The organism is Cellulosilyticum ruminicola JCM 14822 (assembly GCF_001311925.1).
Lineage (GTDB): Bacteria > Bacillota > Clostridia > Lachnospirales > Cellulosilyticaceae > Cellulosilyticum > Cellulosilyticum ruminicola.
In genome coordinates this window covers 57,672-115,342 of record NZ_BBCG01000003.1, presented here as the reverse complement: position 1 = coordinate 115,342, position 57,671 = coordinate 57,672, and the positions used below count along the sequence as shown (strand labels likewise).

General features: G+C 33.1%; 62 protein-coding genes and 1 pseudogene (2 of these 63 cut by a window edge). 59 read left to right on the top strand and 4 right to left on the bottom strand.

Annotated features, from left to right (window positions below; genetic code table 11):
- The 34 genes from JCM14822_RS02210 to spo0A all read left to right on the top strand — a co-directional run.
- A protein-coding gene (locus JCM14822_RS02210) for a hypothetical protein (RefSeq protein ID WP_054739246.1) crosses the window boundary here: on the top strand, positions 1-990 show its 3' portion. The gene continues 177 nt to the left of window position 1, outside the view; only the last 990 of its 1,167 coding nucleotides appear in the window; the start codon falls outside the window, past its left edge; its stop codon occupies positions 988-990.
- 23 nt (positions 991-1,013) lie between these two features.
- On the top strand, positions 1,014-2,168 hold the full coding sequence (locus tag JCM14822_RS02205) for a hypothetical protein (protein ID WP_054739244.1): 1,155 nt from the start codon (positions 1,014-1,016) through the stop codon (positions 2,166-2,168).
- A 3-nt stretch (positions 2,169-2,171) separates the two neighbouring features.
- Positions 2,172-4,046, top strand: coding sequence for a hypothetical protein (locus tag JCM14822_RS02200; RefSeq protein WP_157047590.1), 1,875 nt, complete (start codon positions 2,172-2,174; stop codon positions 4,044-4,046).
- A 284-nt stretch (positions 4,047-4,330) separates the two neighbouring features.
- Entirely contained in the window at positions 4,331-4,777 is a 447-nt protein-coding gene (locus JCM14822_RS02195) for a hypothetical protein (RefSeq protein WP_172674750.1), read from the top strand.
- Positions 4,778-4,790: 13 nt separating this feature from the next.
- Entirely contained in the window at positions 4,791-6,086 is a 1,296-nt protein-coding gene (locus tag JCM14822_RS02190; protein ID WP_157047589.1) for a hypothetical protein, read from the top strand.
- Positions 6,087-6,111: 25 nt separating this feature from the next.
- The gene (locus tag JCM14822_RS02185; protein ID WP_054739236.1) at positions 6,112-6,621 is read left to right on the top strand and encodes a YqeG family HAD IIIA-type phosphatase; all 510 of its coding nucleotides are present in this window, start codon (positions 6,112-6,114) and stop codon (positions 6,619-6,621) included.
- Positions 6,593-7,456 (top strand): shikimate dehydrogenase, encoded by an 864-nt coding sequence (gene aroE, locus JCM14822_RS02180; protein ID WP_054739234.1) that lies wholly within the window; start codon positions 6,593-6,595, stop codon positions 7,454-7,456. Before JCM14822_RS02185 ends, aroE begins: the two co-directional genes overlap by 29 nt.
- On the top strand, positions 7,456-7,941 hold the full coding sequence (locus JCM14822_RS02175) for a pilus assembly FimT family protein (protein ID WP_054739232.1): 486 nt from the start codon (positions 7,456-7,458) through the stop codon (positions 7,939-7,941). Before aroE ends, JCM14822_RS02175 begins: the two co-directional genes overlap by 1 nt.
- Complete coding sequence (locus JCM14822_RS02170) at positions 7,920-8,420, top strand: shikimate kinase (RefSeq protein WP_054739230.1); 501 nt, start codon at positions 7,920-7,922, stop codon at positions 8,418-8,420. The genes JCM14822_RS02175 and JCM14822_RS02170 overlap by 22 nt, the downstream gene beginning before the upstream one ends.
- A 193-nt stretch (positions 8,421-8,613) precedes the next feature.
- Positions 8,614-9,684, top strand: coding sequence for a M24 family metallopeptidase (locus JCM14822_RS02165; RefSeq protein WP_054739228.1), 1,071 nt, complete (start codon positions 8,614-8,616; stop codon positions 9,682-9,684).
- A gap of 85 nt (positions 9,685-9,769) precedes the next feature.
- Positions 9,770-10,327, top strand: a complete 558-nt coding sequence (gene efp / locus JCM14822_RS02160) for an elongation factor P (protein WP_054739226.1) — start codon at positions 9,770-9,772, stop codon at positions 10,325-10,327.
- A gap of 122 nt (positions 10,328-10,449) precedes the next feature.
- Positions 10,450-12,378 carry an LTA synthase family protein gene (locus tag JCM14822_RS02155; RefSeq protein ID WP_054739224.1) on the top strand — a complete coding sequence of 643 codons (1,929 nt, stop codon included), beginning with the start codon at positions 10,450-10,452 and terminating at the stop codon, positions 12,376-12,378.
- Between the two features lie 121 nt (positions 12,379-12,499).
- On the top strand, positions 12,500-13,420 hold the full coding sequence (gene spoIIIAA, locus JCM14822_RS02150) for a stage III sporulation protein AA (RefSeq protein WP_054739222.1): 921 nt from the start codon (positions 12,500-12,502) through the stop codon (positions 13,418-13,420).
- 26 nt (positions 13,421-13,446) lie between these two features.
- Positions 13,447-13,962, top strand: a complete 516-nt coding sequence (locus JCM14822_RS02145; protein WP_054739221.1) for a stage III sporulation protein AB — start codon at positions 13,447-13,449, stop codon at positions 13,960-13,962.
- A 27-nt stretch (positions 13,963-13,989) separates the two neighbouring features.
- Complete coding sequence (spoIIIAC, locus tag JCM14822_RS02140; protein WP_242861370.1) at positions 13,990-14,187, top strand: stage III sporulation protein AC; 198 nt, start codon at positions 13,990-13,992, stop codon at positions 14,185-14,187.
- A gap of 21 nt (positions 14,188-14,208) precedes the next feature.
- Positions 14,209-14,601, top strand: a complete 393-nt coding sequence (spoIIIAD, locus tag JCM14822_RS02135) for a stage III sporulation protein AD (protein ID WP_054739219.1) — start codon at positions 14,209-14,211, stop codon at positions 14,599-14,601.
- 28 nt (positions 14,602-14,629) lie between these two features.
- A complete protein-coding gene (locus JCM14822_RS02130) occupies positions 14,630-15,802 on the top strand; it encodes a stage III sporulation protein AE (RefSeq protein WP_054739215.1) in 1,173 nt (390 codons plus the stop codon).
- Between the two features lie 13 nt (positions 15,803-15,815).
- The gene (locus tag JCM14822_RS02125; RefSeq protein WP_054739212.1) at positions 15,816-16,388 is read left to right on the top strand and encodes a stage III sporulation protein AF; all 573 of its coding nucleotides are present in this window, start codon (positions 15,816-15,818) and stop codon (positions 16,386-16,388) included.
- A 12-nt stretch (positions 16,389-16,400) separates the two neighbouring features.
- The gene (locus JCM14822_RS02120; RefSeq protein ID WP_054739210.1) at positions 16,401-16,970 is read left to right on the top strand and encodes a hypothetical protein; all 570 of its coding nucleotides are present in this window, start codon (positions 16,401-16,403) and stop codon (positions 16,968-16,970) included.
- Between the two features lie 12 nt (positions 16,971-16,982).
- Complete coding sequence (locus JCM14822_RS02115; protein ID WP_054739208.1) at positions 16,983-17,753, top strand: SpoIIIAH-like family protein; 771 nt, start codon at positions 16,983-16,985, stop codon at positions 17,751-17,753.
- Positions 17,754-17,992: 239 nt separating this feature from the next.
- Complete coding sequence (locus JCM14822_RS02110; RefSeq protein ID WP_054739205.1) at positions 17,993-18,373, top strand: Asp23/Gls24 family envelope stress response protein; 381 nt, start codon at positions 17,993-17,995, stop codon at positions 18,371-18,373.
- Between the two features lie 23 nt (positions 18,374-18,396).
- Positions 18,397-18,813 carry a transcription antitermination factor NusB gene (gene nusB / locus JCM14822_RS02105; protein ID WP_054739202.1) on the top strand — a complete coding sequence of 139 codons (417 nt, stop codon included), beginning with the start codon at positions 18,397-18,399 and terminating at the stop codon, positions 18,811-18,813.
- Positions 18,814-18,831: 18 nt separating this feature from the next.
- Positions 18,832-20,061 carry an exodeoxyribonuclease VII large subunit gene (gene xseA, locus JCM14822_RS02100; protein WP_054739201.1) on the top strand — a complete coding sequence of 410 codons (1,230 nt, stop codon included), beginning with the start codon at positions 18,832-18,834 and terminating at the stop codon, positions 20,059-20,061.
- The gene (gene xseB / locus JCM14822_RS02095) at positions 20,054-20,275 is read left to right on the top strand and encodes an exodeoxyribonuclease VII small subunit (RefSeq protein ID WP_054739199.1); all 222 of its coding nucleotides are present in this window, start codon (positions 20,054-20,056) and stop codon (positions 20,273-20,275) included. The genes xseA and xseB overlap by 8 nt, the downstream gene beginning before the upstream one ends.
- Before the next feature lie 2 nt (positions 20,276-20,277).
- The gene (locus tag JCM14822_RS02090; RefSeq protein ID WP_054739198.1) at positions 20,278-21,156 is read left to right on the top strand and encodes a polyprenyl synthetase family protein; all 879 of its coding nucleotides are present in this window, start codon (positions 20,278-20,280) and stop codon (positions 21,154-21,156) included.
- A gap of 10 nt (positions 21,157-21,166) precedes the next feature.
- Complete coding sequence (locus tag JCM14822_RS02085; protein ID WP_054739197.1) at positions 21,167-21,613, top strand: divergent PAP2 family protein; 447 nt, start codon at positions 21,167-21,169, stop codon at positions 21,611-21,613.
- A gap of 705 nt (positions 21,614-22,318) precedes the next feature.
- Positions 22,319-22,897 carry a hypothetical protein gene (locus tag JCM14822_RS02075; RefSeq protein WP_054739195.1) on the top strand — a complete coding sequence of 193 codons (579 nt, stop codon included), beginning with the start codon at positions 22,319-22,321 and terminating at the stop codon, positions 22,895-22,897.
- Positions 22,898-23,048: 151 nt separating this feature from the next.
- Positions 23,049-24,920, top strand: coding sequence for a 1-deoxy-D-xylulose-5-phosphate synthase (dxs, locus tag JCM14822_RS02070; RefSeq protein ID WP_054739267.1), 1,872 nt, complete (start codon positions 23,049-23,051; stop codon positions 24,918-24,920).
- Between the two features lie 4 nt (positions 24,921-24,924).
- Positions 24,925-25,815: a TlyA family RNA methyltransferase gene (locus JCM14822_RS02065; RefSeq protein WP_083461218.1), complete on the top strand. Its 891-nt coding sequence runs from the start codon at positions 24,925-24,927 to the stop codon at positions 25,813-25,815.
- Positions 25,816-25,829: 14 nt separating this feature from the next.
- Complete coding sequence (locus JCM14822_RS02060) at positions 25,830-26,690, top strand: NAD(+)/NADH kinase (protein ID WP_054739194.1); 861 nt, start codon at positions 25,830-25,832, stop codon at positions 26,688-26,690.
- Positions 26,691-26,700: 10 nt separating this feature from the next.
- Complete coding sequence (gene argR / locus JCM14822_RS02055) at positions 26,701-27,153, top strand: arginine repressor (protein WP_054739264.1); 453 nt, start codon at positions 26,701-26,703, stop codon at positions 27,151-27,153.
- A 21-nt stretch (positions 27,154-27,174) separates the two neighbouring features.
- The gene (gene recN, locus JCM14822_RS02050; protein WP_054739192.1) at positions 27,175-28,860 is read left to right on the top strand and encodes a DNA repair protein RecN; all 1,686 of its coding nucleotides are present in this window, start codon (positions 27,175-27,177) and stop codon (positions 28,858-28,860) included.
- 147 nt (positions 28,861-29,007) lie between these two features.
- Complete coding sequence (spoIVB, locus tag JCM14822_RS02045) at positions 29,008-30,291, top strand: SpoIVB peptidase (protein WP_054739190.1); 1,284 nt, start codon at positions 29,008-29,010, stop codon at positions 30,289-30,291.
- 136 nt (positions 30,292-30,427) lie between these two features.
- Positions 30,428-31,240, top strand: a complete 813-nt coding sequence (gene spo0A, locus JCM14822_RS02040; protein ID WP_083461217.1) for a sporulation transcription factor Spo0A — start codon at positions 30,428-30,430, stop codon at positions 31,238-31,240.
- A gap of 85 nt (positions 31,241-31,325) precedes the next feature.
- Here spo0A and JCM14822_RS02035 read toward each other — a convergent pair whose 3' ends face one another.
- Positions 31,326-31,544 carry a hypothetical protein gene (locus JCM14822_RS02035; RefSeq protein WP_054739187.1) on the bottom strand — a complete coding sequence of 73 codons (219 nt, stop codon included), beginning with the start codon at positions 31,542-31,544 and terminating at the stop codon, positions 31,326-31,328.
- 452 nt (positions 31,545-31,996) lie between these two features.
- On the opposite strand from JCM14822_RS02035, the gene JCM14822_RS02030 reads away from it, so the two are divergent.
- From JCM14822_RS02030 to JCM14822_RS02020, 3 genes are all read left to right on the top strand, one after another.
- Positions 31,997-32,383 (top strand): TetR/AcrR family transcriptional regulator, encoded by a 387-nt coding sequence (locus JCM14822_RS02030; protein WP_054739186.1) that lies wholly within the window; start codon positions 31,997-31,999, stop codon positions 32,381-32,383.
- A 121-nt stretch (positions 32,384-32,504) separates the two neighbouring features.
- A complete protein-coding gene (locus tag JCM14822_RS02025; RefSeq protein WP_054739185.1) occupies positions 32,505-33,452 on the top strand; it encodes an alpha/beta fold hydrolase in 948 nt (315 codons plus the stop codon).
- 67 nt (positions 33,453-33,519) lie between these two features.
- A complete protein-coding gene (locus JCM14822_RS02020) occupies positions 33,520-33,915 on the top strand; it encodes a ferritin family protein (RefSeq protein WP_054739184.1) in 396 nt (131 codons plus the stop codon).
- A 209-nt stretch (positions 33,916-34,124) separates the two neighbouring features.
- On the opposite strand, the gene JCM14822_RS02015 is transcribed toward JCM14822_RS02020, so the two are convergent.
- Positions 34,125-35,525 carry a citrate/2-methylcitrate synthase gene (locus tag JCM14822_RS02015; RefSeq protein WP_054739183.1) on the bottom strand — a complete coding sequence of 467 codons (1,401 nt, stop codon included), beginning with the start codon at positions 35,523-35,525 and terminating at the stop codon, positions 34,125-34,127.
- Between the two features lie 229 nt (positions 35,526-35,754).
- Positions 35,755-37,527 (bottom strand): Rqc2 family fibronectin-binding protein, encoded by a 1,773-nt coding sequence (locus JCM14822_RS02010; RefSeq protein WP_054739181.1) that lies wholly within the window; start codon positions 37,525-37,527, stop codon positions 35,755-35,757.
- A 152-nt stretch (positions 37,528-37,679) separates the two neighbouring features.
- On the opposite strand from JCM14822_RS02010, the gene JCM14822_RS02005 reads away from it, so the two are divergent.
- The 17 genes and pseudogenes from JCM14822_RS02005 (at position 37,680) to JCM14822_RS01925 (ending at position 51,888) form a co-directional block, all read left to right on the top strand.
- Positions 37,680-38,561: a YicC/YloC family endoribonuclease gene (locus JCM14822_RS02005; RefSeq protein ID WP_054739179.1), complete on the top strand. Its 882-nt coding sequence runs from the start codon at positions 37,680-37,682 to the stop codon at positions 38,559-38,561.
- Between the two features lie 9 nt (positions 38,562-38,570).
- Positions 38,571-38,816, top strand: a complete 246-nt coding sequence (locus tag JCM14822_RS02000) for a DUF370 domain-containing protein (protein ID WP_054739178.1) — start codon at positions 38,571-38,573, stop codon at positions 38,814-38,816.
- Positions 38,817-38,827: 11 nt separating this feature from the next.
- On the top strand, positions 38,828-39,430 hold the full coding sequence (gmk, locus tag JCM14822_RS01995; RefSeq protein ID WP_054739175.1) for a guanylate kinase: 603 nt from the start codon (positions 38,828-38,830) through the stop codon (positions 39,428-39,430).
- Positions 39,431-39,441: 11 nt separating this feature from the next.
- Complete coding sequence (rpoZ, locus tag JCM14822_RS01990) at positions 39,442-39,798, top strand: DNA-directed RNA polymerase subunit omega (RefSeq protein ID WP_054739174.1); 357 nt, start codon at positions 39,442-39,444, stop codon at positions 39,796-39,798.
- Between the two features lie 86 nt (positions 39,799-39,884).
- Entirely contained in the window at positions 39,885-40,280 is a 396-nt protein-coding gene (locus tag JCM14822_RS01985; RefSeq protein WP_242861373.1) for a primosomal protein N' family DNA-binding protein, read from the top strand.
- Positions 40,247-42,151, top strand: a complete 1,905-nt coding sequence (gene priA / locus JCM14822_RS01980) for a replication restart helicase PriA (protein ID WP_054739172.1) — start codon at positions 40,247-40,249, stop codon at positions 42,149-42,151. The genes JCM14822_RS01985 and priA overlap by 34 nt, the downstream gene beginning before the upstream one ends.
- 57 nt (positions 42,152-42,208) lie before the next feature.
- Positions 42,209-42,673 carry a peptide deformylase gene (def, locus tag JCM14822_RS01975; protein WP_054739171.1) on the top strand — a complete coding sequence of 155 codons (465 nt, stop codon included), beginning with the start codon at positions 42,209-42,211 and terminating at the stop codon, positions 42,671-42,673.
- A 35-nt stretch (positions 42,674-42,708) separates the two neighbouring features.
- Positions 42,709-43,644, top strand: a complete 936-nt coding sequence (gene fmt, locus JCM14822_RS01970) for a methionyl-tRNA formyltransferase (protein WP_054739170.1) — start codon at positions 42,709-42,711, stop codon at positions 43,642-43,644.
- A 17-nt stretch (positions 43,645-43,661) separates the two neighbouring features.
- Positions 43,662-44,360 (top strand): zinc metallopeptidase, encoded by a 699-nt coding sequence (locus JCM14822_RS01965; protein WP_054739168.1) that lies wholly within the window; start codon positions 43,662-43,664, stop codon positions 44,358-44,360.
- A gap of 46 nt (positions 44,361-44,406) precedes the next feature.
- Positions 44,407-45,003, top strand: a complete 597-nt coding sequence (locus JCM14822_RS01960) for a transcription antitermination factor NusB (protein ID WP_054739167.1) — start codon at positions 44,407-44,409, stop codon at positions 45,001-45,003.
- A gap of 34 nt (positions 45,004-45,037) precedes the next feature.
- Positions 45,038-45,751 (top strand): annotated as a pseudogene (locus tag JCM14822_RS01955) (methyltransferase domain-containing protein); the annotation flags it as partial.
- Positions 45,752-45,754: 3 nt separating this feature from the next.
- Positions 45,755-46,792 (top strand): 23S rRNA (adenine(2503)-C(2))-methyltransferase RlmN, encoded by a 1,038-nt coding sequence (gene rlmN, locus JCM14822_RS01950; protein WP_054739165.1) that lies wholly within the window; start codon positions 45,755-45,757, stop codon positions 46,790-46,792.
- A gap of 1 nt (position 46,793) precedes the next feature.
- The gene (locus tag JCM14822_RS01945; protein ID WP_054739164.1) at positions 46,794-47,534 is read left to right on the top strand and encodes a Stp1/IreP family PP2C-type Ser/Thr phosphatase; all 741 of its coding nucleotides are present in this window, start codon (positions 46,794-46,796) and stop codon (positions 47,532-47,534) included.
- A 14-nt stretch (positions 47,535-47,548) separates the two neighbouring features.
- Positions 47,549-49,684, top strand: coding sequence for a Stk1 family PASTA domain-containing Ser/Thr kinase (pknB, locus tag JCM14822_RS01940; protein WP_054739163.1), 2,136 nt, complete (start codon positions 47,549-47,551; stop codon positions 49,682-49,684).
- 10 nt (positions 49,685-49,694) lie between these two features.
- Complete coding sequence (gene rsgA, locus JCM14822_RS01935) at positions 49,695-50,588, top strand: ribosome small subunit-dependent GTPase A (protein ID WP_054739158.1); 894 nt, start codon at positions 49,695-49,697, stop codon at positions 50,586-50,588.
- 4 nt (positions 50,589-50,592) lie between these two features.
- Complete coding sequence (gene rpe, locus JCM14822_RS01930) at positions 50,593-51,252, top strand: ribulose-phosphate 3-epimerase (protein WP_054739156.1); 660 nt, start codon at positions 50,593-50,595, stop codon at positions 51,250-51,252.
- Between the two features lie 3 nt (positions 51,253-51,255).
- Positions 51,256-51,888, top strand: coding sequence for a thiamine diphosphokinase (locus JCM14822_RS01925; protein ID WP_054739155.1), 633 nt, complete (start codon positions 51,256-51,258; stop codon positions 51,886-51,888).
- Positions 51,889-52,112: 224 nt separating this feature from the next.
- On the opposite strand, the gene rpmB is transcribed toward JCM14822_RS01925, so the two are convergent.
- Positions 52,113-52,298, bottom strand: coding sequence for a 50S ribosomal protein L28 (gene rpmB / locus JCM14822_RS01920; protein ID WP_054739154.1), 186 nt, complete (start codon positions 52,296-52,298; stop codon positions 52,113-52,115).
- Between the two features lie 213 nt (positions 52,299-52,511).
- On the opposite strand from rpmB, the gene JCM14822_RS01915 reads away from it, so the two are divergent.
- The 5 genes from JCM14822_RS01915 to coaD all read left to right on the top strand — a co-directional run.
- Positions 52,512-52,868 carry an Asp23/Gls24 family envelope stress response protein gene (locus JCM14822_RS01915; RefSeq protein WP_054739153.1) on the top strand — a complete coding sequence of 119 codons (357 nt, stop codon included), beginning with the start codon at positions 52,512-52,514 and terminating at the stop codon, positions 52,866-52,868.
- Between the two features lie 43 nt (positions 52,869-52,911).
- Positions 52,912-54,567 carry a DAK2 domain-containing protein gene (locus JCM14822_RS01910; protein ID WP_330377238.1) on the top strand — a complete coding sequence of 552 codons (1,656 nt, stop codon included), beginning with the start codon at positions 52,912-52,914 and terminating at the stop codon, positions 54,565-54,567.
- A 104-nt stretch (positions 54,568-54,671) separates the two neighbouring features.
- Positions 54,672-56,735 carry an ATP-dependent DNA helicase RecG gene (gene recG / locus JCM14822_RS01905; protein ID WP_054739151.1) on the top strand — a complete coding sequence of 688 codons (2,064 nt, stop codon included), beginning with the start codon at positions 54,672-54,674 and terminating at the stop codon, positions 56,733-56,735.
- Between the two features lie 44 nt (positions 56,736-56,779).
- A complete protein-coding gene (gene rsmD, locus JCM14822_RS01900; RefSeq protein ID WP_054739149.1) occupies positions 56,780-57,322 on the top strand; it encodes a 16S rRNA (guanine(966)-N(2))-methyltransferase RsmD in 543 nt (180 codons plus the stop codon).
- A gap of 4 nt (positions 57,323-57,326) precedes the next feature.
- Positions 57,327-57,671, top strand: partial view of a pantetheine-phosphate adenylyltransferase gene (gene coaD / locus JCM14822_RS01895; protein ID WP_054739147.1) — the 5' portion only. The gene runs 141 nt beyond the window's last position; 345 of the gene's 486 nt are visible here — the first part of the coding sequence; its start codon is at positions 57,327-57,329; its stop codon lies beyond the right edge, outside the window.

Here is a 57,671-nt window from a genome sequence, read left to right as displayed (position 1 = left end):
CTAGGGAAAATACAGCAGCTACAGTTACAGTTGGAGGTAATGCAGACGAAGGAAGCGGCGCTTCAAAGTAGCATACCAGAAGAGGATACAATGGTATTGCAAATGTATACCTTAAATCAATATATGAAATTAAATGGCTTATATCAGTTTAAGATTACAGATGAAGGAAGAGAAGTTTATAAAGGAGATGTTGGGAATATTATTAAACAATATTATATATTAGACTTTATAAGCTCATATGATGAAGCAAAGACTTTTATTAGAAATTTAAATAATGCCCGGGAAATGATAACGATTCAAAACGTGATGTTAACAAATCAAGTTCAAGAAATAAACGATAAAGATGAGATGAAGGTTTTGCAAGAACACTTTGGAAAAGATTTATCAGAAGTTGTACAAACACAGTTAAGGTTAGTAATGTATACACAAGAAGGTAAAACAGAAAAAGATAGAAGTGAAACACAGGGGGTTATTCATAATGAAGCTCCTTTTACGAATGTTTATAATAAAGATATGAATGAAAAAAGTGATAGAGTAGATGAAAGTATTGAAGTAAGTCAAGAAATATTTGATGAAGAAAGTGGAAGAGATATTTTTGAAATTACTTTAGTAGATCTCTTTACGTCTGGTGAAACGTATAAATTAAGTGGACCAGGTGAAAAGCACGCAGGACTTATTTCCAAGGAAAATATTTATATGACACTTAAAATAGACCAAGTAGGTTATAGCATAAAGATAGAAGACGAAAAAGGGAATGTTAAGCAAGACTCCTGCACGATACAAGTGAAAAAGCCTATACTTTATCTTGAGTCTACTATGCGGCAAATTCAAGAAGTAATGCCGCAAATATATATCTATATTTATAATGATTTAGAAGAGGATTTAGAGGTGAAGTTGAATGGAAGTTTGCTAGAAAATGTCCATATTTACAATGAATTTGAAGAAGAGCTTTCAAAGGGAGAATCAAAAGGGAGTATAAAAATAAGTTAAGGGCATAAATAGGATGTGATAGTATGAGAAAATCCATAGGGAAAAAACTAAAAAATAAAGGTTTTACTTATACAGAGTTTGTCATAAGTTTGGCATTAGTTACTTTAGTAATTGCTCCTATTTGTATGAGTTTTGTAATAAACCGTAAGATATATGCAGCATCAAATGCAGTAGAAAAAGGCGTGTATTATACAGAGGCATTAATGGCAAATGTTAAGGAGCAATTAGAGGAAGAGGTATGCCTTAAAAGGCAAAAAGAAAATATACAAATTGAAGTATATCCTGATTCGAAATTAAGCAGAAGTATTCAAGATTGGCTAGAGAATACTGAAAATATAGGGAATAGATTAAGGTTAGAGTCGTTTCTTGTGCATAGGACAATGGAAGAGTTAGAAAAAGATTATGAAATACAACGTTATGCATATGAAGTCATGATTTGGCCCTTAAAAGAATGGAAAGAAGAAAAGACAGCCGTATGTGATAAGGCGCAGTTATCAAAGGGGATTAGTTTTTATTCGGATATAAATGAGGTCTTTGATACAGTGCAAGAACAAGAAGAGAAGGCTATTAGTAAGGTAATAGAAAAATATGAAGGCAAAAGGAATTCTAAAGAGCCTACGGATAAGCAGGTTATTACATTAACGGCAAACGACCTAGAACAAGCAGATAGATTTAATGAAGTAAGTCGGTTAGAAGTCGTAAATAATTTCAAAGATGGGCAAAGTAAGGTTAAACCAATTATATTAAGAGATGCAAAAGGAAAGATTGAAGGATTAAGATATATTATTACATCTTCTAAAAAAGAGAATAGGCCGGGCATTATTGAAGTTAATGTGAATGGCCTTTTAAGAAAAATCAATAAGGCAAAGAATCAGATAGAGCTTAATCAAGAGATTAAGACATTTGTGTTACAGTTTGAGAATGAAACATCAAATGAGCAAACAATACGTATTATCAGGGATGCCCTAGAAGGGGTAGATACATTGACGGAAATTGATGAAAAAATTAAGGTCAGTGTGTTGAATAATGAAAATGGAAAAATTAATTTGGTTAGGACGACGTCTAATAGTCGAAATGATGATTTTATTATTATGGTTACTACAAGAGAAAAATCACCTATTATAGGAAAAAAAGGAAAGTTGATTAAAAGGATGATTGATTTTTATATTGGGGAGTAGATGATGGGGAAGAATAATAAACTTGAGGATGATCAAAGGAAACAAGATGGAAATGTTTTATTTGTAGTTGTGATTATATTGTTGGCTTTATTGATATTGACAATGGTATGTATGCATAGTGCAAGTTTACAAATGCATTTGGTGAATTTGAGAAAAGAAACAAGTAATACGTATTATTTAGCATGTGGAGCAGTGGAAAAACAAGTAGCATGTATGAATAATGAGTTGGAAAATGAGATAGATTTATTAATAAAAGATATTTCAAAGCAATATATAGAAAGACTTACAGTTTTTGAAAATGACATTGAGAAACTAGGAGCGATGAAAGCGGATAGGTTATGTGAGAAATATGAACCGTTTGTATATGAAAAGGGGCAATTAAAGATAGTTGATGAAGTATTTGTGAAGCAATTGCAAAAAAGAATTTATGAGTTGATTACGCAAAAATATTTAATCAATCAGTATGTGATTTCTGAAGAGGTTAGTAGTGATTATACAAGTCCGTATAGAACAACTATAACGGTGAAAGTGTTACCTGTTAAAAATAGTGTAAAAGGGAGAGAAGTAATAGATCAAACGCAAATTAAGATTATGGCTACAGCAATGACTAAAAATATAAAAGATAATAGCTTGTATGATACACAAAGCGTAGTTGCAATGGTGAAAATACATATATCTCAAGATATGACAAATCAAATTCATGAAAATTATATTTGGGCAGCACGTCCGCCAGAAATTTTAGCTAGTGGTTTGATTAGTTTTTCAGATGTAGTTATTACAAACGGTGGCAGTTTAGAAGTAGAAAATGGAGATTTGCAAGTTAAAGGCAGTGGTCAGATACACAAAGATGCGATTTTTAGAAATGGTGAAAGTTTATCTTCTGAGATTACACGAAATGGCGGTATTATTGTAAGTAATGGCGGAAAGCTGAAAGTAAAAAATGGTGACTTAGTATGTGTCAATAATATTATTGCCACTAATGGATGGTCTAATAAAATGGATAAATACGGTTTAGCAACGCAAATAGAAGTTTTAAGAGGAGATCTTATAGCCAATACAGTTGGCATTGTAGATGATTATTATAAAGAGGGAAATAATCAAATCCCTTTTGAAATGCAGAAGCAGGGAAGTAATTTAAGCATTCATATAGGGCAAAATGTTTTTGCAGAAAACGATGTATTAATTAGTAAATGGATTAGAACAGCTCAAATAAGCATTGATGGAACGATTTTTGGTGTAAGTGATGGCAGTGATTTTAGAGGAGAGAAGAGATGCTTGAATAAGCCTAATGTGAGTAGTGGTGTGTTTGTACAAGGCGAAAATACACGGATTTTAACTGATCGTATTTTAGTAAATGGACAACCTTATATAACTGTAGCACACAGTGATTTACCGATGAAGCTTTGGGAGAGTGTAGGTGCACCTTTTTGTGAAATTGATTTATGGGAAGGATATGAGGTGGGGGAAGAGAGGGAAAGTAATGCAAGTTATTTGGAGATAGAGTCACCATATAGTCCATTTATTCAAAGAGATAAGATTCAATTATATAGCACAGATATTTTAAATACATCTTATGCACCCGCTAAAATTTCAGCGAACAATACAACTTCATTAGCAAGAGCAATATCAGAAGATACAGCTAAAAAGTTTTTTATGAAAGGATTTGATACGTCTGATTTAAAGGGAAATACAGTATGGCAGCTTAAAAACTATACGAGTAGAGGAGACTACGAAGGGGTAGACTATATTTTAGCACAGACAAAAGAGAAAGCTGAGTATTATGAAGGCTTAGGAGAGGTGTATAAATGGTATAAGAAAGCACTGATGTATGGGAAGTGTTATCATGAAAAAATGAGACATTTAAAAGTGATTATTTAGGACTTCGTGGGTATATAATTGCCAAGCAAAGTGTATTTTATGGCAAGGTAGATGAAAAAGATGTTCCGCAGTCTTTAGGCTTTGATGAGGTAATAGAAGATTTACCTATAAAGTGTGATGAGGGTTGGTCTTCTAGTAATCCAGTAATTATTATAGATGAAAATGATGAAATAGTTGATGTAAGTAAGTTATATCACATAGAAGGAAGTAGCCTTGTAGGATGCCCTGGCTTAATAATTAATGGCGGAAATGGGACTTTAACTTTAATAGCTACAGATAAGAAGTTGAATGTATTTAATGGGGTGATTATAAGTAAAGGAAATGTAAGAGTAAAAGGAAATATTCAAATCAATGGAAGTTTAATTATTCAAGGCAAGGATGAAGGAATGAATCCGGAAAGAAGGGAAAGTCGTATGTGTGGCATGAGAGAAGAACGTTATAGTCCAGGACTTGTTATTGATCAAGGGGCACATTTGAAGATTTGTTATGATGGGGATATGCTGTTAAAAGTACATTTAACAGATAATGCTTTATATCGTCAGATATTAGATGCGCTTAAAATTACACAATATGACACGAAAAACAATTTAAAAGAAATACTAGGGCCATTTCATAGTGAAAAATTAAATTATTCAGTAGGAAAGGTTTTCTACAAGACAAACTCTACTTTAGATATAGCTATGGAAGAAGTTAAATTAAAGATTGAAGTGCTAAAGAAGATAAGTGATTAAGGGGGAGTCATAGGTGAAGCGGATAAAATGTATGAGCTTATTTATGATATTAATATGTATAAGTGGGTGTGGAAAGTATGAAACACTTTTAGTAACACCTACGCCTCTTATAGAAAATCAGGCGTGTACGTTAATTGACAAACCTGATAAATCGCAGTTTGAAAAGTTTTTTAAACAATATTTTTCGTTTACTGAGGATGAAATTTTAGAACTTAATAAAACTTATAAGCAAAATCAGAGTCAATATGCTAGTCATTTAAAGAACTATCAAAAAATCATCAAAGAGAGATTGGGGAGCTATTTAGCAAAAGAGGCTTTGGTGAAATTAGAACAACAATATTTGAAAGAGAAGTTACAATTGCCCAGAAAGGTATTGATTGATGAATATGTAACTTGTGATAATTCACAAGTAATAGATTTGGAAACTAAGCCAATAGATTATAAAGAAGAAAGTATAGTTTATGAAGTGAGTATAACATTATTGCAAGATGTGGAACCTATAGCATTATTTTTAGAAAATTATACTTGGAAAGATGAAGTAGAATATTATGTTAAAATTCAAGACAAAGCTAATAATAGAAGGCTTGATTTAGAGAAAGAATATCCTAGTAAAAATGATTATACATATGCAAGAAATATGGAAAAAGGAGAGAGAGATCAAATTAAAATAAGACAAAAATATTGGGTTGAAGTGCTTCAAATAAAAGCACTTCAAATTAAAAGCATAGAAGAAGCAAATGTACTGTTATGTGAAGGCAAAAGTCGTGTGAATATCATAAATATGCAGCATGCTAAAAGGTTACCCTATTATGATCAGGTAAGTTCAAAAGAAGAAGGTCGTCTCAAAAGAGTATTTACAAAATTAATGAAAGTAGATAAGACATTTTTTAATAAACTGTGTGATGCTCAGAAGGTAGATGAGCATATATGTTATGATGTGTTAAGTGAGATTGGCCTTGAAAATGACTTTATAATAGATCAGCAAACTTATAAGAAGATATTTATGTCAGAAGTAAGTCCGTATAAAGATAACATTGTAAAGTTAGAAATTATGCCAGGGGCCATTTGTGTGATGTCCAGTAGATATAGCACAAAAATGCAACCTCGTTTTGTAACGAGTATGTCAATTAAAGCTTTACTAAGCAATAATGAAATAGTATATTATAATTATAAGTATTTTGTAGGCATGGATGATGGGAACATTGAGTTTATCACATTTATGAATATGGAATTGCTCACTGAGGAAGAATATAATGAGAAGCTTAATGAAAATAAGTATTTATATCCTAGTGAGAATGAAGATAACTAGAAAGTAATTGAAAAAGAGGCTCACAATGATTAAAAAGTTATACCCAACAGCGTATATTGCATCAATTTTTGATATGGATGTCGAAGGACTAAAACAAAAAGGGATTAAAGGAATTATCTTTGATATAGATAATACACTTGTGCCATATGATGTAGTACATCCAACAGATGAGATTGTAGAATTTTTTGCTAAATTGCAAGAAGAGGGATTTAAAATTACATTAGTTTCAAATAATACGAAGGATCGTGTGATGAAATTTAATGAAAAGTTAAAAGTTATTGCAATTCATGAATCACAAAAACCATTAGGAAAAGGTTTTAGAAAAGCGCTTCATTTAATGGCTTGTAAAAAAGAAGAAGCTGTTATTGTAGGTGATCAAATTTTTACAGATGTTTATGGTGGTAATCTAGTAGGCATTCAAACAATTTTAGTGAAACCAGTAAGTGATAAAGATGAATGGAAGACAAAAATTAAAAGAGGAATAGAAAAAAGGGTGATTAGATCCTATGAGAGAAAATTATATAAAGGGAAGTGATAATGTATGCGGTGTAATAGGAGATCCTATTGCACATACATTGTCACCACTTATTCACAATACATTATCAGAAAAATTAGGGCAAAGGGCAGTATATGTGCCCTTTTGTGTTACAAAGGAAAATTTAAAAACAGCAGTAAGTGGAGCGCATGCTTTAGGGATTAAAGGACTTAATGTAACGATGCCGCATAAACAAGAAATGTTTAAATACGTTATAGAGGTTTCAAAAGAGGCAAATACTGTAGGTGCAATTAATACACTGGTATATACCAATGAAGGCTACATAGGGCATAATACAGATGCAGAAGGATTAGCTCTTTCTTTAAAAGAAAAAGGAATTGAATGGACTGGTAAAAAAGTGGTAATAATAGGAAGTGGAGGTGCAGCTTATGCAGCTTATACAGCAGTAGCTGATACATGTGAATCAATTTGTATTGTAAATCGTACAAAAGAAAAAGCAGAAGCTTTAAAAACACATATGACCAATTACTATAATATACCAACTTTTGTATATGAAGATGCCGAAGATTTAGAACTAGAAGCATATATGGTAATTCAAACTACTGGTTTAGGCATGGGCGGATTAAAAGGTCAAATGCCTAAATGTAGTGAGAAACTACTTAAAACAGCTGAGGTTGCAGTAGATTTAATTTATGAGCCTTGGGAAACCAAATTTCTAGAAACAGCGAGAAAGGAAGGGTGTATTACAGTTAATGGGTTTGGTATGTTATATTATCAAGCAGTTATTGCCTATGAATTAATGCATCATATGAGTTGTGATAAAGAAGCTGTTCTTCAAATCAAGCAGGAGCTTTTAAAAGATAGGGAGCAATAGTGAATCAGCGAGGTTTTTCTTTTTTAGAATTAATTCTAGTTATTTTTTTAATAAGTATAATGAGTTTATCAGTTAAAATGGGTATAAAACGTGTGCAGAGATTACAATTTGAAAGTGTTGTAAATGAAGTGGTTCAAGGTGTTAGAGAAATACAACAATGTAGTGTTATGACAGGCAGACAATACAATATTTATTGTATGGAAAATAAGATTTATCTAAGGCAAGGTAACGAACCGGCTTTTTATAAAATAGTAGTTCAAGGAGGTACAAAGGTTTCTATAAGAGACGACCAAGGTCAATTAATGACAGGAAAAAATATTAAATTTTATGGTAAAATGGCACCTTCTAAAGCAGGAACAATTGTATTAAAGCATACAAGTTTAAATCAAGAAGCACGTATTACCGTACGTGTTGCAACAGGAAAAGTAACAGTTTATTATAAAGAAGATAAAAGAGGTAACACATGGGAGAGACAATATGTTTAATTGGTTTTATGGGAAGTGGAAAAACAACTGTTGGAGAGGCTTTAGCTAAAAAAATGGGTTGGAATTGGGTTGATCTAGATGCAGAAATTGTAAAAGGTGAAAAAAACTCTATTGCAAATATTTTTGCTGAAAAAGGGGAAGGTTATTTTAGAAGATTGGAAACACAATATCTTAGTAAAGTACTTGAGGAGCCCAAAACGATTATTTCAACAGGTGGTGGTGTGGTTGTAACGCCTGAAAACATAGAAATGCTTGTAAAAAACAATACTGTTTATTTAAATTGGGAATTTGACACGCTTTATGAGCGTATTGCTAGTGATAAGGCTAGACCACTTGTAACAAGTTATGAGGAAGTTCATGCTCGTTATAAAAGCCGCCAAGTATTGTATGAAGCAGCAAGTAAGATAAGAATTTTATGCGAAAATAAGTCTGTAATACAATTAGTAGATGAAATCTTAGAACATATTAAAATAGTATAATAAATACTTCGTAAATTTTAAAGATAAATATAATATACTGTGTTTAATAATGTGTAGAATAATTTTTTGAATCAGATACAAATTATTTATTAGAAAATAATTACATATTATAGCAAAGTATATTATAATATTAATGCTATAAAAAACATTAACAGCATTATGACAGAAAATGTAGCATGAAGGAGCATATAAGATGGAAAAAAGAATACAAGCTTTATTAAGTAAAATGAAAGCATTAAATTTAGATGCTATGCTTGTTGGAAGCAAAGCAAATCGTATGTATTTAAGTGGATTTACAGGATCTAGTGCACTACTTTACATTTCAGAAAAACGTCAAGTAATTATTACGGATTTTCGCTATATGGAACAAGTGGGCATACAATGTAAACATTTTGAAAGCTTAAATCAAGGTACCCTAGGACTAATTGAATCAGCACTTAAATTGGCACAAGAAGAGGGTGCTAAACGCATTGGTTTTGAAAGTGAACATACAGTGTATAACACATATGTAGAGCTTACTAAAAAAACAGCATTTGAATTTGTACCAACAAATAAACTTGTAGAAGAAGCAAGACAAATAAAAGATGCGGATGAGCTTGCTAAATTAACAAAAGCAGAGCATATTGGTGATTTAGCATTTGAAGGCGTTATTTCATATATCGAAGCACACTGGAGAGAAGGGATTACAGAAACAGATATTGCTTTAGAAATTGAGCGTATTATGCGTACAAATGGTGCATCAGGTACTTCATTTGATTCTATTGTAGCAGCTGGTGCAAAATCATCTCTACCACATGCTGTGCCAGGTAATGAAACACTTAAAGAAGGCGATTTCTTGGTAATGGATTTTGGATGTATTTATGAAGGTTATTGCTCAGATATGACACGTACAATTGTAATAGGTGAACCTACTGCTAAACATCTTGAAATTTATAATACAGTATTAAAGGCACAACTTGCAGCACTTGATGCTATTAAACCTGGAATTCAAGGTTTAGCTGTAGACAAAGTGGCAAGAGATATTATTATTGAAGCAGGTTATGGCGAACTCTTTGGACATGGACTTGGTCATTCGGTGGGAATTGATATTCATGAAAATCCAAGATTTTCTCCAGCAGAAAAAACAATTATTGAGCCAGGAATGGTAATAACTGTAGAACCAGGTATTTATGTGCCAGGCTTTGGGGGAGTAAGGATTGAAGATTTGGTGATTGTGACAGAAAATGGTATTTTAAATATAACACATTCGCCAAAGACCTTATAATTATTAAGTAAGCGTAAAAAAATCGTTGAAAATTATAACAATGTAGTTTACACTATATGTGAAAAGAATATTAGGAGGAAATGTAATGATTTCAGCAGGTGATTTTAGAAATGGTATTACTTTCGAAATGGAAGGTAATATTTATCAAATTATTGAATTCCAACATGTAAAACCAGGTAAAGGTGCGGCTTTCGTACGTTGTAAAATTAAAAATATTAAAACAGGTGGGGTAGTAGAAAAAACTTTCCGTCCAACTGAAAAAATGCCAAAAGCTCATATCGAACGTAAAGATATGCAATATTTATATTCAGATGGTGAATTATATCACTTTATGGATGTTAATACTTATGACCAAATCGCAGTTGACGCTGATACAGTTGGCGATAGCTTAAAATTCGTTAGAGAAAATGAAATGGTTAAAATTGCTTCTCATCAAGGTAGCGTATTTGCAATTGAACCACCACTTTCAGTAGAACTTGAAATCACTGAAACAGAACCAGGTATCAAAGGTGATACAGCACAAGGTGCTACAAAACCAGCAATCGTTGAAACAGGTGCTAGAGTAATGGTACCATTATTCATTAACCAAGGTGAAAAAATCCGTATCGATACACGTACAGGTGAATATACAGGTAGAGCATAATCTCAAAAGGCAGCAGGTACTTACTTGCTGTTTTTTTGTATTAAATTGTAAAAGTTTTACTTATCATACTTTTATATGAAGTAAACTAAGTACAGCTCATCGTACATCAGAGGAGTGTGAATATGGAGAGTAGGTATAGAAATGATCAAGAACGTATAGAACTATGGATGAGTTTAAGTTTATTATTATATATAACAATAGAGTGTATTAGTGCAACTTCTTTAAAAACGTGTTTTAGTTATTTGTTAACACATATGGATGTATTTTTAATGAATTATTTGATTGTATTAGTTGTGACAGCACCTTGTTTATTGTTTAATAAAATGTTATTTGTGTTTAATATACTTAGCATTACATTAATAATCCTTACCTATACAAATCGTGTAATGCTAGTTATTCGTGGTTTACCTTTAAGGTGGGCAGATTTCTTTATATTAAAAGATGGTTTAACCATTGCTAATAAGTATGTTTCAGTGCCATTAGTAGTGCTTATTATATTACTATTAGGAGGAATGACACTGTTTTTGACTAAAACATATAAGATACAACATGAGCTGTATCGTCCTAAAGTAATTGTTACTTTTGTTGTGATTATGACATTATTAAATACAATAGCTATTACAGAAGTAGGAAAAGCAGATGTTATTGCAGAGAGTATTGATGAAATATGGATTGAGACTACTGAAGAAATGGCAGCTTGTGAGAATCCATCTGCTTTAGAGGAGATTAAAGAAAAAATTGAGAAATTAGAAGCTATGTCACAGAAGGTAACACTCATAGGCAGAACAACTGCTAATATGCAAAAGGAATCAGAAGATGTGACTAAGGAATATGAGGAAGATGGATTTTTATATAGTTTCTTAGCTTCTTATGAAAGTCAAATTGCTTATGAACCTAAAGATTATAGTGCAGAAAGTTTAAGAGAGATTAAGGAAAAAATTAAAGCACAAATGAAAGAAGAACCAGTAAAAGAAAAATGCATAAAGCCTAATATTATTTTTCTACAAGTAGAATCTTTCATTGATCCGTATAGTTTAAAAGGTGTGAGTTATGATAAAGACCCTGTGCCGAATATGAGACCTTATATAGAAGGAAAGAATGGTGGCATTCTTAAAATGCCAGATATTAATACTGCAAGAACAGAATTTGAAATATTAACGGGGATACGTATTTCAGATTTATTTCCAGCAGAAGTACCTTATACAAGTAGTAAGTTAGATGATAGGGCGTTAGAATCAGCAGCACAGCTTTTAAGAGGAATAGGTTATCATACAACAGCAATCCATAATAATAATAGTAATTTTTATAAGCGTAGTGAAAATTATAATAAGTTAGGTTTTGAAAAATTTATTCCATTAGAAGGTATGAAAAATGTAACATATGCCCAGGATTGGCCTAAAGATGAGGTATTCTTGCCATATATCAAAGAGACGATTAATAACTGTGTTGAACCTAGTTTTATATTTGCTGTAACAGTAGGGACACATTCAAGTTATCATTATGATTATATTTCTAAGCAAAAAGAAGTTAATGTAAGGAGTCAAGAACAGTTAAATGACTTGGATATGCTTGTGCCAGTAATAAGTAAAGCAGCAGTCAATCAAGTGCAAGATTATGTAGATCGATTACATGATACAGATAAAACGATTGGCAGACTTATAAAGTTTGTAGAAGAAAATAAAGAACCTACAGTACTAGTTGTTTATGGTGATCATATCCCAACAATGGATGTCATTACAATGGATGACACATATCCAAGATATGAAGTGCCATACTTTATTGTAAGTAATCAAGATATTCCAAAGGGTATTGTATCTAAAACAGAGATAAGGGCAGCATATACCTTGTATCCTAGTTTGTTTGAAATGTATCATTTGCCAAAAGGAATTATAGGAAGTGCACAAAAGTGTTTTACAGATGAACAAGATTATAATGAAAAGCTAAATTTAATAGGATATGATTTAGTGCTAGGTGAAGGATATTTGACTAATAAAAATACATTATATAAATCCACCAAACTGATTGTACAGGGGATAGAAAATGAAGAATAAAGTAAAAGCATTTTCATGTATGACTATGAGAACATAGTATACATGGAAATGCTTTTTTGTTCTAGCTAGTCCTTAAAGTGCATATATTAAAATAACGCAAGGATACAAAGGAGGAAAAGTTATGGAGAGAAAAAGGTTTATCGGAAGGTTGCCAAGTCCTTTAAAAGAAATGCTTAGCATGCTTACAGCTGAAACATTTAATAGTTTACAGGAAATAAGACTTAGAATAGGACAGCCTATTACTTTGCATATAGGTGGAGAACAATATGGATTAAATGAAAAGGGAAAAGTAGCAATCCATGAAAGCTATCGTGTAAAAAGGGAAAATATTGAACAGATTTTAAAAAGCATTAGTGAGTTCTCGTTATATGCCATGGAGGAGGAAATAAGACAAGGATTTATTACTATTGAAGGGGGGCATCGTATAGGAATTGTAGGGAAGGCAGTTCTTGAACATGCAGGCATTAAAACACTTAAATATATTAGTGGGATGAATATACGTATTGCGCATGAGGTTGTAGGCTGTGCGAATTCGGTTATGCCATATATTGTGGGGAAAAAAGGTGTTTATCATACACTGATTGTCTCTCCGCCAGGCTGCGGAAAAACAACACTCCTAAGAGATGTGATTAGGCAGTTAAGCTATGGGTTTTCAGGGTATGGTCCTTATACAGTAGGTGTAGTAGATGAACGTTCTGAAATAGGGGCATGTTATTTAGGCGTACCGCAAAATGATTTAGGGCCTCAAACGGATATACTGGATAATTGTCCTAAAGTAGAAGGAATGCGTATGTTACTTCGAGCTATGGGACCGGATGTGGTAGCTGTAGATGAAATAGGTAAGACAGAAGATGTTTATGCCATAGAAGAAATGTTATGTGCAGGGGTTAGTATTTTATGCACAGTACATGGACGAGACTTAGAAGAATGTAGAAAAAAAACTTTGATCAATAAGTTAATTGAAGAAGGGGCATTTGAACGTGTTATCATTTTATCGCATAAAAGAGGAATATGTACGATTGAAAATATTATTACACTTTAAGATGGACATAAGAGGGAGTGATTAAAATGAAGTTCATAGGTATTTGTTTTATATTGCTGGGCTGTACAATGAGTGGGTTCATTATAGATGCCAGGGAAAAAAAGCGAATTAAAGAACTTGAAAACTTTGTTTATATATTTGAGATTATAAAAAGAGATATAGATTATCAACTCTCACCTTTAAAAGAAGCCTGTAAAAACAGCTTGCATTTTGCAAAAAAGGAAGTTGGGGATATATTTAAAATATTTGCAGTTCAATTAGAAAACAAAGAATGTTGGGATGTAGAAGAAATGTGGGGGAAGGCGTTAAGTAGCCAAAAAAACAGCTTGTATTTGCATGATGAAGATTATGAACGATTAGAACGTTTTGGCAAAGCATGTGGGTACTTAGATAAAGAAATGCAAGAAAAAAACATTGAGATGGTGATAGAAGCTTTAAAAATAAGTGTTATAGAAGCTAAAAGACATTATGAAAAAACAACAATAGTGAATAAGTATATCGGTTTTTTCATAGGAGCTTGTATCAGTATTTTTTTAATATAAATGATTTTAGAAGATAGGGGGAAGATTATGTTTGATATTTATGTAATCTTTAAATTAGCAGGACTTGGTATATGTATTACACTTATTAATACATTGCTTAAAAAAGCAGGAGCTGATGAAGTAATTTTGCCAATTACCTTAGTAGGCGTTGTAATGGCATTATACATAGTTGCGCAACATGTTGGTCAGCTCTTTCAGGTGGTGGAGACAATGTTTGTATTTTAACAGACTTAAGGAGAGGTTTATATGGAAATTGTCAGGTTGATTTGTTTTGCAGTGGCCACCACGTTACTAATTAAGCTTTTTACAAAAAGTGCTGCTTATGGCAGTGAAATCTCGATATTTATTCGACTTGTGGCATCTATTATTTTGCTTACTTTCATTGCAACTCAGCTTAGAACGGTTATTGAAATTATTTATGATCTAGCAGCACGTATTCGGATGGATAATATTTACTTAAATATTGTATTAAAAGTGGTAGGCATTGCGTATCTTGCAGAGTTTGGTTATCAACTTTGTAAAGACGCTAGTGAAGATGCTATAGGAAGTGCTGTACAATTCGCCGGTAAGGTTATGATTTTTGTAGTAGCAGCACCAGTTATTTTTGCACTTATTGAGATGATCACCAATTTATTATGAGAAACTTAAGCGGATAGAAGGTGAAAAGATGAGACAAAAGAAAATTATAAGTTTAGTGATTGTATTATTAATAAGTTTTATTTTTTGTATGATTTCAACAAAGGCAGAAACAAGTGAAGGAACGCATGAAATTTTAAATTATGGTGTAGGGTTATTTAATTGGGAGCAGATAGAGAATTTGCAAGATAAGTTACAAACAGCACTTCCAGGAAATGAAAACTTTAATTTAAAAGAAGAGATGCTGAGTTTATTAAATGGTGAAAAAAAACTAAGTGTAAGAAATGTTTTGGGATTTGTTGGAAAAAGTATTTTTAACGAAGTTGGAGTGTTTGTACAAGTAGGGGCACGTTTTATATTAATTGTGCTTTTATGCAATCTGCTACAAGTTTTGACCACTTCATTCAAAACTAAAGCTATTAGTAAAATAGCATTTTTTGTATGTTATATGGTGATTATTTTAAGTATTGTGCAATCTTTTAGTATTATGGTGAATTTGGCAACAGATACCATTCATCATCTTTGTGAAGTGATGTATGTTTGTTTGCCTACCCTTTTGGCTTTTATGACGACAACAGGTTATATTAGTGCTACAGCTGCTATGGCCCCAGTAATTGTATCAGGACTGGATGTATGTAGTACGATTATTTTGAATGTAGTATTACCTTGCATTATTTCTGTGGTTATTTTGGAGCTTATTAGTACTATGAGTAGTGAATTTAAGATTAGTAATTTTATAAAACTTTTTTATAAAGGGATTAAATGGCTACTTGTTTCTATTGTAGGTATTAGTATTTCTTTATTGGGAATGTACCGTATGACCTTACCATATGTGGATGTGGCACTTAAAAAGTCCACGCTAAAGTTGGCTACAGCATTTATTCCAGTAGTAGGAAATGCGACTAATGGTGCTTTAGAATTTGTTATAGGTGTGTTAGGGCTTGTTAAAAATACATTTGCCATAGCCGTTGTTTTTTGGCTCTTAGTCATTGTAAGTGTACCGCTTATTAAAATTTTAGCTTATATCATTGTTTATCAAGTTGCAGGAGCTGTTATTGAGCCTATAGGAGACAAGAAAATGGCAGACATTGCATTAAAGCTTGCTAAAGGGTGTCAATTTATTATGAGCTGTGTAGGTATTGTAACAGTTTTATGTGTACTTGTTTTGATTATATGTATGAGTGTAGGAGGTCAAATAGGATAAGGAAGGGATGAACATGGAGCAAATAAGAGGATATATGCAGATGCTCATTTGGATGATGTTATTTGTTGTCATCATTGAAATGATATTCCCTGATACGGACTACCGTAAATATGTAAAAATGGTTTTAGGCTGTATATTAGTTTATACCATGTTGCGTCCAATTATAGGACTCTTGCCAAGTGGGAATGAAAGCTATGAGACATATATTCAGCGTTATGAGAAGCAGTTAGGGCTTTTAGAAGATGATAATAAAATAGATTATCAAGAAGAAGTAGATATGCAGCAAGAGGGTTTGAAAGAAGTTTATAGACAGGGAATAAAAACAGCTATAGAAAAAGAATTGCAAATAGGGATAAGTGATATAGAAATTACGTGTGATGAAGAGATGAGTATAAAAGAAATTTATCTGACAATTGGGGATAAAAAGAAAAAATCACTTATTGAGATAGTACCCATACATATTGGCAACAAAAGTGACACTATAGATGGAGATGAAGAAAAATTAAAAAATAAAATAAAAACTTGTCTTAATAACTTCTATAACGTACAAGACTGTAATATATATATTACAGTACAAAAGAATTAAGGAGGGACGCATATGGGGGTTAAGGGTAAACTGGATGAAATTAGTAAGGAGAGCAAAAACAAAAAGTATTTATTGATTGCTGTTGGTTTGGCTATAGCAGGAATTGCAATTACATTTATACCGCTTCCTGGAGGTAATCATTCAAAAAACAACACCACAGTTCAAACTGTAAAAAGCACAGCACGTACAGAAACGAATTATGAACAGCAAATCGAAAAAAGGCTTGTAGCCATCTTAGAGAAGATGGAAGGGGTGGGTCAAGTAAGCGTTATGGTTACAACTTACTCAAATGAAGAAAAAGTATTGGCAGCTGATACTACATCTAATAATCAACAAACGGAGGAAAAAGATCAAGCAGGTGGTACGAGAAACAGTATGACAAATAGTAGTAATCAAAAAATTGTTATGCAAAGTGGTAATACACCTTATGTTGTCAAGGAAAATAAGCCAACAATTAAAGGGGTACTGATACTAGCTGAAGGAGCAGATAATAGTAACATAAGAAGTCAAATTATTGAGTCTGTTGCAAATCTATTAGATGTTCCAGTACATAAAGTATCTGTATTAAAAAAACAATGTTAGGGGGAAGAGAAAATGTTTAATGTGAAAAGAAATCAAGTAATTATTACATTACTAGTGTTTATGATTGCCATTGCAGCTTATTTAAACACACAAGAGCCAAATGGTAATATACCTATGAATCTGGTAGATAATACAGCATTCAATGAAAAGAATTTACCAGAGGAAGAAGATTTCTTTGAGTCTTATGATGCTACAACAGAAAAGACCAAAGAAGCTTTATCTAGTGGTGTAGAAAGTAATAATAATGAAGTCGCACAAACAGAAACAGACAAGGAAGATATAGATAAACTGCAAAGTAATGGTGTACTTCCAGAGGAAGAGTTAACAGGTGGACAAAGCTTCCAAGCACTTATTACAAAGAAAGAGTCAACAAGTGAAGTAGCAGCAGTAAATAATAATAAATCAGGGGCAGTAGCAGGCGATGATTATTTTGCAGAAGAAAAATTATTGCGTGAGCAAAGTCGTGCACAGCAAGTTGAAAAATTAACAGAATATGTAGCAAATGAAAATTTAGACCAAGAGACAAAAGCAAAAGCAGCAGAAAATTTACTTGAGATTCAAGAACGCATTGAAAAAGAAAGTGGTGCAGAAGCACTTCTTCGTGCAAAAGGCTTCAAAGAAGTTTATGTACGCATTGATGATGATGGCGTTGATGTAGTTGTAAGTAAAAGTGAATTAAGTGATACAGATATTACACAAATAGAGGAAATTGTAAATCGTAAAACAGGCTTTAGTGTAGGTAAAATTAAAATTACACCACTTAATAGTGCAGAGAATAACTAAATGTGAAGAAATTAAAATAAAGGATACTTATGTAAGAGCATAAGTATCCTTTATTTTTGTAATAAGATTAAGTATAAGAAGCAGCTTGTCTGAAAAAGTGAATATTTATTAAAAAATATGTGATACTGTTAAAAGAGTTTTCTTTTTTAAAAGGGACATCAAAATAAAATTGCAACCCTTATCTTTTTTGTATATAATAGGAACATAAGTATGAAGCTATTGCTATAGGAGGTATTAAGATGGACGAACAAAAAATCGTAGGACTTGAGACAGCATGTGAAATGGACCAAGTTCAAATTGCAGATGATGTAATTGCAGTAATTGCAGAGATTGCTACTTTAGAAGTTGTAGGTGTAGTAGGTACTGCTCCAAGCAAAGCAGATTTTGTACAAGCTATTAGCGGTAAAAAGAAATCTAAAGGTATCAAAGTAGAAGTTGGAGAATCTGAAGTTTTTATAGATGTAGCCGTTATTGTAAAATATGGCGTTAAAATTCATAAAGTATGCTTAGAAATTCAAGAAAAAATCAAAAACTCAGTTGAAACAATGACTGGTTTAAAAGTTGTATCAGTTAATGTACACGTTGTAGGTGTAAGTTTTGATAAAGCTCAAGAAGAGTAAGAGCGAAGTAGTAGGAGGAAAAAATGACTAGACGTAGTGCGAGAGAATTAATTATGCAAATGTTATATGAGGGGATATTCCATGAAGAACAAGATTTTGATCGTCTCTATAACGAAAAAATGGAAATGGTAAAAGAAACAGAGTATGTAAGTAAAGGACTTGTTCAATTTATTCAAGATACTTACTATGGTGTACTTAACCACAAAGAAGTAATTGATGCAGCAATTATTGAATCAGCAACAAACTGGAGCATTAGTCGTATTGCCAAAGTAGATCTTAGCATTTTAAGACTTGCAATCTATGAACTTAAATACACAGATGTACCACATAAAGTAGCTGTAAATGAAGCAATTGAAATTGCAAAATTATATAGTACAGAAAAATCTCCTAAATTTATTAATGGGGTATTAGGAAGTGTGCTTAAAAAAGCAGAAGCATAAACAAAGTAGAGGCTTAAGATGAAAAGAAAAATTGTATCTGTATGGGAAGTGAATCGTTATGTGAGTCATCTCATTGAAGAAGACTATATGTTAAATGATTTATGGCTTCAAGGTGAAGTTTCAAACTGTAAATATCATCATTCAGGACATGTGTATTTTACAATCAAAGATGAAAGAGCTGGTATTAATGCTGTGATGTTTGAAAGAGATGCTAAAAAGCTCTCTTTTAGACTAACAGAAGGCATGAAAATATATGCACGTGTACGCATTACCATTTATGAAAAAACAGGTGGATATCAAGCATATGTGCAGGATATTGAAAAACAAGGGATGGGTATTCTTTATGAAAGATTTGAAGCCCTTAAGCTAAAACTAGCTAATGAAGGTTTATTTGATGAAAAATATAAAAGACAGTTGCCGAAGTTTCCGAAGCGTGTAGGCGTTATTACATCAAGTACAGGTGCAGCTATTCAAGATATTAGACAAGTATCAAATAGACGTTGCAAAAGTATTCCACTTTATATTTATCCAGTACATGTACAAGGAGAATATGCAGTAGGTGAGATTGTAGAAGCCATTAGAATGGCGAATGAAGAAAAAAAGGTAGATGTAATCATATTAGGCAGAGGTGGTGGGTCTATAGAAGACTTATGGGCTTTCAATGAAGAGGCAGTAGCATGGGCAATTTTTGAATCAGAAATTCCTATAGTATCTGCGGTGGGCCATGAGATAGACTTTACCATCTCTGATTTTGTAAGTGATAAAAGAGCTGCTACACCTTCAGCAGCAGCAGAAATAGTTATTCCATCACAAGAAGAATTAGAAGCGCGTATTAAACGTATGAAGGAAAATATGCAGTATACAATTTCAGAATGCCTTAAAAATGCACGTAATCAGTTAAACTACTTAACAAGTAGGCCTATTTATGAACGAAAAGATTTATTTTATAAGAGTAAAATGCAGGAGGTGGATCACCTTATGCAGGCTTTAAATTATGGGTTTACAAAAAAAGTGCATGAAAGCAGTAAGGCATATGAGATTGCGTTGCAAAAGTTAGAAAAACTCTCACCTTTAAATACTTTAAAAAGAGGATATGCCCTTGTGGAAGATGAAAAAGGCCAAATTGTAAAGTCTGTTAAAGATGCAAGACAGGAAGAAAAACTTAAAATTACAGTAGCAGATGGTAGTTTCTTAGTAAATGTATTTTCTGAGGCAGTAACACACAAGGAGGAAGTAAAACATGGCTAGAAAACCAGCAAAGAATTTTGAAGAGGCGATTTTAGCACTAGAAGAAAGTGTAAGACGCTTAGAAAATGGTGAGATTACTTTAGAAGAAAGTATTAAAGAATATAAGAAAGGCATGGAGCTTGCAGCTTTTTGTAATGAAATATTAGCAAAAGCAGAGCAAGAGATTTATGTATATGAGCAAGGACAATATCACAAAATAGAACAGGGGGACTAAGTTTGGCACAAGATTATACAGCATATAGGGACAAAGTAAATGTGTATTTAGCTTCAGCATTACCGTCTTCAAGTGAAAATCATTTTAGAAGACTTTATGAAGCTATGGATTATAGCTTACAAGCTGGTGGTAAACGTATTAGACCCGTACTTATGCAACTAGCTTATGAAAGCGTAGGGGGCAAAGAGGATATTAGTAAGTTTTTATGTGCAATAGAGATGATACACACATATTCACTTATTCATGATGATTTACCAGCTATGGATAATGATGATTATCGTAGAGGAAAACTCACAAATCATAAAAAGTTTGATGAAGCTACTGCCATTTTAGCAGGAGATGCACTTCTTACAGAAGCTTTTAATCTTATGTTAGAAGATGCACTTATATCTGAAGATATGTCAAAAGTACGTGCAGCACATGTGTTAAGTTTGGCCAGTGGTGCTGAAGGTATGGTTGGTGGGCAAATCTTAGATATGGCCAGTGAAAATAAGAAAATTAGTATAGAGGCATTAGAACTTATTCACCTTAATAAAACAGGAGCACTTTTAGCTGCAGCGACTAAAATGGGCGCTATTCTTGGACATGGAACGGCAATGGAGATTGCTGCTTTAGAAGCCTATGGTAGATATATAGGGAAGGTATTCCAAATTATAGATGATGTACTTGATGAGACATCAACTATAGAAGAATTAGGAAAAACGATTCAAAGTGATAGTAAAAATCATAAAACAACTTACCTTAGTTTTTATACTGTAGAAGAATGCTATAAAATTGCACAAGACCTTACAGAAAAAGCAATCAAAGTATTAGAGCACATAGATGGAGATACGCAGCTGCTTAAAGAAATAGCAGTTAAGCTTATTACAAGAAGAAATTGAGGGTGGGGTTATGAACACAATTGCAGAGTTATTTGCAAATAGAATTCTAGGAGTAGCAATACTCAGTTGGTTTATTGCGCAGCTTTTAAAATTTATCATTACATTTGTACAAGAGGGTAAAATAGACTTTGGAAAATTTGTTGCATCAGGTGGCATGCCAAGTTCACATAGCTCGTTTGTAACAGCACTTGCAATAGGTGTGGGGGAAGTTAATGGTTATGATAGCAGTTATTTTGCAATTGCAGCAGTTTTAAGTTTTATTGTAATGTATGATGCAGCTAATGTACGTTTACAAGCAGGTAAACAAGCTGCAATGATTAATCAAATTATAAAAGTACTAGAAGACCCTAGTTTAGATGCACAGCAGCGTCTTAAAGAAATTTTAGGACATACACCACTTCAAGTAGCTGCTGGATGTATTTTAGGGATTGTTGTTGGTCTTTGTGCATTCCTATAAAGCCTACCGTTGAAAAAACGTAGGCTTATTGTTATAATGTTTAAAAGCGACTGATGACGTGCTTTTCAAAAAATAAGATGCGGTATTCTAGTCAATCTGAGGTGCTTTGAAGACGGGCCTAAAAATCCGTTTGAGGGCATATCGATGAAGTTCCTGGTGTTGGCTTGTAACGCCCCGTTATGGGCTGATACTGGGGGTTAAGGTTTGAGGGCGATCCATAAGGCATATGGGCGTTGACCCTTTTACCGTGGAGACCTATGCTTGTGCACACTCTTAAGGGAATGTTGTACGACTTAGGATTAAACCTACCATGCGGTGATAGCTGTGGGTAGTGTAGCCTGCCTTGAGTGAAGAAGGGGGGACATCAATTTACAGTTAAATTTTCGGCCAAAAGATTTAGTTGATTGTTGATAGAAACCTGGTTCGCAAAAGAGGATAGGAGCATGTTAGATTGCTTTGAGGAAAACTCCTAGACCGTTCTTTGTGAGAGAGTTATTGGATTACAGTGTGGTTACTAAGGTGATCTGGCGCAAAAAGTATAGGATTTATTTTGTGCTTATTGAGGTGAGTTTAAAGGGAAACCGCTTCTTTGGCGACAAAGAAGTACTTGCTTGGGAAATCCTGCTAGACTATATGCCACAAAATTTACAGTAACTATTATCTTATATTTTGAGAAGTGGGTGATTAGCGACGTAAAAGGAGTACATGTATGCCAAAAAAATAAAGTTTAAGAAAGTAAAGGTTAAAAAGCAAACCCCTAGATCATTAGGGATTACAGTTGGAATGACATTTACAATTGCAATGCTTTTTAGTTATATTTTTGAAGTTTTATTGACAGATGTATCATTAATTATTGCTTTTTTAATGCTTAGCAGCATTATTTTAATAGGGATTATATTTGATGGTATAGGCAATGCAGTTGTTTCAGTAGATGAAGTAAGTTTTCATTCTATGGCATCAGCAAAAGTAAAAGGTGCACAAGAAAGCATTATGCTTGTACGTAATGCACCTATGGTTGCAAACGTAATGAATGATGTTATTGGTGATATTGCAGGAATTATTTCAGGAAGTACAGCAACAGCTATTGTACTAGCGATAGAAGAAGGTTTTGGAATAAAATCCGTACTTTTATCTATTGCGATGAGTGGTTTTGTAGCAGCACTTACAGTAGGTGGTAAGGCTATAGGTAAAAGCATTGCAATTGAAAGAGCACGGTATATTGTCTATTATGTAGGGCTTATAATTTATCATTGTAAAAAGTTATTTAAAAAGCGCAAAAAGTAAAATGACAATCTACCTGGGTTGTCATTTTTGTAGCAAAATTAAAGATGATAGATTGAGAATAAAATTATTGTATGTTAGTTATGAAGAGTGGAGTACTCGGTAAGTTAATATAAAATAGATTGAGGAATATTAAGAAGAGAGAGGAATGAATATGCTAGACTTACTAAAAAAGATTCAGAGTCCAAGTGATATTAAAAATTTAAATGCAGAGGAACTTGAGCAATTAGCGAAGGAAACTAGAAGTTTTTTAGTACAATCTTTATCAAAAACAGGAGGACATTTAGCATCTAATTTAGGTGTTGTAGAATTAACTTTAGCATTACATTATGTTTTTGATTCACCTTGCGATAAAATGGTATGGGATGTAGGGCATCAAGCTTATGTACATAAGCTGTTAACAGGAAGAAGAAAAGATTTTAAAACTTTACGCCAAATGGGCGGAATGAGTGGTTTCCCTAAACGTAGAGAAAGTGAACATGATGTTTTTGAAACAGGACACAGTTCAACATCTATTTCAGCGGCATTAGGTATGGCTAAGGCAAGAGATTTAGCAGGAGAAGATTATGCAGTTATTGCAGTTATTGGAGATGGGGCTTTGACAGGTGGTATGGCATTTGAAGCGTTAAATAATGCTGGACGTGGGGGATCTAATCTTATTGTTATTTTAAATGATAATGAAATGTCTATATCTAAAAATGTAGGTGGCTTGGGTAAATACTTAAATCATTTACGTTCAAGTCAAGATTATTTACGTGTTAAAGCGGATGTGGAAGACGTGCTTCATAAAGTGCCTGTAGTAGGTAATCATATGGTTAAAACTATTAAACGTACTAAAGAAAGTGTTAAGAGTTTTGTAATTCAAAATACTTTATTTGAACAATTAGGCTTTACTTATTTTGGGCCAATTGATGGACATAATTTAGAAGAACTCATTCATCTTTTTGAGAATGTAAAATCTATGTCTGGGCCAATTTTAATTCATTTAAAAACTAAAAAAGGTAAAGGGTACCGTATAGCGGAAGAAAAACCAAGTAGTTTCCATGGCGTTTCTCCATTTTGTATTGAAACTGGAGAAAGTCTTAAAAAGGTAGGCAGTCAAACCTTTTCAGGAGCATTTGGTCAGGTAATGTGTGAGTTAGTTGTAGAGAATCCTAAAGTTGTAGGAATTACAGCTGCTATGCCAGAGGGAACAGGTTTATTAGAATTTGCAAAACGTTATCCTAGGCATTTCTTTGATGTAGGTATTGCAGAGCAACATGCAGTAACTTTTGCAGCAGGGATGGCAAGTAATGGTTATAAACCATTTGTAGCAGTATACTCTACCTTTTTACAACGTGCCTATGATCAAATTAGTCATGATGTTTGCTTGCAAAAGTTACCTGTTGTTTTAGGGGTAGATCGTGCGGGTATTGTAGGTGAAGATGGTTCAACACATCAGGGGATTTATGATATAGCATTTCTTAAAAATATGCCATATATGACGATTTTATCTCCTAAACTACCGGAAGAAATGGGTGCAGCTATGCGATATGCATTAAGTTTAGAAGGACCAGTAGCTATTCGTTATCCTAGAGGTGGAAATAATATTGATAGAGACTATATTAACTTAGATGAATGGAAGTGTTTGAAAACATTAAAACAAGGTAATAATATAGCTATTCTAAGTAGTGGACGTAGTATGGTAACAGCCTTAGAAGTAAGCAAGTTACTTGAAGAAGAAGAAATTCATGCAGCAGTTATTGAGGCCGCATGTTTATTCCCATTAGATGAAAAAGGATTAAATCAGATTGCTAGTGACTATAACTACCTCTTCACTTTAGAAGATGGTATACTAGAAGGTGGCTTTGGCGAAAGTGTGTTTGCATATTTTGTGACACATAATAAGATTATTAAAGGAAAGGCCTTTGGTTATGAAACAGGTATGATTTCACACGGTGAAGTAAGTGAAGTTCTTAAACGAGAAGGTTTAGATGCAGTTTCATTAAAAACAAAAATTTTAAAGCATATAGAAGAAAGCGAGTAAATAGATGAAGGGCAGAGAAGAAGAACAACAAGCGTTAGAGAAAGCACTAGCAGCTGAGACAGTAGAAGTTGTCATTGATCAAAAAATATTAGATAGTAAAGAAAGATTAGATGTACTTATTTTTGAAAGAGGATTAACAGAATCTAGAGAACGTGCTAAAGCATATATTATGGCAGGTGTCGTTTTTGTTAATGGACAAAGAGAAGATAAGCCAGGGCTTAAAGTAAAACGTAGTAGTACAATTGAAGTACGTGAAAAAATGAAGTATGTAAGCCGTGGCGGTTTAAAGTTAGAAAAAGCAATGGCTAACTTTGATATTACTTTAGAAAATAAAGTAGGTATGGATGTTGGGGCTTCTACAGGAGGATTTACAGACTGTATGTTGCAAAATGGTGCAGTTAAAGTTTACTCTGTAGATGTAGGGTATGGACAATTTGCTTGGAAGTTAAGACAAGATTCACGTGTTGTATGTATGGAAAAAACAAACATTCGTTATTTAACACGTGATCGACTAGAAGATGATATTGAATTTGCATCAATTGACGTTTCGTTTATTTCGCTTACTAAAGTATTAGGTCCAGTAAGCTTACTTTTAAGCTCAGATGCAGAAGTAGTAGCACTTATTAAACCTCAATTTGAAGCAGGAAGAGAACAAGTTGAGAAACATGGTGTTGTTAGAAATCCTAAAGTACATGAACAAGTTATTCATCAAGTATGGGATTTTGCTAAAACATTAAACTTTGGTGTATTAGGTTTAGATTTCTCACCAATTAAAGGACCAGAAGGTAATATTGAGTATCTTATCCATTTAAGTAAGAAACAAGTAGAAGATTTTACAGAAGATAAAGATAAAGTCATTCATGACATAGTAACAGCATCACATCAAACTTTATAAAGTGGGGGGATAGGATGAAGCGAGTAGGCATTATTCCTAATAAATTCAAAGATAAAGATTTTCGTATAGCTGAACAGATAGCAGTAGCACTTCAAAATGCAGGGTTAGAAGTATATGCTATGGAAGAAGTAGCAAAAGCACTTCAAACAAAAGTAGATATATTAGAAGGCAGTAATTTATATCGAGAATGTGATTGCATTATTGCTATTGGAGGAGATGGTACGATTTTAGGTGTAGCAGAAGATGCTTGCGTTAGAAATGTACCAATTATAGGTGTTAATTTAGGCAGATTAGGTTTTTTAGCGGATATTGAAGTGCAAGAGATGGAAGAAGCATTTAGGAAGATTTTACGTGATGAATATACTATTGATGAACGTATGATGCTTCGTGCAACTGTAACAGGTCCAGGAGAGGATATACAAGTATTTCATGCATTAAATGACATTAATGTTACACGTGGTAGCTTTGCACGTATTGTAGATTTTCAAATTAGTGTCAATCAAGATTTATGTGATGTGTATCCTGCAGATGGGATTATTATTTCAACGCCTACAGGTTCTACAGCATATAATTTATCAGCAGGAGGACCTATTGTACTCCCAGGAGCAAACACCTACGTTATTACACCAATTTGTCCACATACACTTTATTCAAAATCTGTAGTTGTGTCAAAAGAAGATGTTGTAGAGATTAGAACATTAGAAGATCAAGATAAGACAATGGCACTTAGTATTGATGGAAAACTAAAAATGTATTTAACACCTCAACATGTGATAAAAATTGAAAAGTCACCTTATGTAACAAAGTTAATTAAGTGTTCAAATAGGAAATTTTTTGATATATTACGGGATAAGATGGTAGAAAGAAGGCGATAACATTATGGGAATGAAAGAACAAAGGCAGTCGACAATATTAGGGCTTATTCAAAAGCAAGATATTGAGACTCAGGAAGATTTAGCACAGGCATTAGAAAATGAAGGATTTAGTGTAACACAAGCTACTGTTTCAAGAGATATTCGTGAACTTAAACTCACAAAAGTCGCAAGTCGTAATGGGGGACAAAAGTATGTTGCCCTTGCAAATTTTGAACAACAAGTTTCAGAAAAAGTAATCCGTGTATTTAAAGATGCTTTTGTAAGTATGGATTTTGCAGGAAACATTGTAGTTATTCGTACATTATCAGGTATGGGGAATGCAGTAGCTTCTGCAATAGATGCATTCAATTTTTCTGAGATTGTAGGTACACTTGCCGGAGATGATACAATTTTCTGTGCTGTTAAACATTTAGATCACATAGAAGAAGTGATGAATCAATTCAAAGACATTTTAAATTCTTAAGTTTAAGGAGGCAATCTAACGGTGTTAACCTATTTAAAAGCTAATAATATTGCACTTATCGAAGAAGTACAGCTTAGTCTTAATCCAAAGCTAAATATTTTTAGTGGTGAAACAGGTGCAGGAAAATCGATGCTCATTGATTCTATTCAATTTGCCATAGGAAATCGCACCTCTAAGCAGATTATTAGAAAAGGACAAGATTATGCCTTTGTTGTTTTAGGATTTAAAGATAAAGTAGGCATAGCGCTTAAATATTTAGATACACAAGGGATTTCTTATGAAAATGAAGAAATTATTATTGAAAGAGGTATCTATCAATCTGGACGTACTTACTATAAAATAAATGGCACTTCTGCGACGCGTCAAGTGATTAAAGAACTATCTACATTACTTATCGATGTTCATGGACAACATGAACCACAATCATTGTTAGATATTGCAACACATATTCGTCTATTAGACAGCTTTGGAGAGAAAGAGTTTATAGTAGCAAAAGAGAAATATAGTAAGACATATGAGCGTTGGCAAGAAGTGAAAAATGCTCTTGATAAAATAGGAGACAATGACCGTAAGCGTTTACAAATGCGTGATATGTTAAGTTTCCAAATTGAAGAAATTAAGGCAGCTAATTTAAAATGTCATGAAGAAGAAGATTTAAAAGAACAATATGAAGTGCTTTCTCATGCAGAAAAAATTATGGTGCAATGTCAAAAGGCATATAATCTATTAGATGGTGAAAGAGAAGCTAGTGCCACATTATTATTAGGACAAGCTATTCAAACATTACAAGATATTAGCAACATTACAGCCGAAATTAAAAGCTTATATGAACAATTTCTTTCAATACAAGCGGAGCTTCAAGATGCAACTTATCAAATTAGACGTTATACAGATGAAGTAGAATACTCACCTGAATTACTATTAGAAATACAGCAACGCTTAGACGTTATTTATCGTTTAAAACAAAAGTATGGTAATTCAATTGAAGAAATTTTGGCTTATAAGACAGAGTGTGAAAAAGAATTAGAAGAATTGTTAGATGGTGAACAAAACAAAGAGCGCCTTATAGAAGAACGTGAACAATTAGAAGCGACGTTAAAAGAATTAGCAGCAGTTCTTTCTAAAGGGCGAAAAGAGATTGCTGAAAAAATAGAAGTAGCAATTGACAGCCATTTACATGATCTTCAAATGCCTTATGCAAAGTTTGAGGTATCAATTAATGAATTAGATACATTTAATATATATGGTCAAAATGATGTAGAATTCTTAATTCGTACAAACTTAGGAGATGATTTGCACCCACTTTCAAAAATAGCTTCGGGTGGAGAGATTTCTAGGGTAATGCTAGCAATTAAAACAGTACTTGTAATGGGTGATACTATTAGTACAGTAATCTTTGATGAGATAGACACTGGAATTAGTGGTATTGCTGCGCAAAAGGTAGCAGAAAAACTTGCAATGATTGCAAAAGACCGTCAAGTATTATGTATTACGCATTTGCCACAAATTGCAGCAATGGGAGATACGCATTATCTTATTGAAAAACGTGTAGATCATGAACGAACAACTACGTATTTAGAAGAGCTGGAAGAAACAAGGATACATGAAGAGCTTTGTAGGTTGATGGGTGGTATAGTGACTCAAAGTACACTTCAAAGTGCTTCTGAAATTAAGGCTTTAGCAAATCATTATAAACAAAATATTTAAGAAAAGGATCTCGCAATGTGTGAGATCTTTTTTGTTATAAAAATGAATAGCACTATTTAGTAAAAGATATTTCATTAAATTGTATAAATAACTCGTAAAAAGGTTAAGTTAAAAGTATGACAGTACAAAAAGGTAGGACGTGAATACATGAAAACAAAAGGTAAAAAATTATTTTTTGTAAGCGTTATTATAATTGTAGTCATACTTATGATTAGTAGTCCTTTTTTAATCTCATATTTTTATTTACCTACACAAGTTAGAATTTTTGCAGGTGAGGAACATCTATTTAATTTCGAAATGCCTTTTGAAGCAAGTTTTAAAAGTGATGTGAAAAAATTGCATCTTGAAGATGTTAACCATAAGCCAATTCAAGATGAAAAAGTGAATTTAAGTAAGCCATTTTATATGACAATAAATGATGAGGGTAATTTAGATGTTAAGTTATCTTTAGGATTTATTCCACTAAAAACCGTAGCAGTTGAAGCAGTGCCCTATGAAAAGTTAATTCCATGTGGTGAAATTGTAGGGATTCATGTAAGTACAGATGGTATTTTAGTTTTGGGAGTAGGTGATTTTGAAGTCAATGGCAGGAATATTTCACCTGCTAAAGGAATTATAGAACCTGGTGATGTTATTTTAAGTTGTAATAATGAAGTATTAAATGAAAAAGAAGATTTAAAAGTGGCTATAGAGCAATCGAAAGGAAAGATAATTAATTTAGAAATTAAAAGAAATAAAGAAATTAAGCAAGTTGATTTAGTACCAGTTTATTCACCTATAGATGATAGTTATAAAGTGGGTTTATGGATTCGTGATAGTATACAAGGTATAGGTACAATTACTTATGTAACACCTGAAAGCAGAAATTTTGGTGCTTTAGGTCATGGGATTACAGATTCAGAAACTAAAAAATTGATGCCTATAAGAGAAGGAAATGTAGTTAATGCAAGTATTACACAAATTAAAAAAGGCACAAAAGGACAGCCTGGAGAAATTAGTGGAATTATTGATTATGAAAAAGAAGTATATGGTGAAGTTATAGAAAATACATCATTAGGTATTTTTGGTACATTAAATAAAAAATTTTCAGATTCATTGACGTTTTCTCCTATGCCTATTGCATTGCAAGATAAAGTACATGAAGGAAAGGCAAGTATTTTAGCTGATTTGACACAAGATGGTCCTACACTTTATGAGGTAGAAATTCAAAAAGTGAGTAAATATAGTAATGCACCTTCTAAGGGGATGGTGATTAAAATCACTGATGAGAAACTATTAAGCCTTACGAGTGGTATAGTACAAGGCATGAGCGGAAGTCCTATTATTCAAGATGGTCAATTGGTTGGAGCTGTTACCCATGTATTTATCCAAGACCCTACTCGTGGCTATGGAATTTTTATTGAAAATATGATTAATAATGATAAAAGATAAGAGGATATGTAAAATCAATACCTAAATTACAAATATTGGTATTGATTTTTTTAAATTTATTATATAATGAATAGTATAAAAGTTATAAAAATTAAGAAAAATAACAAATGGGGGGATATTTTTGTTCGAGTCAAAAATGAGATTATTAATCGCAGATGATAATAAGGACTTTTCAGACATTTTAAAAGAATTTATAAATAGACAAGAGGATATGGAGGTTGTAAATGTAGCAGCTAATGGTGAAGAAGCATGTAGATTAATAGAAGAGGATCAACCAGATATCGTAATATTGGATGTTATTATGCCTTATTTAGATGGTATAGGTGTTCTTGAACGAGTTGCAACAATGAATTTTGAAAAAAGACCACTTTTTATTATGCTTTCAGCAGTAGGTCAAGATAAAATTACAGAACGTGCCCTTTCTTTAGGTGCAGAATATTATATTGTTAAACCATTTGATATGGATACTCTTATTAATCGTGTTCGTCAATTAAAAGCTACAGCAAGTAACAAGGTAACAGCACCTATTACAGCGGCTACTCAAGTAGCAGCAAGTACACAGTTGTTACCTAAATCTAAAGGTATGCCAACTGCTCATAATTTAGAAACACAAGTTACAAGTGTAATTCATGAAATTGGTGTACCAGCACATATAAAAGGTTATCAATATTTGAGAGATGCTATTATTATGGTAATTAATGATATGGATATTTTAAATTCAATTACTAAACAACTTTATCCTAATATTGCAAAACAATATAATACAACACCAAGCCGTGTAGAGCGTGCAATTCGTCATGCTATTGAAGTTGCTTGGTCAAGGGGAAAAATGGATACAATAGATATGCTTTTTGGTTATACTGTGAACAATGGTAAGGGTAAACCCACTAATAGTGAATTTATTGCGCTTATTGCAGACAGACTTCGTCTTGAAATGCAAGTAGGTTAAGATGGATATAATAAATGTAATTAGTTAATATATTAAATATGAAAAATATATTTAAATAAAAACCTTTTTAATTATTAGATAGATATTATTGATAATTAAAAGGGTTTTTTATATTAACAGGAGAATTTGGTCCAGAAACTTCATCACTATAAAGTACTTCAAAGCGCTCTTCATTAATGTTACAAAAAATATATTGATTAAAAGGGGTAGCCCAGCTTTTATCAAGATTTTTGCGAAGATATTTAGGTAGATTAATTGTTGAATCTTGAAGATTAAGTTGTTGAACTGTATTTTTACGAAACATAAAAATTTCCCCCTTGTTTTTTCTTAATTATACCATAATGATGTAAAGGAGTTTTAAAAACTAGCCTTTTTGTGGGCTAATCTTATTTTAAGATAATATCAAATAAGAAATCTAGATTTGAAAGTGATTTATTGGGTAAAACACACAATAAATCGCTTTTTTACTTGTGATTAAGTATATTGAATTGACATAAATGTAATGATAAAATCAAGGAAACTACAAAAAATAAAGAAGTTCCATTGTAGATAAAATAGTTAAAGATTAAACGTGTAGGTGGCCATGAAATGTGGGGTGCCATTCAAGACGAAAGATTAGTTTTTTACTTCTTTCAGCAATCATAGCAGTTTTCTTCATACTTTCTTTAATGGTTACGGTGTTTAATATAAAGGAAAAGTAAAGTATACATAAAGAAAATGCCACAATCAAAGAGATGTTTACTAAAGCGTTTAGGAATGAGTAAAAAGACAATTTATGCATTGTTTGATGATAAGGAACCCCTTTTTATAGAAACAGTAAATTATTGTTTTGAGATGAGTAAACTCAGCGAAATACAGATTTTAGAAGATGAAAGTTTAGGTACTTTAGAAAAGATAAAGCGTATTTTAATTGTTTTACCAGAGAGTTATATACATATTGATTGGCGCAAAGTTTATGCTGGAAAAGATAAGTTTCCTGCTGTTTATGGTGAGATTAAAGCACGTATTGAAACAGATTGGCATAAAACTATTGAACTTATAGAACAAAGAATAGAGGAAGGCGTGATTAAACCTATTTCTATTCCTGTACTTAAAGCGATAGTACAGGCTACTTTTGAACAATTTTGGATAGTCCTGAATTAGTGGATAATGGAATTGCATATGATAGCGCTTTAAAGGAGATGATAGAAATTATCATAAGTGGCATTCAGGAGTAGGTTAAAATACAATCTATAAAATAGTAACAGCATATAAGGAGAACAACATGAGTACAACAGAAATAAACTATATTCCATCAACAAATGGTAGTAATCAGTTACATGTAATGAAATGGAAACCTGAAGGGGAAGTTAAGGCGATTTTACAGATTTCACATGGGATGATTGAGCATATTGGACGTTATGATGATTTTGCAAAATACTTAAATAGCAAAAATATTTTAGTTGTAGGTAATGATCACTTAGGCCATGGTAAAACTGTTCACTCAAAAGAAGAATTAGGGTATTTCAATGCAGAAGATAGTAGTCAAACAGTGGTGAATGATTTATATGAAGTGACAAAGTATACAAAAGCTTTGTATCCTAACGTGCCTTACTTTATATTAGGACATAGTATGGGATCTTTTATGGCAAGACGTTATTTGATGACTTATGGCCGCAAAGTAGATGGTGCAATCATTATGGGAACAGGATATCAATCAGCAAGTGTGCTTAAGTTTGGAGAACTCGTATATAAATTCTTAAAGCCTATAAAAGGAACTAATTATCGTAGTAAATTAATGAAAGCGTGTACGATTGGACGCTATAACAAAGCTTTTGCACCCAATCGTACAAGCTGCGATTGGCTTGCTACAAATCAAGAAGCAGTAGATATTTATATGAAAGATGAATATTGTCAATTTGATTTTACAATCAATGGCTATAATACAATTATTAATACTTTTAAATTTATTAATCAGTCATCTAATATTGCTAAAATACCAAAGGATTTACCAATTTTATTTGTAGCAGGTAAAGAAGATCCAGTAGGGGATAAAGGAGAAGGTGTTAAAAAAGTTTATACAGCCTTTAAAAAAGCAGGTATTTCTAATATGAAGTTAAAACTTTATTCAGGACTTCGCCATGAAATATTAAATGAAGTAGGTAAAGAAGAGGTTTATCAAGATATTTATAAATGGCTTAGAATGAATTTAGGAGTAAGAGAATATAATTAAACTAAAAAATCAATATAATTTTTAGAGATAAAGAAATCAACAAATGAAGTCGTGGAGGCATAATTAAATGACAGAGGCACAAAGAAAAGTACTATTGAAATCACAGCAAGGAGAACTTGATGCAGTTATTATGTATCAGTTGCTTACAAAAAAAATGAAAAATCCTAAATTTGCAGCAGTATTAAATCAGCTCGCTGCCGAAGAAGGGCGCCATGCCGCAGTTTTTCGTAGCTTGACAGGAGAAAATTTAAGTCCCAAGAATACAAAAGGCAAAGTAATTGCATTGTTGCAGAAAATAGTTGGATGGAAACTGCTGTTTAGGATTATGGCAAAAGGTGAATATGGGGCAGCCAAAACATATGCACCAATGATTAAGGATTTTCCGGAGATAGAAAGTGTTCTAAAAGATGAAAATAGGCATGGAGACATCCTTATGGATTTAAGTGATAGTTTCGTAAAATAACTTATAATCTTAATTAGAAAAATTGAATGCCAATATTCCTATAAATTCTAGTTTATCAAACACTTAAACTATGGATGAACAGTCTCTAGACTGGCTTTCTTTTTATATTAGGGCATGGTTTAAAAGGAGCCTAGAAGTAAGAGAATAAAATAAAACCCTATGCATCCTTAAAAGAAGCATAGGGTTTTTTGTTGGATGTCTTATAAGTTTTATAAAGCATCTTCATGATTTTGTTCTAATTCATTTGAACGTTGTTGTAAAGGAATGTAAGGCGCCATTGGCGCTACACTTTTATAAGCAGGGCGGATGATTTTACCACGGTTAACAAGTTCCTCAAGACGATGCGCACTCCAGCCAGAAATACGTGCAATGGCAAAGATTGGTGTATAAAGTTCAAGTGGTAAGTCGAGCATAGAATAAACAAAGCCTGAATAAAAGTCTACATTAGCACTTACGCCTTTATACATTTTACGAATTTTACCAATTACATTAGGTGCTAAAGCTTCAATCTTACTATAGAAGTTAAACTCATCTTCCAACCCTTTTTCATGGGCTAATTTTTCAGCATAGTTCTTTAAAATAGCAGCACGTGGATCTGAGATAGAATAAACAGCATGGCCAATACCATAAATAAGACCAGATTTATCAAAGGCTTGTTTATTTAAAAGCTTAGTAAGATAATCTTCAATCTCAGCATCATTTGACCAATCAGAAATATGTTCTTTCATATCTTCAAGCATTTTAACCACTTTAATATTTGCGCCGCCATGGCGTGGACCTTTTAAAGAACCTAGGGCCGCAGCAATGACAGAATAAGTATCTGTACCAGAGGAAGTCACTAAATGCGTCGTAAAAGAAGAGTTATTTCCGCCGCCATGTTCTGCATGTAAAATAAGAGCTAAGTCTAAAAGTGTGGCTTCTAATTTTGTATATTTACTATCAGGTCTTAACATATATAAAATATTTTCAGCTGTGCTTAAATCAGGTCTAGGTGGATGAATAAAAAGGCTTTGATTTTTATGATAATGTGCATAGGCCTGATAACCATAGACAGCTAGTGTTGGAAAACATGCAATGAGTGAAACACATTGTTTTAAAACATTTGTAATGCTAATATCATCTGCTTTATCATCATAACTATAAAGTGCTAAGACGCTACGGGCAATAGAATTCATAATATCTTTGCTTGGTGCATTTAAAATCATATCATTTACAAAATTATCAGGAAGACCACGGTAGCTTCCTAAGAGCGTTTCGAAATCAGCAAGTTCCTTTTCTGTAGGAAGTTTGCCAAAGAGTAATAAATAAGTTGTTTCTTCAAAGCCAAAACGTTTGTCTTTCAAATAACCTTGTGTAATATCTGCAATATTAATACCTCGATAACTTAAACGGCCAGGTACAGGAATGATTTCACCTTCATCCATAATATAAGAATGTACTTCTCCAATTTCTGTGAGTCCTACAAGGACACCACGCCCATCCACATCTCTAAGTCCTCTTTTGACAGAATACTTATTAAAAAGATCAGAATCAATTAAGTTATTTGCTTCACATAAATGACTTAGGTTTTCTAATAATTCATTTTGTACTGCATTGTTATTTTCTTGCATTCAATCACCTCTCAATAATATGAAATTTTAAATGTATAAAAGTTTAAATAACTGACTTATTAAAAATTTATTATAATGTAACACAATAATATAAATAAATCAAACATTTTTATAATTATATTTATACATTAGATATATTTATTATTAAAAGTTAAATAAAATACGTAAGAACAAAAAAGAACCTATTATGAAAAGGGACTTTTCATAATAGGTTCTTTAAGACATGTATTTACGTAGATTCTGGTAAGGTGAGCTTTTTAATAAAACTTTCAGTAGGTGTGACATATAAAGTTTTAAATTGTGTATAAATAACCATACCAGGCTTTGCGTTAGGAACTTTTTTAACAAATTTCTTTAAAGTATAATCAATAGGTACTTGGCTGGATTGTTTTCCGCTGCTATAGTAAGCGGCTAAAGTAGCAGCCTCAAGAAGTGTTTCATCTGTGAAACCTTCGCTGCCTTCACTACGGATAATAACGTGAGATCCAGGACCGGCTTTAATGTGTAACCACATATCATTTGATTTTGCAAATTTCATAGTGAGTTCATCGTTTTGATAGTTATTTTTACCCACATAAATCATTTGGCCTGAAGAAGCTTTAAATTGAAGAAATGGTAAAACTTTTTTATTTTGTTTACGTTTATTATTTCCTTTACGCTTTTTAAGGTAGCCCATAGTAATAAGTTCTTCACGAAGCTGCGCAATATCTTCTTTAGTTTCTAAGAAATCTAAAGAGAGGAGTACAGATTGTAAATAAGCAATATCTTCTTTGATGATTTCAAGCTGCTCAGTTGCAGCGATTTCTGTACGTTTTGCTTTGTTATAGAGTTTGAAGTACCCTTGGGCATTTTGAATAGGGCTCTTACGTGGATTAAGAGGAATAGTAATATCCTCATAAGGTTCTTCATAATAATTCATTGTAGTGAAACTTTCACTGCCTTCAGGCACACTGTGTGCATAAGCTGTTAAAAGTTCACCATAAATTTTATAAAGTTTTTTATTAGCAGATTCATCTAAAGCTTTTTCTTGGATTTGCTGCTTACGTACATTACGTTCTAAGAAGTTATGCACCAATTTTTTAATATCCGCTGTTTTTTGAGAAACATTAAAACGTGTACTTTTTTCAAAGTAGTAATATTCAAGCATGCTGCTAATGCTCTCAAAAGCTTTTGAATTGTAATTTGCATAAAGCTGAAGTGGTAAAGTATAGAAATCCATAGGGAGTTCTTGTTCATCTAAATAAATAAGTGGAGAAACTTCATTACTATGAATGCGCCCCATTAAATCATGGAAAACATTATAGAGAAGAGTAAGTTCTTCGTCACTTAAAGTATTTGAGCGTGTATCGTTATTTAAATTTGCAGCAAGACAGATGGAATGACTTACGGCAGGACTTAAACCATTATAGCTCATATAAAGTGCTTTAAAAAGTGGTAAGTCTTTTGATTTTAATGTGTCTATAAAATGTGTTAAGTTTTCATCTAAAGGATTATGTTTATCTTGACTTGGAGGTCTTACATAAGTACGATTTGGAAGTATTTCACGCACGCTACTTTTATCTAAAGAAATATGTTTAATACTATCTAAAATAGTACCATCCGCTTTCGTTAAAATAATATTACTGTGACGTCCCATGATTTCTATAATTAAACGTTTGCGTTCTTTATCACCAAGTTCATTGGTTGCTTCGATATGAAGTTCTACAATACGCTCCATATCAGGCTGAATGATATCTAAGATTTTACCTCCACCTAAATGCTTACGGAGCATCATGCAAAACATAGGTGGTTGTGCTTCATTATTTTTAGCAAGTGTTGAAAGGTGAAGTCTTGGATAATTGCTATTAGCTGTTAGAAGTAATTTATAAGCATTACTATTATTACGTACAGAAACTAAGAGTTCATCTTTTTCAATTTGATATATTTTATCAATGCGAGCACCGATTAAGGTGTCTTTTAATTCTTCTACTAAAGTAGCAAGAACAATGCCATCTAATGCCATAATTTGTGTCCTCCTTTAATTATGGTGAAAGTATAGCATAATTTTTTTGAAAATAAAAGGAATGTGTGTTATAATAGAGTATAAAAGTCTACGATAAGTAAGCCTTATTTGGAAAATCCCTTTGGAAATAAACAAGGAAGTAGGGGAAAATGATGATTTATAGTATGACCGGTTATGGTAGATGTGAAACCCAGGAACATGAAAGAAAGATCATTGTAGAGATGAATGCAGTGAATCATCGCTACTGTGATTTAAATATAAGATTACCAAAGACACTCATTCCATTAGAAGAGCAGTTAAGAAATCTTTTAAAAGGTAGTTTAACAAGAGGTAAAATTGAAGTAAATGTGACCTACTATAGTATGGCAAAAGAAGATTTAGAAGTCATTATAAATGAGGCACTTGCTACAGAATATGTAAAAGGATTAAGAAAACTTGCAAGTTTAGTACAAGTTGAAGATGACTTAAGCCTTAAAGATTTAATGCAGATTAATGATGTCATGAGTATTCAAAAGAAAGCTGGTGACCTAGAAAGCATTGAAGAAACACTATTTACAGCGGTGAAAGGTGCACTTCAAGATTTATTAAGCATGCGTCTTAAAGAAGGTGAAGCTTTAAAAGAAGATATTTTAGAGAAAATATTTATTTTAGAGAAATATCTTAAATACATTGAAATACAAAGTCCACAAGTAGTTTTAAACTATAAGGTAAAACTTGAAAATAGATTAGCAACTTTATTAGAAGACAGTAGCATGGTTGACCAAAGTAGATTAGCTATGGAAGTGGCACTTTTTGCTGATAAATGTGCCATTGATGAAGAAATTACACGATTTAAAAGCCATATTGCCCAGCTACGTTTAATTTTAAATGAAGGCGGAGTAGTAGGGCGTAAATTAGATTTCTTAATGCAAGAAATGAACCGCGAAGTCAATACTATGGGTTCTAAGGCCAATGACTATGAAATTACAAAAAATGTCGTTGAACTTAAAAATGCAATTGAAAAAATTAGAGAACAAGTTCAAAATCTTGAGTAGGTGAAACCTATGAGTCAATTTATTAATATAGGATATGGTAATATTGTGGCAGTAGGTCGTATTGTAGCTATTGTTTCAGCAGACTCAGCGCCTATTAAGCGTCTTGTTGCACAAGCCAAGGAAGAAGCAAGATTGATTGATGCCACTCAAGGGCGGAAAACACGAGGTGTAATTATTACAGATAATGATCAAGTAATATTATCCGCTCTGCAGCCAGAGACAATGGCCACAAGACTTGAAACGCAAAAGGAATAAAGGAGAAGCGCATGAAAGAAGGATTAAAAATCGTTATATCTGGGCCATCTGGTTCAGGTAAAGGAACGATTGTAAAAGAACTCATTAAAAATGAACAATTTATGTTATCTATTTCAGCAACAACACGTATGCCTAGACAAGGCGAAGAAGAAGGTGTACACTATTACTTTAAGTCAACATCTGAATTTGAGGATATGATTGCTGAAGAAGCACTTTTAGAATACGCAAATTTCTGTGGTAATTATTATGGTACACCAAAAGCACCTATTGAAGAGGGTGTAAAAAATGGAAAAGATGTTATACTAGAAATAGAAGTACAAGGTGCTCAGCAAATTAAACAAATTTATGATGATGCTGTCTTTATTTTTGTGATTCCACCTTCTCTTACAGAACTTGAAAAACGTCTTGTTGGACGTGGTACTGAAACAGAAGAAGTTATTGCAAAACGTATAGGACGTGCAAAAGAAGAGTTAGCTATGTACAAAGAATATGATTATATTATTATTAATGATACTTTAGCAGATGCTATCGATCAAATTAATCATATTGTTTATACTGAAAAGCTAAGAAGTTCTCGCTTCGAAGTTGATATAGAAAGAGTTATTAATAACTAGGAGGAATAAAAATGTTACAACCATCTTATACACAAATTATGACAAAGTTAAATGAGGAAGGAAGCTCTAAACTTACAAGTCGTTATTCAATTGTTATCGCAACAGCTAAAAGAGCTAGAAATATCATTGACATCGTTAATGAACAAGCTGCTGCTACAAAAGAAGCAGATAAAACTGGTGAAAAAATCATTGATCCAGCTAAATTAAAAGAAGCAGCAGAACTTAATGAATTACTTAAAAAACAAAAACCTACTTCTATTGCAGTAGATGAAATCTATGCTGGTAAAATTCAAATGAAAGAATACCATGCATCAGAAGAAGTTGAAGATGCACAAGCTGATGGATCTATGGGGTTTACAGAAGTTTAATTAAAACAAAGAATAAGTCTGCCATCTTAACAGTTGGCAGGCTTATTAAGTATATGGTATAAAAGATAAGAGGTGAACAGCTAGTGATGCAGCATACACCATGTTATGCAAAGATTATTATACAGTTTGCGACGGTCGAAGAAATTGATAAACCATTTACTTATGAGGTACCAGCAGACTTAATACCTTTTATCCAAGTAGGACAAAGAGTTTATGTACCATTTGGGATGCATAATCACTTGCAAGTAGGCTATATATTAGGGTTAAGTGATACAAGAGAAGAAACAAAGTTTCGTATAAAAGCAGTAAGGCAAATCATAGATGAGAAGCCGCTTTTATCAGCCCATCAGTTAGAACTTATAGAATTCATTGTAAGTTATTATGGTACAAGTTACGCCGCAGCTATAGATGTTGTATTACCGCCAGGCTTAAGGGGAAACCTATTGCCATGGAAAAAGAAGCAGAAGAAGTTGTATATTTAGCTGAAGATGCAATTAAAGTCAAAATCTATTGCAATGCCCATGGTCATAAGAAAACTTTTTTAAAGCAACAACAAATTATTGATATTTTAAGGGAAAAAGGCAAAATACCCCTTAAGATATTAGAAAATATAGAGGGCATAAGCCGCTCGTCTATTAAAACATTAATTCAAAATGAAATAATTGAAAAACACCTCGAAAAGATAGAATATCTATTAGATCCTATCAATGAAGCAGCTTTTCGTGTATTAAATGAAGAACAAGAACACGCTGTAAGTTATTTGACATACTTAGGTGAGACCAATACAAGTCATACGGTATTGCTAGAAGGGGTTACAGGAAGTGGTAAGACAGAAGTCTTTTTACATGCCATTAAAAATGTTATAGAAAAAGGTGAAACAGCCTTAGTGCTTGTTCCTGAAATTGCCTTAACCCAGCAAACACTAAGTCGTTTTAAGGAACGATTTGGAAGTAGAGTGGCATTAAGTCATAGCCGTATGGGAGCAAAAGAAAGGCAAAGGCTTTATATACGTGCTAAAAAAGGTGAAGTATCTATTATTATAGGACCTAGAAGTGCGATATTTATGCCTTTAGAAAATCTAAAGCTGATTGTCATAGATGAAGCCCATGAGGCGACTTATAAATCTGAAACACCACCTAAATATCATGCCATTGATATTGCGAAAAAGCGTATGGCAATGAATGGTGGCATCACACTTTTAGCTACGGCAACGCCAAGTATGGAAAGCTATTATTTAAGTGAAATTGGTGAATATGAGCTTTTAAAACTTACGAAACGTATAGCAGGTGCTACCATGCCAAGTGTAGAAATCGTGGATATGCGTCAGGAACTTGCACTGGGTAATAATACAGTACTGAGTAGAAGATTATATGAAAGCATTAAAGAAGCGCTCGAAAAGGGTGGGCAGGTGATGCTCCTCATTAATAGGCGTGGCCATTCAACTTTTATTAATTGTAGAAGCTGTGGGCATGTGGTCAAATGTAATCATTGTGATGTGTCTATGACATATCATTTATCTACAGGTGTGTTAGAATGTCATTATTGTGGCAAAACTGAAAAAGTACCTGAAGTATGTCCAGAGTGTGGCTCTAAATATATTCGCTTTTTTGGAACAGGTACTGAAAAAGTAGAAGCTTATTTAAAAGAGCATTTTGATGCATTTGGTATAGGACGTATGGATTTAGATACAACCACTGGGAAAGAGGGGCATGCTAAAATATTAGAAGCCTTTAGACGCCGAGAATTTAATTTACTTATTGGTACGCAAATGATTGCAAAGGGACATGATTTCCCAGGTGTTACATTAGTGGGTATTTTGTCTGCTGATCAGTCTTTATATATGCAGGACTTTAGAAGTAATGAAAGAACTTTTCAGCTTTTAACCCAGGCAATGGGGCGTGCAGGACGTGGGGATATGAAAGGAAAAGTGATTATTCAAACTTATACACCAGAACATATAGTAATGGATGTTATTAAAAATAATCAGCAGGAACTTTTTTATCACCAAGAGTTATTAAATCGTAAGACAATGGGATATCCACCTTATACACATATTTTTTCCTTACTTATTACAGGGCCTAATGAAAATGAAGTTATTCAAACTGTTCACAAGCTGACGGCATATTATCGTCATTATAGTGAAAGGGGTATGATGAAATTTCGTGTTATAGGACCTAGCGTAGCAGTAATTAGTAAAATAGGCGATGTGTATAGATGGCGATTGCTTATTATAGGCGAAGAACGTAGTTCACTTTTAATTTATGGCAAGTTTTGTTTAGATAAATTTTATAGACGTGAAACAACCAATAATATTAAAATAGGATGGGACATTGACCCGTTAACAATGTTATAGATATAACATGAGTGTAAAATTTTAAGTAAGATGACAAAAAATGAGGAGGCTATTATTATGGCAATTAGAGCAATTAGAACAGAAACAGGAAATGATGACCTTTTAAGAAAAACATCAAAAGATGTAAAAGTATTTGATGAAAACTTATGGGAATTATTAGATGATATGGCAGAAACAATGTATGAAGCTGATGGTGTAGGAATTGCAGCACCACAAGTAGGCATTTTAAAACGTGTATTTATCGTAGATATCGGAGAAGGTAGAGTAGAATTCATCAATCCAGAAGTACTTGAAGTATCAGGCGAACAATTTGGTGAAGAAGGATGCCTTAGTGTGCCAAAAACATACGGTAAAGTAAGAAGACCAAACTACGTTAAATTACGTGCATTTGACCGTCATGGTAATCAATTTGAAATCGAAGGCGAAGAACTTATGGCAAGAGCAATGCTCCATGAAAATGATCACCTTAATGGTAGATTATTTATCGATTTAGTTGAAGGCGACTTATTTGAAGTAGAATAATGTACACCTAGAAGTAAGCTAAAGGAGGTTTTTAAATGAACGTTGTATTTATGGGTACACCAGATTTTGCAGTACCAACACTTGAAAAATTAATTGAAGAAGGACATCATATTAGTGCAGTTGTTACACAACCTGACAAACCAAAAGGACGTGGAAAAACTTTAACAATGACACCTGTTAAAGAAGTGGCACTTAAACATGATATCGAAGTTTTACAACCAGTTAAAGTTAGAGGAAATGAAGAGTTTTATAACCATATATTATCTTTAAATCCAGATATTATAGTGGTAGTAGCATTTGGACAGATTCTTCCGGAATCAATTTTAAATATTGCAAAGTATGGTTGCATTAATATTCATGGATCTCTCTTACCAAAATATAGAGGAGCTGCACCAATTCAATGGGCGATTATAAATGAAGAGCCGATAACAGGTGTAACAATTATGTATATGGATAAAGGCGTGGATACAGGTGATATGTTACTTAAACGTGAAATGCCAATTGAAAAAGATGATACTTACGCAAGTTTACATGACAAAATGAAAATTGTAGGTGCTAATGCATTAATTGAAGCTCTTCCAATGATTGAAGCTGGTGGTAAAGAACGTGAAAAACAAGATGATGCCAAAGCAACTCATGTAGGGATAATTGATAAATCCTTTGGTGAAATCAAATGGAATGAAAGTGCTTCTAAAATTGATGCCAAATTACGTGGTTTAAATCCATGGCCAGGTAGCTTTACATCTTATCAAGGTGGCACTATGAAAGTTTGGAAAGCTGAGCCTATTTCAGAAACAACAAATAAAGCACCAGGTACAATTATACGTGTAGATAAAGAAGGAATGGTTGTACAAACAGGAACAAATTGTTTACTTATTGAAGAAATTCAAATGCCAAATAAAAAACGTATGCTAGTATCTGAGTATATTAAGGGAAATACCCTTGAAAGTGGTACAGTACTAGGCAGATAGTATAAGGAGTGAAGCATATGTATCCTTATTATGGGTATGGAAATAGCACTTATATTTTAATAACAATTGCCATGTTGGTTTTACCTTTTTATGCAAGTGTGAAGGTACAATCAACTTTTGCAAAGTATTCGAAAGTAAGAAGCTTATCAGGTTATACAGGAGAAGAAGCGGCAAGACGTATTCTTGCCATTAATAATATTTCAATTCCTATCAAACCAGTACGTGGTTCAATGACAGATTTTTATGATCCAATTCATAAAGAACTTGCATTATCTCAAACTGTATATGGTGAAACATCTATTGCAGCTTTAGGCGTAGCAGCTCATGAAGTTGGGCATGCGATTCAAGATGCCAATGATTATGCTTTCTTAAGATTTAGACATGCCATTTATCCAGTTACAAACTTTGCAAGTCAGCTTTCTATGCCACTTGTAATGATTGGTTTATTACTTGGTGGATTTAGACCACTAGTAGGACTTGGTATTTTATTATTTGCAATAACAACACTTTTTGCAATTGTGACATTACCAGTAGAATTTAATGCTTCAAAACGTGCACTTAGAAGCCTTGAAGTAAGTGGCATTATGTCAGCAGATGAGTTAGTAGGTGCCAAAAAAGTATTAGATGCAGCTGCACTTACTTATGTAGCAGCAGCTATGGCATCTGTTTTATCACTGATTAGATTAATACTTATTAGCAATAGAAATAATGATTAAAAGACGCTGCTTTAGCGTCTTTTAATGTGTATGAAAGGATTTTTTTATGACTAAAAATATACGTGAGCAAGTGGTAAACTTGCTACTTGAAATAGAGCGAGATAAAAGCTATGCACAATTAGCTCTTAAAAATGAGTTAAAAAATGTTACAGGTCCAGATAAAGGTTTTATGACAGAAGTTGTATATGGGACATTAAAATATCAAATCAAATTAGACTACATTATTAATCAATTTTCTAAAATACCAGTACGTAAAATGAAACCGCTTATTAGAGTACTTTTCCGCATGAGTGCGTATCAATTAATGTGTCTTGATAAAGTACCAACTTCAGCAGTTATTAATGAAGCTGTAAAAATTGCAAAGAAAAGAAAATTTGTAGCCCTTTCAGGGTTTGTCAATGGCGTACTTCGTACAATTGACCGTGAAAGAGAAAATATTAAATATCCTTCAAAAGAAAAAGAAACAGTGCATTATATGAGTGTCATGTACTCATTACCAGAATGGATGATTGAAACTTGGCTTAAAAGTTATGATATGGCCAAAGTAGAAGCGATTTGTAATGCACTTAATGAACGTGCGCAAGTATGTATTCGTGTCAATACATTAAAAGCAAGTAAAGAAGAAGTTATTAAAAAGACTTGAATCTGAAGGTGTAACAGTTACGCCTGGTGAATTTTTAGATGAAGCAATGTATTTGAAGAATGTAGATAATATTCAAAATATGTCATCTTTTAAAGAAGGCTTATGGACTGTGCAAGATGAAAGTGCTATGCTAGTAGGGAAAGTTATTGCACCTAAGGCTGGAGAACGCATACTAGATTTATGTAGTGCACCAGGTGGAAAGTCTATTCATATGGCTGAACTTATGCAGGATAAAGGTGAAATCATTAGTTGTGATATTCATCCACACAAGCTAGAGCTTATTGTTAAAAATGCAGAGCGTATGGGCGTGTCGATTATTAAACCAACACTTCAAGATGGCACAATATGTAATGAAGACTTTATCCAAAGTTTTGACCGTGTTTTAGTAGATGCACCTTGTTCGGGACTTGGAATTATGAAACGTAAACCAGATATTCGTTATAATAAAGAAGCCACAGATCTTGAAGATATTGCAGCGATTCAACGTGCAATTTTAACACAAGCTGTAAAATATCTTAAACCAGAAGGCATCCTTGTTTATAGTACATGTACAATTTCAAAAGCAGAAAATGAAGAAATGGTAGCCTTTATCACAGGGGAACTTGGTTTAGAATTAAATAAAATAGTAGATACTATACCTAAAGTACTTCAAGATGAAGTTGAGAAGGAAAGTATGATTCAAATCTTACCACAGATAGCAGGAACAGACGGATTCTTTATTGCGGGGCTAAAAAAGAGGGGTATTTAAATAATGAAAGATATTAGAAGTAAAGACTTAAAAGAACTAGAAGAAATTATCCTAGGTTATGGCGAAAGTAAATTTAGAGCAAAACAGCTTTTTGAATGGCTTCACAAAAAAATGGTAGGGAGCTATGATGAAATGAAAAATCTGCCACAAGGACTAAGACAAAAGTTACAAGCAGATTATCCATTAGTGCCATTACGCATTGTAGAAGACTTGCATTCACAGCTAGATGGGACGATAAAATACTTGTTTGAGTTACCAGATTCACATATAATAGAAAGTGTTTTGATGCGTTATAAGCATGGAAACTCAGTATGTATTTCCTCACAAGTAGGTTGTCGCATGGGATGTAAATTCTGTGCATCCACATTAGAAGGATTAGTAAGACCACTGACACCAGGTGAAATGGTAGGACAAATTTATGCTATACAGCAAGATATAGGGGAACGTATTTCAAATATTGTTATTATGGGAAGTGGAGAACCATTAGAATATCTTGATATTACAGAACGTTTTTTAACACTCATTAATCATGAAATGGGACAGAATATAGGGCAACGTCATATTACAGTATCTACATGTGGGCTTGTGCCACAAATTAAGGAGCTTGCTGATAAAGGCATGCAAATTAATTTAGCACTGTCTTTACATGCAACTACAGATGAAAAGCGTAAGCAAATTATGCCTATTGCTTATCGTTATAGTATTCAAGAAGTATTAGAAGCTTGTCAATATTATATTGATAAAACAGGACGTCGTGTCACATTTGAATATGCGCTAATTCACGGTGAAAATGATAAAGAAGAAGATGCAAAGAGTTTAGGTAAGCTTTTAAAAGGCATGCTTTGTCATGTGAATTTAATTCCTGTTAATAAAATTGAAGAGAGAAATTATGAAAGTAGTAAGACGTCAAGTATTGAAAACTTTATTCGCATACTAGAAAGCTATCATGTGCCTACTACATTACGTAGAACATTAGGAGCAGATATTGATGCAGCATGTGGTCAACTTAGACGTAGATATATGAAAAAGCGAGGTGAATAGCATGCACGCTATTGGCAGAGTAGACATTGGTAGAAAGAGGAGTAGAAACGAAGATTCAGTCTTCGTTTCGAATACACCTGTTGGTATTTTACCAAATTTGTATATCGTAGCAGATGGAATGGGTGGTCATAAAGCAGGAGGAACTGCAAGTAGTTTAGCTATAAAATCTTTTTGTGACTATATTAAAACTCATGGTGAAATGGGTGTAAGAACGAGAGAAGATGTGGCAATCCTTTTGAAAATGGGGATTCGTCATGCAAATCATACAGTTTTTGAAAAAGCAAAAGAAGATGAAGAATATGCTGGGATGGGGACTACTTTTACAGTAGCTACAGTAATTGATGAGATTTTATATCTTGCCCATGTTGGTGATACAAGATTATACTTGGTTAATCATGTACAAATTTGTCAAGCAACAACCGATCATTCTTTGGTACAAGAAATGTTAGAGCAAGGATTTATATCACAAAACGAAATAAAGGAACATCCACAAAGACATATTATAACCCGTGCAGTTGGTACATATGCAAAAGTAAAAGTAGATACTTTGATGTATGATATCAATAAGGTAGAATACGTTTTACTTTGTTCCGATGGACTCACTGTCATGCTCAGTGATGAAGAAATGCATCAGATTATACTCGAAGAAATTGACATAGAAAGAATAGTAAATAGATTAATAGACACAGCTAATGAAAAAGGTGGAATAGATAATATAGCAGTGATTATTGCAAAGAAATAAGAGGTGAATAAAGAATGCTAATGCCAGGAGTTCTCTTAGGAGAACGATATGAAGTTATAGAAAAAATAGGTGCGGGCGGCATGTCTATTGTATATAAGGCAAGAGATAATAGATTACAGCGCTATGTAGCTATTAAAGAATTAAGAGAAGAATTTGCAAAGGATGAAGAGTTTGTTGCAAAGTTTAGAAAAGAAGCGCTTGCTGCTGCTAGTCTATCACATCCTAATATTGTAGGCATTTATGATGTAGGTAGCGATAGAGATACGCATTATATTGTTATGGAATATATTGAAGGAAAGACTTTAAAAGAGCTTATTTCTGAAGAGGGACCTTTTAATTCAAAGCAAGTTTTAGAACTTGGAAAACAAATTGTAAGTGCATTAAAACATGCCCATAGTAAAAGAATTATCCATCGAGATATTAAACCACAGAATATTTTAATTACCAATGATCATGTATTAAAAGTAACGGATTTTGGTATTGCTAAAGCTGTAGATTCTTCTACAATTGTAGCAAGTAGCAATGCAATTGGTTCGGTGCATTATTTTTCACCAGAACAAGCAAAAGGAAAGTATGTGAATGTAACAAGTGACTTATACTCTTGTGGAATTGTGCTTTTTGAACTGGCAACAAAAAGATTACCTTTTGAAGCAGACACACACATTTCAATTGCATTAAAGCATATTAATGAAGATATGCCAAAACCATCTTTATTTAATCCAAGTATTTTACCAGGACTTGAAGGGATCATTTTAAAAGCAACTGACAAACGTCAAGATGCACGTTATCAAAATGCTGATGAAATGTTAGCGGATATGGACCATGTGCTTATAGATCCTGAGTATCATGTGAAATTAAATACATTTTCTGATGAAACAATTTTACTTTCACCAGAAGAAACAGCTTTTATTCGTAACAATGCAAGAGATGAAGAACCTATTTGTGAATCAATAAATATGGGAGCAGGGTTAGAAGCTAAAGCAGAACCTAAGGCACCAGTAGAAGAAAAGAGCATTTATGAAGATAAAGCAGTTGTAAAGCAGACATTTAAAGAAGATGAACAAGAAGAAGTTTCAAATCTTTATAAAATACTTGTAAGTGTGGGAGGCGTACTTGCCACACTTTCGGTACTTGTGGTAATTATTTTAGCCATTACACTGTGGAATCCATTTTCAAGTGGAGGCAAATTAGTGAGTGTTCCAAATGTAAAGGGGCGCACAGTAGATGTTGCAACAAAGACACTTAAAAGTGTGAATCTTAAGATTGAAGTTAAAGAAGAAGTAACAAATGAAGCAGAACCCGGTATTATCTTTGAACAGACACCAGGTGAGAATACTAGAGTTAAGAAACACAGCATTGTTATTGTAACAGTTGCAGCAGAAGGCAGCACAGCAGCAAATCAGAAAGAAATGACAGAGGTTAAAACAGTAAGAATGCCAGATGTAGAAGGTTTAAGTCGAGAAGCAGCACAATCGACGCTTAGAGATATGAATCTTAAGGTGCGTTTTGAACCAGAAGAAAGTAGCCGCGTGGAAAAAGACTATATTATTCGTCAAGATCCAAGTGCAGATATAGAGATTGAAGAAGGCAGTACTGTTGTTTTAACAATTAGTATAGGTACAAGTGTAAAAATGGCCAGAGTACCAAATCTTGTGCAGCTTACTTTAGAAAAAGCTCAAAAGGCAGCACAAGGTAGTGGACTTAATGTAACGGTAGCATTAGAAGAGTACAGTGACAAATTCGATGAAGGTTTAATCATTAACCAAAGCATAGAAGCTTATTCAGAGGTGTCGGAAGGAACAACTATTTCAGTGGTGGTCAGCAAAGGAAAAGAACCAGTGCTAGAAGAAATACAGCCACCAGCTGAAACTGAAGAAACCAATACAACACCAATTGAAGAACCAGCACAAGATGTAACGCAATCTGTAATAATAAACTTACCAAATGGTGTTGAAGAAAAGGAAAGCTATCGCGTACTTGCTAAATTTACAACACAAGATGGTAATTCGTCTTATGTTATAGATCGTGAAATGGGTGTAGGAGAATTTCCAACAGCTGTATCGCTTACAAGTCATGGAACAGGTAAATTAGAAGTTTATGTAGATGATATGACTAAACCAGCTTATACGGATAACATTTATTTTAATTAAGGAGAAAGATATGGTACAAGGTACTATTATTAAAGGAATTGCAGGATTTTACTATGTAGAATCAGACCAAATAATTTATGAATGCAAAGCAAGAGGAAAATTTAGAAAGGCGAATATGACACCATTAATTGGTGACCGAGTAATGATAAGTTTAAAACAAGAAGAAAATTCAACAGACCGTTTTTTAGAAGGAACGATTGAAGAAATTCTTCCAAGAACAAACAGTTTAATTCGTCCACCAGTGTCTAATGTGGATCAAGCAATGGTAGTATTTTCAGTTACTTACCCACAAATTCACCTAGATTTATTAGATCGCTTTCTAATTCATATTGAACGTGAGCATATTAAGCCTTATATTGTGCTTAATAAAATTGATGAAGATAATTCTGAAAGTTATCAATATATTGTTGATCGCTATATAAAGGTAGGATATGAAGTAATTTGTTTATCCGCTAGAGAAAAACTTAATACAGATATTTTAATGCCTAAACTTAAAGATAAAACGACAGTTTTTGCTGGACCTTCAGGAGTAGGTAAGTCTACATTGTTAAATACAATTGAGGAAAGTTTTACCCTTGAAACTGGCGAAGTAAGTGAAAAAATTAAAAGAGGAAAACATACAACAAGACATGTTGAACTTATGCCATTAACAGGTGGGGGATTTGTATTGGATACACCAGGATTTACTTCACTTCAATTAGATGGTATTGAGGCAGAAGATTTAAAACATTATTTTATTGAGTTTAAAGAGTATGAAGGCACTTGCAAGTTTTCGGGATGTACACATACTCACGAACCAGATTGTAATGTAAAAGCAGCTTTAGAAGCTGGTGAAATTTCTAAGGAACGTTATAACAGTTATATGACTTATTATAAACAGTTAAAAGACACAAGGAGATGGTAGAAAAATGATAAACTTAAGTCCTTCAATATTAGCATCAGATTTTGCTAATTTACAAGCAGAAATCGAAGCAGTACAAAAAGGTGGTGCAAAATATATTCATGTAGATGTTATGGATGGACAATTTGTACCTAATATTACTTTAGGTGCACCTATTGCAAAAAGCTTACGTAAACATATTATAGGTATTATGGATGTACATCTTATGATTGAAGAACCAGACCGTTATTTAGAGGATTTTGCTAAAGCTGGAGCAGATTATGTGACAGTTCATTTAGAAGCAACAAAGCATATTCACCGTACAATTCAACTTATTCATGACTTAGGGATGAAAGCAGGAGTGGCTCTTAATCCGGGAACACCTGTAAGTTTTCTAGAACCTATTATTGAAGATTTAGACCTTGTACTCATCATGTCAGTTAATCCTGGATTTGGTGGACAAAAATTCATTCCATATACTTTAGAAAAACTTAAACAAGTACGTGAAATGACAAAAGGAAGAGATATTCTTATTGAAGTTGATGGTGGTGTAACGCTTAATAACGTAGAAAGTATTATTGATGCAGGTGCAAATTTACTTGTAGCTGGATCTTCTGTATATGATGGTAAAGATGCAACTAGCAGTGCGGCTGCATTTATGAAAGTCTTTGAAAAATATGAGGCATAATGCATGAAGATCTTAATTTTAACAAATGGTGGTTATGGTGACTATAGCTTTTGCAAAAATGCAGATACATATGACTATATCATTTGTGCAGATGCTGGTATGAAGCATTGCCGCAAACTTAATCTAATCCCTCACCTTATTGTGGGGGATTTTGACAGTACGAATATGTTAGATCTTATGTATTATGAAGACTTAAACGTTCCAATACATCGTTTTTCAACTCATAAAGATGAAACTGATACAGAGCTTGCGTTACGTTATGCTATCGAGGAAGGTGCTACTGAAGTAGTTATTTGGGGTGCTGTGGGATCAAGGCTTGATCATACATTAGGCAACGTTCATTTACTTTATAGTGCTTTAAAACAAGGGGTAAAAGTGACACTTATGAATGAGAAAAATACAGTAATGCTTGTAGATAATATGATTGAGCTAAAGGGGCAAATAGGACAGTTAGTGAGTTTGATTCCTTTTAGTGAAAAAGTAGAGGGAATATCTACAATAGGTCTTGCCTATAGTTTATCAGAAGATACATTATGGGTTGGAAGTTCAATAGGTGTAAGTAATTATATGACAAGTTCAAAAGCTATAATTAAAGTAAAAGCAGGATTTCTATTAGTTATTTTAGCAAACGATTAAAAAGTACGTTTAACAAAGCGAAAGCCTTAAAAAGGTAGTGATACTTAATGAGTAACACTACCTTTTTCCATTATATAATCATGTAGTACAATATATTTTTTAATAAGATAAGTTGCAGAAAAGGGAGAACTCCTTCTGTGTATAAAAAACATAAAAATGGATAAAATAAAAAAGGACACCCACAATGGATGTCCAATTTTTATAAATATATACTTACTATCAAATTAAGCACGTGATACTAAGTTAGAACGTAAACAACGAGTACATACGTTCATTGTTTTAACAGCTCCGTTTTGGTTAACTCTAACTTTTCTTACGTTAGATTTCCACATTTTGTTAGATCTTCTATGAGAGTGGCTAACTTTGATACCGAAATGTACGTCTTTAGAACAGATTTCGCATTTTGCCATTTTGAGCACCTCCTTATATTAATCCGTGACATAACACGATTTATTGTAACAGATTATTTTATAGAATTCAAGTAATGTTTTAAGATTATTTTTGGAAAACCAAAATAAGGTAGCTAAAATGCATAAAGCCTTTATTAAAAATACAAGTTATGCTATAATAATATTAAAAATCTTATATATGACAATATAAAACCAATTAGGAGGTTTGTTAATATGCCAAGTAAATTTTCAAGTGAATATGGTAATATCATTATAAATGAAGAAGTTATTGCACAAATTAGTGGCATGACAGCTATGGAATGTTATGGTATAGTAGGTATGGCATCTCGTAATGTAAAAGATGGGATTGTACATCTTTTAAAAGGTGAGAACTTATCTCGTGGGATTGCAGTACGTTTAAATGAAAATAAAGCAAATATTGATTTTCATATTATTGTAGAATATGGTACAAAGATTTCTGCTGTAGCAGATAATTTAATGAGTACAGTTAAATACAAAGTAAAAGATGCTTTAGGCATTGAAGTAGAAAGTATAAAAGTATTTATCGAAGGTGTTAGAGTAGATAAATAATAAATTGGTAAAGAGAACCTTTGGGTTTGAGGAGGTAAAAAAAGTGAAATATGAAAAGATAGAAGCTCCTAAGCTTCAGGCCATGTTTATTGCAGGAGCACAATTACTTGACGAAAAGAAACAAATGGTCAATGAAATGAACGTATTTCCTGTACCAGATGGCGATACAGGAACAAATATGTCACTTACAATCTTATCAGCATCTAAAGAAGTAGAAGTGGTAGATGGGAATGATATGATTGCGGTGGCAAAAGCAGCAGCAACAGGTTCATTAAGAGGTGCACGTGGTAACTCAGGGGTTATCCTTTCACAACTTATTCGTGGTTTTTCAAAAGGCATTACAGAAGCAGTTGAAGCTAATGAAATTATAGATACAGTGGTACTTGCAAATGCATTCCAAAAAGGTGTAGATACTGCTTATAAAGCAGTTATGAAACCTAAAGAAGGGACAATCTTAACTGTAGCACGTGAAGTTGCAGCAAAAGCTTTAGAAGTAAGTCTTGAGACAACGGATATAGAAGAATTTATTGGTAAAGTACTTGCTCATGGTTATGAAACACTTCATAAAACACCAGATATGTTACCTGTATTAAAAGAAGCGGGAGTAGTTGACGCAGGTGGTCAAGGATTACTTTGTATTTTAGAAGGTGCAGCACGAGTTATTAGTGAAGATCTTCAAATCGAGATTAAAACACCTACTAAAACAACACCAAATGAAGCTTTTAGCGCACTTAAAAACTTTAATACAGAAGATATTACATTTGGCTATTGTACAGAGTTTATTGCAACTAAAAATGCAGGTGCGAACTATGTAGAAGCTGATTTCAAAGCATATCTTGAAAGTATCGGTGACAGCATTGTTGTTGTATCTGATGAAGAGTATGTAAAAGTACATGTTCATACAGATAATCCAGGACTTGCACTTCAAAAAGCATTGGAGTTCGGTTCATTACACAATTTAAAAATTGAAAATATGCGTGAACAGCATTCTTCAATCTTTACAGAAGGTGAAGCTGAGTCAGTTATAAAAGAAGAACCACAAAAAGAAATTGGTTTTGTATCTGTAGCAGCAGGCGAAGGCATTGCTGAGATTATGTCAAGCATTGGTGTAGATCAAGTTATTACTGGCGGTCAAACAATGAATCCGAGTACAGAAGACATTTTAAAAGCAGTAAAAGACTGTCATGCTAAGAATGTGGTTGTGCTTCCAAATAATAAAAATATTATTTTAGCAGCACAACAAGCAGCTACTATTGAAGAAATAATTAACGTTCAAGTTATTGGTACAACAACTATTCCACAAGGTATTTCAGCTATGATTGCACAAGATGGCAATGAAAATATTGATGAAGTTGTAGAATTAATGAATGAAGCTATTGGTGAAGTTCAGACTGCTCAAATTACAATGGCAGTAAGAGATACATCTTTAGAAGGTGAAAGCATTGTTGAAGGTGAATACTTAGGAATGTTAGAAGGTAAAATCCTTGTGCATAAAAAGGATTTAAAAGAAACTTTTAAAGACCTTTTAAAAACAATGAAAGAAAATGCAGAGGTTATTACAATTTACTACGGTGAAGACATTACAGAAGAAGTGGCAGAAGAATTCAAGAGGGAAGCTGAAGCATTTTTTGAAGATGCAGACGTTGAATTATATTCAGGTGGTCAACCAGTATATTACTTCATGATTTCTGCGGAATAAGCATGAATTTGTTAAGAGCTGTTACACTAAACTTTAGTGTAATGGCTTTTTTAAATACATTTTTTAAAATATAATCATGTTATTAAATTGTAAGGAGGTGGCTTATGCAATTAAGGGATTCTATTACTGCACTTAAAGGTGTGGGAGAACAGGTAGGACGTAAACTAAATAAATTAGGAATTTTTACTTTGCAGGATATGATTGAACATTATCCGAGAGAGTATGAAGATAGGCGAAAAATTACGCCACTTGTTGAAATGGAGTTAGATACACCTATTAATATATTAGTTGTGGTTGCTTCAACGCCTCAAGTGACACGTAAAGGCAATCATATATTAGTAACTTTTCGTGTAAAGGATGCAACAGGCAGTATCTTTGTAACTTTTTATGGACAAGCTTATATGAAAAATAAATTTTCTGTAGGTGAACGTTTTTTAATGTATGGAAAAATTAAAAGACAGTATGGTAAGGTAGAGATGGATTCACCAGAATATCAAAAAGTAACAGATGTAAATAAAATTGGAGAAGTTGCTAAGATTACACCTATTTATCCAGCTACACAAAAACTTTCGCAAAAAGTGATTAGAGGACTTATTTTACAAAGTTTAGATGCTGTGGAGGAAGAGATTGTAGATCCTATTCCTGAGAATATCCGTAAGCAATATGATTTAATACCAAAGAGTGAAGCTGTTCATCAAATTCATTTTCCAAGTAATTCAGAAAGCTTCTTTGCAGCACGTAAGCGTTTAGTTTTCGAAGAATTATTTATGTTACAGTTATCGTTATATCAACTCAAAGCAGACTTTGCTAAAAAGTTATTGGGGGTATCACATAAAGTGACAAAAGAATTGAGTGATTTTATGGCAACATTACCTTTTGAACTTACAGACGCACAAAAACGTGTGATGCGAGAGATTGTAGGTGATATGAAAAGCCCTTATGCTATGAATCGTTTAATTCAAGGTGATGTAGGTTCTGGGAAAACTGTTATTGCGGCGATTTCATTATTTATTGCTGTAAAAGATGGCTTCCAAGGAGCGCTTATGGCACCTACAGAAGTATTAGTTGTGCAACATTATGAATTTTTAAAAGAGATTATGGAACCATTTGGTATAGAAGTAGGATTGATTACAGGTTCTACAACGGCTAAACAAAAGAGAGAACTTATTGCAAGAGCAAAAGCAGGTGAATTACATGTGTTAGTAGGAACACATGCTTTAATTGAAGATCCTGTTGAAATGCCTAATTTGGGGCTTGTTATTACAGATGAACAACATCGTTTTGGGGTAAGACAGCGTTTAAAATTAACTGAAAAGGGAACTGTACCAGATGTTATGGTTATGACAGCTACACCTATTCCAAGGACATTGGCGCTTATTTTATATGGGGATATGGATATTTCAATTATTGATGAACTACCACCAGGCCGTCAACCAATTAAGACTAATGCAGTAGACTCTAATTATCATGAACGTATTTATCGCTTTATTGAAAAACAAGTTCATGAAGGACGTCAATGTTATATTATATGTCCAATGGTAGAAGAGAATGAGAAAATGAGTGAGCTGAAAAATGTTATTGAATATACAGCTCAATTACAAGTAGAACAGTTTCCACATATCCCAATGGGGTACTTACATGGTAAAATGAAACCTAAAGAAAAGAATATGATTATGACACAGTTTGCCAGTGGTGAGATTAAAATTTTAGTATCAACAACTGTAGTAGAAGTAGGGGTAAATGTACCAAATGCTACAATTATTGTGATTGAAAATGCAGAACGTTTTGGACTTGCACAGCTTCATCAATTAAGAGGACGTGTAGGGCGTGGTAAGCATCAATCTTATTGTATTTTAGTCAGTGATTCAAAAAGTAAAGTAACAAAGAAACGTCTTCAAATCATGGAAGAAAGTACAGATGGGTTCATTATTGCGGAAACAGACTTGAAATTACGTGGGCCTGGCGAATTCTTTGGTACAAAACAACATGGATTACCTGAAATGAAGATTGCAAACTTATATACAGATGCCAAGGCATTAAAAGAAGTACAGAAATGTGTGAAGTTATTATTAGAAATCGATCCATCTTTAAGTTTTGAGGAGAATAATAAACTATTAGATGAAATGAAGAGGCGTTTAAATCAAGAGTCATTGCATAATGCACTCTAGAAAGAGAAAAAATAAATAGATTAAACTAGAATGAGGAGGCTAAAATGAGAGTTATTAGTGGAAAGTGTAGAGGAACAAATTTAATAGCACCAGAGGGCATGAATACACGTCCGACAACAGACCGTATTAAAGAAACTATTTTTAATATGATTGCTTTTGACATTCCAGGATGCCGTTTTTTAGATTTATTTAGTGGAAGTGGTGCTATGGCTATTGAAAGTTTAAGTCGTGGTGCTGAAAGTGCAGTACTTGTTGAACATAATGAAAGTGCATTAAAGTGTATTCGTCAAAACTTAGAAAAAACGCATCTTACAGTAGATGCGAAGATATATGCCTGTGATGTGAATAATGCTTTAAAACAACTAAAAGGTCAAAAATTTGATATTATTTTTATGGATCCACCATATGCATTAGAAACCATTAGCCAGGTGCTTGAAAATATTGTAGCCTATGATTTATTAAGTGAAGAGGGGTATATTATTTTAGAAAGCGGGACAAATAGTATTGTAAAATACCCAGAAAATTTGGTATTATTTAAAGAAAAGAATTATCGTATTACAACACTAAGCTTTTTGAAGAGAGGTTAGAAAAGTGAAAGTAGGAATTTATCCAGGTAGTTTTGACCCTGTTACTTGTGGTCATTTAGATATTATTGAGCGTGCAGCAAAACAAGTAGATTTTTTGATTGTCGCCGTACTTTACAATTATCAAAAGGGAAATGGTTTATTTACAGTAGATGAAAGAAAAGAAATGCTTAGCGCAGTCACAAGTCATTTAGATAATGTTGAGATTGATAGTTTTTCAGGATTACTTGTAGATTATGCAAAGGCAAAAAACACCAACTTGATTATTAGAGGCTTACGTAGTGGTGTAGACTTAGAAGCAGAGATGCAGTTAGCACAGATGAATAAGAAGCTTATGCTAGATATAGAAACC

Excerpts from the sequence above, each read along its gene's own strand:
- JCM14822_RS02205 (WP_054739244.1), top strand. The coding sequence starts at position 1,014 with ATGAGAAAATCCATAGGGAAAAAACTAAAAAATAAAGGTTTTACTTAT.
- JCM14822_RS02200 (WP_157047590.1), top strand. The coding sequence starts at position 2,172 with ATGGGGAAGAATAATAAACTTGAGGATGATCAAAGGAAACAAGATGGA.
- JCM14822_RS02185 (WP_054739236.1), top strand. The coding sequence starts at position 6,112 with ATGATTAAAAAGTTATACCCAACAGCGTATATTGCATCAATTTTTGAT.
- aroE (WP_054739234.1), top strand. The coding sequence starts at position 6,593 with ATGAGAGAAAATTATATAAAGGGAAGTGATAATGTATGCGGTGTAATA.
- JCM14822_RS02170 (WP_054739230.1), top strand. The coding sequence starts at position 7,920 with ATGGGAGAGACAATATGTTTAATTGGTTTTATGGGAAGTGGAAAAACA.
- JCM14822_RS02165 (WP_054739228.1), top strand. The coding sequence starts at position 8,614 with ATGGAAAAAAGAATACAAGCTTTATTAAGTAAAATGAAAGCATTAAAT.
- efp (WP_054739226.1), top strand. The coding sequence starts at position 9,770 with ATGATTTCAGCAGGTGATTTTAGAAATGGTATTACTTTCGAAATGGAA.
- JCM14822_RS02155 (WP_054739224.1), top strand. The coding sequence starts at position 10,450 with ATGGAGAGTAGGTATAGAAATGATCAAGAACGTATAGAACTATGGATG.
- spoIIIAA (WP_054739222.1), top strand. The coding sequence starts at position 12,500 with ATGGAGAGAAAAAGGTTTATCGGAAGGTTGCCAAGTCCTTTAAAAGAA.
- JCM14822_RS02145 (WP_054739221.1), top strand. The coding sequence starts at position 13,447 with ATGAAGTTCATAGGTATTTGTTTTATATTGCTGGGCTGTACAATGAGT.
- spoIIIAC (WP_242861370.1), top strand. The coding sequence starts at position 13,990 with ATGTTTGATATTTATGTAATCTTTAAATTAGCAGGACTTGGTATATGT.
- spoIIIAD (WP_054739219.1), top strand. The coding sequence starts at position 14,209 with ATGGAAATTGTCAGGTTGATTTGTTTTGCAGTGGCCACCACGTTACTA.
- JCM14822_RS02130 (WP_054739215.1), top strand. The coding sequence starts at position 14,630 with ATGAGACAAAAGAAAATTATAAGTTTAGTGATTGTATTATTAATAAGT.
- JCM14822_RS02125 (WP_054739212.1), top strand. The coding sequence starts at position 15,816 with ATGGAGCAAATAAGAGGATATATGCAGATGCTCATTTGGATGATGTTA.
- JCM14822_RS02120 (WP_054739210.1), top strand. The coding sequence starts at position 16,401 with ATGGGGGTTAAGGGTAAACTGGATGAAATTAGTAAGGAGAGCAAAAAC.
- JCM14822_RS02115 (WP_054739208.1), top strand. The coding sequence starts at position 16,983 with ATGTTTAATGTGAAAAGAAATCAAGTAATTATTACATTACTAGTGTTT.
- JCM14822_RS02110 (WP_054739205.1), top strand. The coding sequence starts at position 17,993 with ATGGACGAACAAAAAATCGTAGGACTTGAGACAGCATGTGAAATGGAC.
- nusB (WP_054739202.1), top strand. The coding sequence starts at position 18,397 with ATGACTAGACGTAGTGCGAGAGAATTAATTATGCAAATGTTATATGAG.
- xseA (WP_054739201.1), top strand. The coding sequence starts at position 18,832 with ATGAAAAGAAAAATTGTATCTGTATGGGAAGTGAATCGTTATGTGAGT.
- xseB (WP_054739199.1), top strand. The coding sequence starts at position 20,054 with ATGGCTAGAAAACCAGCAAAGAATTTTGAAGAGGCGATTTTAGCACTA.
- JCM14822_RS02085 (WP_054739197.1), top strand. The coding sequence starts at position 21,167 with ATGAACACAATTGCAGAGTTATTTGCAAATAGAATTCTAGGAGTAGCA.
- JCM14822_RS02075 (WP_054739195.1), top strand. The coding sequence starts at position 22,319 with ATGTATGCCAAAAAAATAAAGTTTAAGAAAGTAAAGGTTAAAAAGCAA.
- dxs (WP_054739267.1), top strand. The coding sequence starts at position 23,049 with ATGCTAGACTTACTAAAAAAGATTCAGAGTCCAAGTGATATTAAAAAT.
- JCM14822_RS02065 (WP_083461218.1), top strand. The coding sequence starts at position 24,925 with ATGAAGGGCAGAGAAGAAGAACAACAAGCGTTAGAGAAAGCACTAGCA.
- JCM14822_RS02060 (WP_054739194.1), top strand. The coding sequence starts at position 25,830 with ATGAAGCGAGTAGGCATTATTCCTAATAAATTCAAAGATAAAGATTTT.
- argR (WP_054739264.1), top strand. The coding sequence starts at position 26,701 with ATGAAAGAACAAAGGCAGTCGACAATATTAGGGCTTATTCAAAAGCAA.
- spoIVB (WP_054739190.1), top strand. The coding sequence starts at position 29,008 with ATGAAAACAAAAGGTAAAAAATTATTTTTTGTAAGCGTTATTATAATT.
- spo0A (WP_083461217.1), top strand. The coding sequence starts at position 30,428 with ATGAGATTATTAATCGCAGATGATAATAAGGACTTTTCAGACATTTTA.
- JCM14822_RS02035 (WP_054739187.1), bottom strand. The coding sequence starts at position 31,544 with ATGTTTCGTAAAAATACAGTTCAACAACTTAATCTTCAAGATTCAACA.
- JCM14822_RS02030 (WP_054739186.1), top strand. The coding sequence starts at position 31,997 with ATGAGTAAAAAGACAATTTATGCATTGTTTGATGATAAGGAACCCCTT.
- JCM14822_RS02025 (WP_054739185.1), top strand. The coding sequence starts at position 32,505 with ATGAGTACAACAGAAATAAACTATATTCCATCAACAAATGGTAGTAAT.
- JCM14822_RS02020 (WP_054739184.1), top strand. The coding sequence starts at position 33,520 with ATGACAGAGGCACAAAGAAAAGTACTATTGAAATCACAGCAAGGAGAA.
- JCM14822_RS02015 (WP_054739183.1), bottom strand. The coding sequence starts at position 35,525 with ATGCAAGAAAATAACAATGCAGTACAAAATGAATTATTAGAAAACCTA.
- JCM14822_RS02010 (WP_054739181.1), bottom strand. The coding sequence starts at position 37,527 with ATGGCATTAGATGGCATTGTTCTTGCTACTTTAGTAGAAGAATTAAAA.
- JCM14822_RS02005 (WP_054739179.1), top strand. The coding sequence starts at position 37,680 with ATGATTTATAGTATGACCGGTTATGGTAGATGTGAAACCCAGGAACAT.
- JCM14822_RS02000 (WP_054739178.1), top strand. The coding sequence starts at position 38,571 with ATGAGTCAATTTATTAATATAGGATATGGTAATATTGTGGCAGTAGGT.
- gmk (WP_054739175.1), top strand. The coding sequence starts at position 38,828 with ATGAAAGAAGGATTAAAAATCGTTATATCTGGGCCATCTGGTTCAGGT.
- rpoZ (WP_054739174.1), top strand. The coding sequence starts at position 39,442 with ATGTTACAACCATCTTATACACAAATTATGACAAAGTTAAATGAGGAA.
- JCM14822_RS01985 (WP_242861373.1), top strand. The coding sequence starts at position 39,885 with ATGCAGCATACACCATGTTATGCAAAGATTATTATACAGTTTGCGACG.
- priA (WP_054739172.1), top strand. The coding sequence starts at position 40,247 with ATGGAAAAAGAAGCAGAAGAAGTTGTATATTTAGCTGAAGATGCAATT.
- def (WP_054739171.1), top strand. The coding sequence starts at position 42,209 with ATGGCAATTAGAGCAATTAGAACAGAAACAGGAAATGATGACCTTTTA.
- fmt (WP_054739170.1), top strand. The coding sequence starts at position 42,709 with ATGAACGTTGTATTTATGGGTACACCAGATTTTGCAGTACCAACACTT.
- JCM14822_RS01965 (WP_054739168.1), top strand. The coding sequence starts at position 43,662 with ATGTATCCTTATTATGGGTATGGAAATAGCACTTATATTTTAATAACA.
- JCM14822_RS01960 (WP_054739167.1), top strand. The coding sequence starts at position 44,407 with ATGACTAAAAATATACGTGAGCAAGTGGTAAACTTGCTACTTGAAATA.
- rlmN (WP_054739165.1), top strand. The coding sequence starts at position 45,755 with ATGAAAGATATTAGAAGTAAAGACTTAAAAGAACTAGAAGAAATTATC.
- JCM14822_RS01945 (WP_054739164.1), top strand. The coding sequence starts at position 46,794 with ATGCACGCTATTGGCAGAGTAGACATTGGTAGAAAGAGGAGTAGAAAC.
- pknB (WP_054739163.1), top strand. The coding sequence starts at position 47,549 with ATGCTAATGCCAGGAGTTCTCTTAGGAGAACGATATGAAGTTATAGAA.
- rsgA (WP_054739158.1), top strand. The coding sequence starts at position 49,695 with ATGGTACAAGGTACTATTATTAAAGGAATTGCAGGATTTTACTATGTA.
- rpe (WP_054739156.1), top strand. The coding sequence starts at position 50,593 with ATGATAAACTTAAGTCCTTCAATATTAGCATCAGATTTTGCTAATTTA.
- JCM14822_RS01925 (WP_054739155.1), top strand. The coding sequence starts at position 51,256 with ATGAAGATCTTAATTTTAACAAATGGTGGTTATGGTGACTATAGCTTT.
- rpmB (WP_054739154.1), bottom strand. The coding sequence starts at position 52,298 with ATGGCAAAATGCGAAATCTGTTCTAAAGACGTACATTTCGGTATCAAA.
- JCM14822_RS01915 (WP_054739153.1), top strand. The coding sequence starts at position 52,512 with ATGCCAAGTAAATTTTCAAGTGAATATGGTAATATCATTATAAATGAA.
- recG (WP_054739151.1), top strand. The coding sequence starts at position 54,672 with ATGCAATTAAGGGATTCTATTACTGCACTTAAAGGTGTGGGAGAACAG.
- rsmD (WP_054739149.1), top strand. The coding sequence starts at position 56,780 with ATGAGAGTTATTAGTGGAAAGTGTAGAGGAACAAATTTAATAGCACCA.